Origin of the sequence: Brevibacillus panacihumi, assembly GCF_003710985.1 — a bacterium.
In the GTDB taxonomy this organism is placed as follows: Bacteria; Bacillota; Bacilli; order Brevibacillales; family Brevibacillaceae; genus Brevibacillus; species Brevibacillus panacihumi.
Map to the genome: position 1 here is coordinate 115344 of NZ_RHHT01000002.1, position 56657 is coordinate 172000.

Genomic DNA, 56657 nt, shown 5'->3' on the forward strand with positions numbered 1-56657 from the left:
GAAGACCGCATTGCGCTCGTTACGATCAACAATCCTCCAGCCAATGCATTGAGCAGAAAGGTGCTGGAGGAGCTGCAGGAGCTGTTGGGGCAGTGGGAAGCGGATCCTGCCATCAAGGCGGTTGTCCTGACGGGAGAAGGCAGGTTTTTCATTGCGGGCGCAGATATTAAAGAATTTACGCAGATGGATGCGGAGGATGCGAAAGCAGCTTCCAAACTGGGACAAGATTTGTTTACCCGAATGGAAACCTTTCCAAAGCCCATTATTGCTGCGATTAACGGCCCTTGCCTGGGCGGCGGTCTGGAACTGGCGATGGCTTGCCACATCCGTTTGGCTGCGGTGGAAGCAAGGCTCGGCCTGCCGGAACTGAATCTTGGACTGATCCCTGGCTACGGCGGGACTCAGCGTTTGCCTCGTCTGGTAGGCAAAGGTCGGGCGACGCAGATGATCCTCACATCCGAAATGATCGATGGAGTAGAGGCGCATCGCATCGGATTGGCGGAAGCCGTCTACCCGGTCGAGCAATTGTTGGAGGAAGCGAAAAAACTGGCAACAGTCATCGTGAACAAGAGCGCTGTGACCGTCAAGCTGGCTTTGGAGGCAATCCACGCTGCTGGCACGCTCTCTGCCGAAGAAGGCATGGAGAGAGAAGCCAAGCTGTTCGGTGAAGCATTTGCTACGGAAGACGTCCGGGAAGGCGTAGCTGCTTTTATAGAAAAACGCAAGCCGCAATTTTCTGACCGTTGACGAACGACGATAGAGAGAAGGAAAGAAATGGTTTGCCTCATCAGCCATTTCGCGGTAGCATTTCGACTAAGGAGGGGTCCTCATGAACATTTTGGTTGTGTTGAAGCAAACGTTTGACACAGAAGAGAAAATCGTAATTCAAGGCGGAAACATTTCGGAAGATGGTGTGGAATTTATCATAAATCCCTATGATGAATATGCCGTTGAGGAAGCCATCAAGCTGAAGGAAGAGCATGGCGGCGAGGTAACAGTCGTCAGCGTCGGACCGGATCGCGCGGAAAGCGCCATTCGCACCGCGTTGGCCATGGGCGCAGACAAGGCTGTGCTGGTGGATGACGAATCTCTTTTCGGTGATGAATTCACGACGGCTAAAGTCCTGGCAGCCGTAGCGAAGAAAGTCGGTTTTGACATTATCCTGGGCGGTCAGATGGCTGTAGATACTGGTGCTGGTCAAGGCGGGCCGCGACTGGCTGAAGAGCTGGGCATCAATCACGTCTCCACTGCAGTGAAGCTGGAAGTTAACGGAAGCCAAGTTCGCGTCGAGCGTGACGTGGAGGGAGACCTGGAGGTTGTCGAAACCAGTCTTCCTGTTTTGATCACTGCCCAGCAAGGATTGAACGAACCGCGCTATCCTTCCCTTCCTGGGATTATGAAGGCGAAGAAAAAGCCTTTGGAGCGTCTCTCTGCTAATGATCTGGGTCTGTCTGCCGATGAGGTAGCGGCAAAGACTGAGATCGTGGATCAATTTTTGCCGCCAACAAAAGGGGCTGGACGCATTTTGTCTGGTGATCTGTCTGCCCAAGCGTCAGAATTGGTGCAACTGTTGCGCAACGAAGCGAAAGTGATCTAAGAGAGAGGGAGAGGATTTCCATGAAAAAGGTACTTGTATTGGCAGAAGTGCGTGACGGACAACTACGCAACGTATCGCTGGAAGCCTTGGCAGCAGCGCAATTGATTGCTGACGGGGGCGAAGTGGTAGCAGGCGTTTTCGGTGCAAATGCGGCGGCTCATGCTGCGACTTTGGGCCATCATGGGGCTGCAATGGTGTATACGGCAGAGCATGAGGCATTGGCACAGTACACGCCTGATGCTTATACACAGGCTGTGACACAATTGATCGAGTTGGCTGCGCCAGATGCAGTCGTATTGGGCCACACAGCGATTGGTCGCGACGTGGCGCCGCGCGTGGCAGCACGTCTCGGATACGGTCTGGTATCTGACGTGACAGGGATCGAGGCTGGACCTGTTTTCATCCGCCCGATCTATGCCGGGAAGGCATTTCAAAAGCGCAAGTTCGTCGATGGCAAGCTGTTCGTCACCATTCGTCCGAACAATATCGCGGCAGGTGCGGCAGACGAATCGAAGTCGGCGACAGTGGTGCCCGTAGATCTGGAGATCAAAGACCTGCGCACCATTGTAAAAGAGGTTGTCCGCAAAACCAGCGGGAAAGTAGATCTTTCTGAAGCGAAAGTAATCGTATCCGGTGGACGCGGAGTCAAGAGCGCAGAAGGGTTCCAGACCTTGCAAGAGCTGGCCGACGTCCTGGGTGCTGCTGTCGGTGCGTCCCGCGGAGCGTGCGACGCCGATTATTGCGATTACTCCCTGCAGATCGGCCAGACTGGTAAGGTTGTAACGCCTGATCTGTACATTGCTTGCGGCATCTCTGGCGCGATTCAGCATTTGGCTGGCATGTCCAGCTCGAAAGTGATCGTGGCGATTAATAAAGATCCCGAAGCCCCGATCTTCCAAATCGCCGATTACGGCATCGTCGGAGATTTGTTCGAAGTCGTGCCATTGCTGACTGCAGAATTTAAAAAAGTGCTTGTCTAAACATAGCGAACGAAACGTCCTGGACAGTAGTGCTCCGGGGCGTTTTTTTGTCTCCGCTCTCTGAGGGCAATAGGCTTCACAGAAGAAACGATTTCCTGCCAAGAAACAAAGGGTAAGGAAGGGTATGCAGGACAAACTATCCTTGAGTGCGGAAAGTGTCTGGTGTGATGGTCATATCGCTTGCGGGATGATATACTGATTCACAGTAAGATACTTTTTCCAGAAGTAAGAGATCAAGGAGGTAACTCTCATGGCAATTGTAAATGCATCTGATCAAAACTTTACCCAGGAAGTAGGGCAAGGAACCGTCCTGGTTGACTTTTGGGCACCTTGGTGCGGCCCTTGCAAAATGATCGCGCCTGTCCTGGAGCAAATCGATGGTGAAGTGGGCTCCCAGCTGAAAATCGTGAAAGTAAACGTCGATGACAATCCTGAGTCTGCAGGCCGTTTTGGCGTCATGTCCATTCCGACATTGATCGTGTTCAAAGACGGTCAACCGGTAGACAAAATCATCGGGTTCCAACCGAAAGAAGCCTTGATGGCAACAGTAGGCAAACATCTGTAAGCATCCACACATACGGAAATGTATCGAACGGACAGCATTTGCATGAAAAAGGCAAATGCTGTTTTTCTTTTCCCAAACGTGTTACGATGAGGGGTGGAAAGTTGCGAAAGGAGGGGGCAGCCATGAATCGCGCCTTGAAAGACAAGTTGGGTGTACTGCCTGAAAAACCGGGCTGCTACCTGATGAAAAACGCTGCCGGTGAAATCATCTACGTAGGAAAGGCGAAGGTATTGAAAAACCGCGTTCGCTCCTACTTTACCGGAAGCCATAATGGCAAAACCCAGCTATTGGTCAGTGAAATTACCGACTTTGAATATATCGTCGTATCGTCCGCGATTGAAGCCCTGGTCTTGGAGTGCAACCTGATCAAGCAGCACAATCCGCGCTACAATGTGATGCTTCGCGACGATAAGACGTATCCCTATATCAAGATTACCAATGAAAAAGAGCCGCGTCTGGAGATCACGCGCAAGGTGTTGAAGGACAAGGCCCGATACTTTGGTCCCTACCCCAACGCTGGCGACGCAGGAGAAGTGAAGAAGCTGCTGGACCGCTTGTATCCACTGCGCAAATGCAAAACGATGCCGAAGCAGGTCTGTCTGTATTACCATCTGGGCCAATGTCTGGCTCCCTGCGTGTACGATGTGGCCGAAGAGGAAAATCAGCGGATCGTGGAGGAAATCGCCCGTTTTCTCGACGGCGGCCATGAAGCGATGAAGCAGGAATTGACGGCCAAGATGAATCAGGCGGCAGAGAATATGGAGTTTGAGCGGGCGAAGGAATACCGCGACCAGATCAAAAGCATCGAAGCCGTGATGGAGAAACAGAAGGTGACCATGGCCGACACAGTGGACCGGGACATCATCGGCTTCGCGGTAGACAAGGGCTGGATGTGCATTCAGATTTTTTACATGCGCCAGGGCAAAATGATCGAACGGCAAACAACGTCTTTTCCTTACTATGGGGAGGAAGCGGAAGACTTTATGTCCTATGTGGGCCAATTCTACTATGACAAGCAAAACGCGCTGCCCAAGGAGATTCTGCTGCCCGAGGAAAGCGATCCCGAATTGCTCGCCCAGTGGCTCGGAATCAAGGTCCATGCGCCGAAACGCGGCAAGAAGCGGGAACTGGTGCAGATGGCGAATGAAAATGCACGAATTGCGCTGCAAGAGAAATTCGCCCTGATGTCCAAAGACGACGCTCGGACCGTCCAGGCGGTGCATAATCTGGGGCATATTCTCGGAATCAAAACCCCGCACCGAATCGAAGCGTTCGACAACTCTAACATTCAAGGTACTGAGCCGGTCTCTGCCATGATCGTCTTTACGAATGGACGTCCCGACAAAAAAGAGTACCGCAAATTCAAGATCAAAAGCGTCGAAGGTCCTGATGATTACGGCTCGATGCGGGAGGTCATCCGCCGCCGCTATTCCCGCCTGCTGAAAGAAAATCAGGAGATGCCCGATCTTATCGTGATCGACGGAGGCAAGGGACAGATCAGTGCAGCCATGGATGTGCTGGAAAACGAGCTGGGCTTGTACATCCCGGTTTGCGGCTTGGCGAAGGACGACAAACACCGTACAGCGCAGCTGATGTACGGCGATCCGCCAGAAGCGGTGGAGTTGAGACGCGACAGCTATGAATTTTACTTGCTGCAGCGCATCCAGGACGAAGTGCACAGGTTTGCGATCACGTTTCATCGGCAGTCGCGGTCCAAGACGATGCTGTCCTCCCAGCTCGATGAAATCCCTGGGATCGGGGAAAAGCGCAGAAAGCTGCTGTTTACTCATTTCGGCTCGCTGAAAAAAATGCGGGAGGCAAGTGTCGAGGATTTCCGCCAGCTGGGAATCGGCGACAAGCTGGCCCGCGAGATCATCGCGCATCTGCGCAAGCTGGAAACCTGATCGAACGAGCAAAAAGGAAAAAGCCATTGATCCCTACCAGGCAGCATGTTATAATGCCATTCAAACAGAATAGTTGACCTCACTTCCCCAAAGGAGTGAGGTAGAGGCGCGAAAACCATGAGTACCTCCCAGAGATCGGGTATCTATGAAGGGCAGGAAAAGGGGAATTCGCCGAAGTGTGAAGAGCGACCCGTGCTTTTCATGCTGGGCTTGCGTTGAACAAGCGCAGGACTGTCATCCAGGCAATGGCCAGTTGCTGGATGGAGAGCTATCTCACGGTGTGACAGTGTGAGTGATGACTGGTTTTTCCGATCATCTCTTGCAGTCTGTCCGCGTGTATTGGGAAGGGGGAGCCGGTATGTCGAAACCATAGACAGCGACAGGTGAAATTCCTCGTCGGTGTCTTTTTTGTTTATCTGGAAAACATAAAGAAAAAGAGAAACCAAACATAGAGAAAAAACGTGTGGATATGAGAATAGGAATAGGAGAGAAGTGCCATGGGATTGATCGTGCAGAAATACGGAGGTACTTCCGTAGGAACTATTGAGCGAATTTTGCGAGTAGCTGATCGGATTATCACAAACAAGGAAGCGGGTCACGACATGGTGATCATTTTGTCCGCGATGGGAAAATCGACGGACGTGCTGATCGACATGGCAAAAGAAATTACGCCTTACCCGTCTGAACGGGAGATGGATATGCTGCTGACCACGGGGGAGCAGGTGTCCATCGCTTTATTGTCAATGGCCTTGCACCAAAAGGGGTATGATGCGATTTCCCTGACTGGCTGGCAGGCAGGAATTACGACCGAATCGATTCATGGCCGGGCACGGATCAAGGAGATCGACCCAACCCGGATTCGCGCGGAGCTGGACCGCGGACGCGTCGTGATCGTGGCCGGTTTCCAGGGCATTAGCGACACGGGAGAGATCACCACCTTGGGGCGCGGCGGATCGGATACGTCAGCCGTGGCCTTGGCGGCTAGCCTGCAGGCCGACAAATGCGAGATTTTTACCGATGTCGCAGGAGTGTATACCGCTGACCCGCGCGTGGTTCCGGCGGCAAGCAAGTTGGATCGCATCTCCTATGACGAGATGCTGGAGCTGGCCAATCTCGGTGCCGGTGTCCTTCACCCGCGCTCTGTAGAGGCAGCCAAGAAATACAAGGTGAAGCTGGTGGTTCGCTCCAGTTTTACCTCAGAAGAAGGCACCTATGTAGAGGAGGTTCCCGATATGGAAACAGGTAGAGTAGTAAGCGGCGTCGCTCATGATGACGAGGTGGCCAAGATTACCGTGGTCGGCATGGCAGCAAAGGTCGGAACCCTGTCCCGACTGTTCAATACACTGGCGGATCATCGGGTAAACGTAGACATCATCATCCAAAGCTCCTACGATTCCGATGTGACGAATATTTCTTTCACGGTGGCAGCTGGAGACCTGAAGCATGCCTTGGATACCTTGGCGCAAAATCAGGCAGCACTTGGCTTTGAAAAAGTGGACTACGAAGAAAGCTTAAGCAAAGTATCCATCGTAGGATCCGGCATGGTGAACAACCCCGGTGTGGCTGCGGAAATGTTCCGCGTGCTGGCTGAGCAGCAGATTACCATCAAAATGGTGTCGACCTCCGATATCAAGGTATCCTGCGTGATTCCGGCAGATTTGACCGAACTTGCGGTGCGCAGCCTGCATACGGCTTACGGGCTTGATGTGGAGCAAACTGCTGTCGTACACGGTTCGTAGGATAATCATAGCGGGCAGCCCCCCTCTTCGCTTCGGGAGAGGGGGGTTTTCACGGTCAGAAGCTGACGTGAATCTGTACGCTTCCCTTCTGTCCCAGCTCCATCTGCACAAGGGCTTCTTGGCCGCGCCACGCTTCTATCGCTCCCGCTATGACGCCGCATTCCAGGGAAAGGGCTCGGCTGAGGCGCTCCTGTGACATATAGGGATAGATGGTGTGTGAGAGGGAATAATGGAGGTGTTGCTCGGATTCCTTCAACAGGTCGAGCTGTCCTAGACCCAGCCGGATAAAAGGCAGAATAATGCCATTGGCGGATTGAATCGGTATCTTTCGTCCCATATTCTTTCCGATCCAATAAAGGATCGGGCTTTCGCTTTCTCCCAGCAGGGTCTGGGTCAGCGTCTCGCGCAATAGATGGTAGCCGAGATAGGGCATGTTCATCCGTTCCGCATAGGCGATCGATGCTGTCGGCAACAAGGCACTCAATTGATCTGTCTCTTTCACTCTACTTCCCCTCCTGTCCCTAATAGACTATGATGGAAGGGGGGCAGACATGCCATTTTGATAGAGGAAAAATACCGGGTTCAGTTTCGTTTGTTCTATCAATGGATTTAGTCTATTCATTATCTTGACGCTCCTTCACGACAGGAGTACAATTGTTTTGGTCAATGTTTTGCCAATCTTTTTTTCGTATTCCGACACATTTTGTCTTTTCCAGACAAAGGATGTGACGGACGTCCCGTCATGTCTAATGGAGAAGTCAATGGGTTAGGATAGGGGGAAAGATCGAGTAAAAGAAGGTTAGATACATTGAAAGGGGGACCATTGTATGGCGAAAGGCCATAGCTTTCTCAGTCACAGGCTTCACTCTCTCTTAGGTTTGTTTCCAATCGGGCTGTTCTTGCTGTTCCACCTGACGGCAAACTATCAAGCAACGCGCGGACCGGAAGCTTTCAACACGGCTGCGGGTCTGATTGAAAACGTACCATTTTTGTTGGTAGTTGAATTTGTCTTTATCTACATCCCGATCCTGTTCCACGCAGTCTACGGTCTCTACATCGCCTTCCAAGCGAAACAAAATGTAGGGAACTTCGGCTATTTCCGGAACCAATTGTTCCTCTGGCAGCGTTTGACAGGTATCATTACGCTTATCTTCATTGTTTGGCACGTTTGGGAAACACGCATCCCAAAAGCGATGGGCGCAGAAGTCAATTTTGACATGATGGCCAACATACTTAGCAATCCTGTCATGATCGTATTTTACGCGATCGGGATTATCAGTACGACCTTCCACTTCTCCAACGGAATCTGGTCGTTCCTCGTTCACTGGGGAATCACAGTTGGGCCTCGTTCCCAACGAATTGCAACATATTTTACAATGGTAGTATTCGTAATCGTAACGTTCATTGGCTTGCGCGCTATGTCGGCGTTTATTGTATAGGGATAGGGGGACAAAGTCATGGCAAAAGGTAAACTGATCATTGTCGGTGGTGGTTTGGCCGGCTTGATGGCTACCATCAAGGCAGCAGAAAAAGGTGTTCCCGTCCAACTGTTCTCTCTGGTTCCGGTAAAACGTTCCCACTCCGTTTGTGCCCAAGGCGGTATCAACGGTGCGGTGAATACCAAAGGGGAAGGCGATTCCACTTGGGAGCACTTCGATGACACCGTGTACGGCGGCGACTTCCTGGCGAACCAACCGCCAGTAAAAGCGATGGCGGATGCGGCTCCAGGGATCATTTACATGCTGGACCGGATGGGTGTTATGTTTAACCGTACTCCTGAGGGACTGCTGGACTTCCGTCGTTTCGGCGGTACGAAGCATCACCGCACTGCGTTCGCAGGTGCGACGACTGGACAGCAATTGCTTTACGCATTGGACGAGCAAGTCCGCCGCTATGAAGCGGAAGGTTTGGTCACCAAGTACGAATATTGGGATTTCCTCGGTGCTGTGCTGGATGAATCCGGAACCTGTCGCGGGATTACGGCTCAAAACCTGCGTTCCGGTGAAATTCAATCCTTCCGTGCAGACGCTGTCATCCTGGCAACGGGCGGCCCTGGGATTATCTTCGGTAAATCGACAAACTCGATCATCAACACCGGTACGGCGGCTTCGATCGCGTACCAACAAGGTGTCGTCTACGCCAATGGCGAGATGATTCAGATTCACCCAACAGCGATTCCTGGCGACGACAAGCTGCGTCTCATGTCCGAATCTGCTCGCGGTGAAGGCGGACGCATCTGGACGTACAAAGACGGTAAGCCTTGGTACTTCCTGGAGGAAAAATATCCGGCTTACGGAAACCTGGTTCCACGTGACATCGCAACACGTGAGATTTTCCACGTCTGCGTAGACATGAAGCTGGGTATCAACGGCGAGAACATGGTATATCTCGACCTCTCCCACAAAGATCCGAAAGAATTGGATGTCAAGCTGGGCGGTATTATCGAGATCTACGAGAAATTCGTTGGTGATGACCCACGCAAGGTTCCAATGAAAATCTTCCCGGCTGTTCACTATTCCATGGGCGGCATGTGGGTAGACTACAACCAAATGACCAACATCCCTGGTTTGTTCGCTGCTGGTGAGTGCGATTACTCGCAGCACGGTGCGAACCGTCTGGGCGCAAACTCTCTGCTCTCCGCGATCTACGGCGGTATGGTAGCAGGTCCAAAAGCGATTGAGTATATGAATGGACTGAATCAATCCTCGGATGATCTTTCCTCTACGCTTTACGACGGCTTTACGAAGAAAGAGCAAGAGAAATACGACAGCATCCTGAAAATGGATGGAACAGAGAATGCTTACCTGATCCACAAGGAGCTGGGTGAGTGGATGACGGACAACGTAACCGTCGTGCGTTACAATGACCGTCTGAAGCAAACAGACGAAAAAATCGTCGAACTGATGCAGCGCTACAAAAACATCAACATTAACGATACAAGCAAATGGAGCAACTCCGGCGCTTCCTTCACGCGTCATCTGTGGAACATGCTGGTGCTGGCGCGCGCGATCACTATCGGTGCTCTGATGCGCGATGAGAGCCGCGGTGCTCACTACAAGCCTGAATTCCCTGAGCGCGATGACGAGCGCTTCATGAAAACGACCATGGCAAAATTCAATCCGGAAACAACTGCTCCGGAGATCTATTACGAGGACATCGATGTTTCGCTGATTCCGCCGCGTAAACGTGACTATACGTCCGACAAGAAGCACTAAGAGAGGAGGAAACTGATCATGGCCGAAAAGTTGATTCACCTGATTATTACTCGCCAGGACAGCCCTGACAGCACTCCGTACAAGGAAGAATTCAAAATTCCTTACCGTCCGAACATGAACGTGATCGGGGCGCTGATGGAAATTCAACGCAATCCTGTAAATGCCCAAGGACAAAAGACTGCACCGGTCAACTGGGAATCCAACTGCTTGGAAGAAGTGTGCGGTGCCTGCTCGATGGTGATTAACGGAAAACCGCGCCAAGCGTGCTCCGCTCTGATCGACAAGCTGGAACAGCCGATCCGTCTCGAACCAATGAGTACATTCCCAGTACAGCGCGACCTGTCGATTGACCGCAGCCGCATGTTCGATGCGCTGAAACGCGTAAAAGCGTGGGTTCCAATCGATGGAACGCATGACCTGGGTCCAGGACCACGTATGCCAGAGGTTGAGCGTCAATGGGCGTACGAACTGTCCAAATGCATGACCTGCGGTGTTTGCCTGGAGGCTTGCCCGAACGTCAACAGCAAATCGGACTTCATCGGTCCTTTTGCCATCTCCCAGGTTCGCCTGTTTAACCAGCATCCAACTGGAATGATGAACAAGCATGAGCGTTTGGAAGCGTTGATGGACGATGGCGGTATCGCGGATTGCGGGAACTCGCAAAACTGCGTGCAAGCTTGTCCGAAAGGAATTCCGCTTACCACTTCCATCGCACATATGAATAAAGAAACCATCAAGCATGGCTTGAAGAAATTCTTCTTCTCGTAAGCCTTTGCCTGATCGCCAAAAGCGTGCATCTGCTCTGTCAGATGCACGCTTTTTTGCATAGGTGGAAGCCTCCCTGTGAAAACTGTTGGAAGGGAACCTTTTCCTAAAGGAGGCAAACGATGAAAAAGAAGTGGATCAGCATAGGGTTGGCGTTGACTTTGCTTCCGACAACAGCCGCAGGTACCTGGCAGACGAAAGCGGCTATTCCCGGAGAAATGTCTGGATTTCAACAGCAGGTGATACGCGACATCCTCGAATCAGAAAGCCCATTCCTCCATAAAGCAACAGATGCAGCTGTGTCTAGAAATAAGGAATGGCAACCGGCCAAAGCAGATGAATGGCTCCATACGAATCATCGAATACTGGGCGAAAAGATGAATCAGTCATCTACATCGACCCTGGATATGATTGAAGCAACCAAGGCATGGCAGGAGGCGGGCGTGAAGGGAGAGGGAATGCTGGTCTCGGTCATTGACACCGGGATCAATCCGCAGCATCCTGATTTTCCAGCCCCGAAGGACAAACGGCTAGCCCAACAAAAATCCGGATCGAGCAAAAAAGTGATACCGGGCTATAACTGGGCTGATCGCAACCAGACGACCGAAGATGTGGGGGAATCGCAGCACGGCGCACATGTGGCGGGAATTATCGCAGCAAATGGAAAGATAACGGGTGTGGCACCAGAAGCCCAATTGATGAGCCAAAAAGTGTTCTCCAATTACCAGGGAGAAGTGCCGGGGCTCAGTGAGTCTATCCAGTACGCCATCAATGATTCCGTCACGAAAAAGGCGGACGTCATTAATCTGAGCCTGGGCTCATCTGCCGGATATGTAGATGAGAGCAATACGGAGCAATACGCGATCAAAAAGGCCGTAGACAATGGCGTTATCGTCGTTGCAGCCGCGGGCAATGACGCTTATTTTGGCAGTGACAAAGTACGGGCGCAAAATCCGGACGTGGCGATGATCGGATCTCCTGGACTGTCACCCGATGCTTTTTCCGTCGCCTCGGTCAACGCGACGACGTTGGCGGGACACAGTTTTCGAGTCGATGGGGTATCAGGAATGGATCGCATCGTCTATCTGCACGGTCAGGCAGGCAATGGAGCGGCCATGAATCCAGTCACCACGCTGCTAAAGCCGTATGAACTAGTCTACATGGGCAAAGGCAAGAAGGAAGATTACAACGTGAGTGTCAAGGATAAAGTGGTCTTGCTGGAGCGAGGAGACATTACATTCGATGAGAAACTGCGTCTGGCAAAAGAAGCAGGAGCCGCAGGCGCCGTGATCTACAATAATGAGCCAGGTCCCATCATCATCAGTGCAGAGCATCTCAAGGTCATACCTGCGGTTGCCATTCTCAAGCAGATGGGCGACAAGCTGGCACAGGCTCTGAAAAAAGGGAAGAAGGTTACCCTCACCTTCGACGGCGAATACGCGCAAAATCCGATGCCTTACCCGGAAGGCGGCACGATTTCCGCCTTTTCATCCTGGGGGCCGACACCGGACTTGCAGTTCAAGCCGGAAATATCTGCGCCAGGAGGAGGAATTCTCTCGACGGTGCGCGATGCCGATTACGCCGTAAAAAGCGGAACCTCGATGGCGACACCACATGTAGCTGGCGCAATGGCTTTGATGAAACAAGCCTACGAAAAGCAAGGACGGAAGCTGCAAGGCAGGCAGCTGGTTGAAACCTTGAAGGCAGCTGCGATGAATACGGCCCAGCCGATCCTCGATCCGCATCAGGATGTGGCTGCCACAGCTGGCAAGCAATCGGAAAAATTGCCGTATACGCCGCGAGTGCAAGGAGCAGGCATGATGCAGGTAGCCAAAGCAATCCGTACGCCGGTGATTGTGGTAGATCAGAAGGGGAAGGCTGGCGTGTCTTTGGGGGAGATCGGGGAGACGACGACTTTTTCCCTGTTCGTGGACAATCGCTTTGGAAACAAGCCGCTCACCTATCAAATCAAGGATGAGTTCGGCGTCCTGACAGATCGGAAGAAGGATGGTCTCAATCTGTTGCGGGAGGCCCCGCTGGAAGGTGCGAAGCTGAATATCTCCAAGCCGGAGGTCACAGTCGCCCCCGGGAAGAGGGAAGAGGTCAAATTGACCCTGCAAATCCCAAAAGATGCAGAACCGAATCAGTTCGCCGAGGGGTTTGTGCTATTTGCATCCACAGACAAGGAGCTGCCTGATCTGCGCGTGCCCTATATCGGGTTCTTTGGCAAATGGGATGCGCCGCGGATCATGGATGAACCGATGTGGAAGGAAGGAAGCCAGGAAAAGAGAACCGGCGTCAAAACGACTTGGTACCATGACAAGGGAAATGACAAGTGGAAATACCGCGACTACCTGGGGGTGTCAGGTGTCTTGGAGGATGGCTCAGCCAAGATCGACCCTGACAAAATTGCATTTTCCCCCAATGGCGACGGTCACTACGATGTAGCAGGACCCTCGATTACCTTTTTGCGAAATGCACGACAGGTAACGGTCGAGGTGGCAGACGCGTCAGGCAAGGTAATTCGCTCCCTTGTCCAGGATGAGAAGGTAAGCAAATACGATCAATCCAAGCTGGGCACTCCGTATTATTTTACGGAACGGGAAGAGTGGAGCTGGGATGGACGCGCGTATTCGATGGAAAAAGGCACTTATGAAAAGGTTCCGGATGGACCGTACCAATTCGTGGTCAAGGCGAAGATTGACGGGAGCCATACAAATTGGCAAACGTTGACTCTGCCGGTACGCGTGGATACGAAACCGCCAGCTGTCACAGCGTCGATCTCCGGGAACCGCCTTCACTGGAACAGTAAAGACAAGGATATTCAGGGATACCTGCTCTATGTAAACGGGAAGAAGGTGGGCGGTCCCTACGCGCCCAGTGTGACCAGCACCATCGTGAATCAACCGGATAAAAAGATGACGGTCGTGGCGTTCGATTATGCCGGAAATATGGGGATGGCGCACGTCAATGGAAGAAGCGATACGACACCGCCTTTCGTCGAGTTTCCCAACGACCTGTTCCAGTATATGAAAATCACCAATCAACCGGATCTGGCTATCAGCGGCAAGGTGACGGGCGAGGATATGCTGGACAGGGTCAAGCTGACGATCAATAAACAACCGATCAAGGTCGATGCAGACGGGGCTTTCCAGACAATCCTGCGATTGACGGAAGGGTTGAATTACATCAGCTACAGCGCCCAGGACCTGTATGGCAACACGCGGCAGTTCGTGCAACGTGTCATCATGGATACCACACCTCCTGTCCTGCAATTCATGAATACGGGAAGCGAGGAAATGGTATTCGATGCGGGAACAAAACGGATGATCGTCCCCATACGCTTCCTGTATCGCGATCAGACGTACAAAGGACAGATCAGTGTAAACGGTCAGATCATCGCAAGCTTTGAAGAAGATCAATTGGAGAGGCCAGTGCAGAAGCAGCTCATCCATACCCTGTCACTGAAGCACGGAGAAAATCGCATTCTGCTCGAAGGCAAGGACGGAGCGGGAAATAAAAGCGAACTGGTGATTTACGGATACGTGGATGCCAATGTCGGCTCGGTGGTGTTGAATCACGGAGAGCAGCGCTATACCTACCAGGCCCGGCAAACCCCAGCCCCAACCTTGAACCTGGCGCACAAGCAGATCGAAGCAGAAGAGGGAGATTCTCTGCCGATCGAGGGAAGGGTCGTAGGCTCCGGAGCGATCCAATTGCAGATGGTGTACCGGGATAGACGGATGATGGCCGATATTAATGATCGCGGAGAATTTCGCCTGATGCTCGATCAGATCGAGGAAGGCAAGCAAAAGCTGTCGGTGATCGCCAGGGATGCATTGGGACGGGAAACGCAGGCGGAGATGATTATTGTCGGCAAGAAAAAGTAAGCAGATGCTAGAAAAGAAAGCCCGCTGCAGTGATGAAAATCGCTGCATCTGGGCTTTTTTTCCATAGACGCCTTGGATGAGATGATGGGGCAAGAGTTTCAAACTGGGAGGAAAATACATGTTTTTTCACGGCATTAATTGGGAATATGTGAAGAGGGAGTATCCGCTGCTTTCTCCGCGTCGTACGGTCAGTCAAAAAGTGCCAGAGCAGCTCTTGGATCGTATCCATTTAATTCAGCAGTTTGGCATTGAGCCTATCCATTTGCTGGAGGCAGAAGAGCGCTACCCGGAGGAACGCTGCATCCAGGAGTGCTATGTGTTTGGTGATACGGTTTTCGCCTTTGAAAGGCTGCCGTTGCCGATGTGGCAGCTGAGCAGCCATGAAGTCGGTGTAGAGGTGCTGGACCTGCGGACCTGCAGCCGGATTTATACGTATCGATCGGTGGTCGAGGTGGAGGAATGGTTTCCCGGAATTCCTTGCATACGGACCCAAAGACCTAATCATTTTCAGAGAACTATTGAATCCGGGAAAGATCAACTTTAAGATTAGGTAGAAAGAACGGATTTCCCGGGAAAGGAAGAGGACTTAATGAGTGTGCAATACTTACATCCTTTTTTGGATTCGGCGTCATTCGTCATCCAGCAAGTATGCCAAGTAGAAATTTCCCGCGGAGAACTGGAGCTTAGGCAGTGGACGTACCGGGAAGGACATACCTGGCTGCGCATCGGGATGACCGGACAATTGCAAGGAGATGTTTTCTTCGGAATTCAGGATGATCTCGCCTTGCGGATTGTATCCGCCATGATGGGGGGATTTCCGATTCAGGAGATGGATGAGATGGGGAAAAGTGCGATTTCCGAGCTGGGCAACATGATCTCGGGGAATGCGAGTACGATCTTGTCCAATCAAGGCATAGTGATCGACATTACTCCGCCGCATTTCCTGGTCCACCAGGATCTGCAACAAATGACCGGGACTGCACTGACCGCTCCCTTGGAATTGCAGGACATGGGCAAAATGGAAATTCAGTTGGTAGTGATCGAGTAATACACGAACGGGGCATGAGTACGTGAGAAAAGGGGGTTCCGAATCAGGAACTCCTTTTTGCATGGAGAGCAGTGAGAAGGCATGTTGTTTTCAAAAAATAAAGAAAGATAAAATATTTTTGCTTGCCTAGATGATTTTTTTTAGATAGTGTATTGTGGGAAGAGCAAGGGGGTATGCAGGCTTGGCATATGTGAAGCAAATAATAGGAATATTCTTGCTCGTTATCGTGATTTGTGGCGGGCCCTTGATGCTGACGACCGTAAAGGAAGAAGTCGTATTTGCCCCGGAAGAAGTCGTCACGCGGGCAATTTACCTGGTCCAGCAGATTGCAGGCGGTTCGCTTGGCACCTACTATTTGGGCGATTATGAGCGAAGCATCGCGGAGGATATTGTTCCATTCGCGATCAGCACGTTTGAGCTGCTCTTTTCCAGCGTCGTGATTGCGGTCTTGGCAGGATTGCTTTTTGGCATGTTCCTGCAGCGCTTCTGGATTGTGCGCAAGTTTCAGCGTTTGCTCGACCTGGTGTCTACGATTCCGGACTTTATTCTGATTTTTCTATCAATCTTGGCGGCAGTCGGCTTTTACAAGGTGACAAGCATTCGGATCATCACGTTGTCTCCGACGAGCGATGCGGCGAACAAGTGGTTCCCCATCGTCCTGCTCTCGATTGGACCGACCATTTTTCTGCTGAAAGTGATCAGCCTGAAATACGTGCAGATCGGCGGAGAGGATTACATCAAGACAGCACTGGCGAAAGGGATGGGCATTTGGCATGTCCTGACTCATCACGTCTACAAGAATATCAAACCGTTTTTGCTGGCTGATTTGAAAAAGACCATCGCGATCACGGTAGCGAACCTGTTTGTGGTGGAATATTTGCTCAATGTGGTGGGGCTGACGCGCTTCATTTTCAGCAAAAGCTCGATGTATCAGTTCAATGCAGCAGTCATGGGTCTTATGGGAATTATTCTTCTATCTATCTTGGTTTATCTGCTGATCCGGGCGATCCTGTACCTGTTTGAACGAATACTCGTCTATAAATAGGCAAGAGTGAGGTTCTACTATGCAAAAACGATTCAATTGGCCGTTGTGGACCGGGTGTGTGCTGGTCACGCTTCTTCTGCTTCTAGGCATCACGGGTCCCTATCTGGCTCCTTACGACCTCGATTTTCAGGAAAAGTTAAGCAGTACGGTTGTAAATGGCAAGACTGTCATCACGTATCCGCCGCTGCCTCCATCCGCAGAGCATCTGCTTGGAACGGACAAGTGGGGCTATGATTTGCTCACGCTGCTGCTGCACGGAGCGCCGTATACGGTGTTCGTCACGCTGGCGATCGCCTTCATTCGCGTCTTCATCGGGACCATCATGGGCCTCTACATAGGCATCCAGGAGAAAACGCAGACCTGGTGGCTTTCGGTTGAAAACGCCTGGAGCTACATGCCGATCTTCATCCCCGTCTATTTTTTACTGGCCGGGGTCACGATCAACTCCGAACTCCCCACATCTAGTCTGGTCGCCTTGTTTATAGGCGTTGTCGCTATTCTGGGTACTCCCAGCGTAACGGCATCAATCCGCCAGAAAACGGAGCAGATCAAGGAAACCCAGTACGTGCTGGCAGCGACCTCCCTGGGGGCAGGGAGGGAACAAATTATTTTCCGCCATATTTTGCCGCAGTTAAAAGAACAAATCGTCATCATTCTGGTTACTGAAATCATCGCTATCATGACTCTGATGGGCTTGCTCGGCATGTTTGATCTGTTCGTGGGGGGCACGTATATGACCACTGATCCTGTCATCTACAAGTCGATCACGAATGAATGGGCAGGGCTTCTCGGTTCGTATCGGTCCTTTGTCTACGGCAACGCGATCTGGATCTTTTTGTCTCCGTTGGTCGCTTTTGTCGTCGCGGTTGGATCGTTCACCTTGCTCGCCAAAGGGCTGCGCGATCAGTTCGAGCAAAGCTACAACCGGACGCCTTTTATCTAGGAAAAAGGGGGAGGACGCCCTTTTGAAGCAGTTCACATGGATCTTCTGGTTTGCGCTGATACCGCTCTTTATCCTGGCTAGCTGCTCGAGTCCAGGTTCAAGCAGCCAAGATGGAGAGCTGATTAGGCAGTTCAAAAGCAAAGCGGGCGATTTTGCCCTCCACATCCCCAAGAGCTGGGAAGGGAAGGTGGAAATCGAGGAAACGGAGGAGAGAGTCGTCTTCTCCCATGCCGCCAACAAGCCAGGAGGAGTGCTCTTTATCATCCAAACCTGGTCGAGAGAGAAGTGGGATGCCGAGGCGATCAAAGCGTCTTTCGCGCTTCTTCGGGAGTAGTGACAGTCAAATCGCTGACATCCATTCACGAACATGTGGAACCCATTGCCCATTTTTCGAATAGGATGTATGGCAAAAGCCTAAAATACTTGAAATTCCGGCACCATCACCCACCCCCCATCATAGGATAAGGTGACTCTGTAATCCCTCAACCTTGTTCCTGTAGAGCCCACAAGGAGGGGTGGCACGATTGAAGGGTACGCCTATAGTGGTACAATCCTTATAAAACAAGGAATTGTACCGCTTTTTTATTTTGTTTTGCTCTTTTGATGCTAATTTGATGCTAATGGGCATTTGAAGTTATAAGGGGCGATTACATATAGAAGTGGTGGTTTCAATAAGATGCCTTTCCAAGCCTACCTGCAGGATTGGATGAAAGCAAAGCGCAACCTTGGGGAGCAGACGATAACCGCCACAGACACATGCAGCCAAGTATCTTACATTGCAATCAGTTGGGCTTGGCAGCTCCTCATTTTCTCGCGCCCTTCTTCCGGATATACCAACGGCGTTTATGATAGGAGATGGACCTGTATTTCTGGGCCAGTCTGATGATTTGTTTACGAGTAAGTGAAGCCGGTGTTGAAGAGGAGCTTTTGTTAAGGGAACTTCTTACAACTAGATGACCGGGGTAGTGGGCTTTCACGAAGTTGCCGTAAGTTTCGAACTCGGAGAAGCCGGCATAGCTCTGTTTGTCAGTCTTCTTGATAATCGCCCAGTACCACTTGGTCTTATGCCTGTCCTCAATTTTTCGCTTCAGTCGGGAGAGCTTCGCTTTATCGAACAGCATATAGTGGGCAACGAAAGAGCGCGAGGCGGTCGGCTTGGTCCCCAGTAATTTCTTATAGGTGCGAAAATACTCCGGGCGGCTCCAGTTACGGCAGTAAAAAACAGTTTTCCCGTTGACGAGGAAGACATGGGGGCGGATGAGGATGGTGTCGGCGTCAATCACGAGATAATATCTTTGCTTGGTCAAGTTTCCTCCCGCCAGCTTCAACAATTGTTGCAGCAGCCAGCCGGAGCGATTGGTCCGTTTGGTTTGGTAGCGAATGTCTTTTTTTGTAATCGGCAGGACGCGTCTTTCATTGATGAAGGTGCAGTTTTTACGTCGGCAAAGGGCTTGGATTCGCTTGCTTGGCGGCGATACAACCATGATCTTACCGATCGGATGCTTCACTTGCTTACGGATACTGTCAATGACATAGGGAAGAGTGCCAAGGTCTTTCTCAATAGCTGGGATCAGGACATCAATTTTGATAGTCAATTTCTCAACTCCTTTTGGCCAAGCGCTTTCAACCATATGTGTCTTGGCAGGTCGGCCAGAGTGTCCGACTTTCGAGATAGGATATGTTTTTCTTCTTTCGTGTGAATATGGCAGATATGGAGAACCTGCAAAATATGTGTTTGTCTTAACGTGGAGGAAGCATGAAAAGATCACAATGAACGCGACGGCGAAGGGTATACAGTTGGGTTGGAAGAAGTTCAGAAACGCCACTTGAACTGGAAGGCTTGTTCGAGCCGGAAGAAGGGTCTCGCAAACTGGTGACATTCGTACGATGAATACCTGAGCATAAAAAAATCCCCTTGAGAGGGGATATTTTTATGCTATTTCGAATGTGATAGGGCAGCATCGAAGGCATCGAGTATTTCAAGGAAATGGGAGGCTTCTCGAAAGACGTGGTCAGCAAGTAATGGCGGGATAATACTTTTAATCCGACATGCTTCAATTAGATCACGTGCAGTTTTCTTAAAATCACGTAGTTGCCGTACTGATACGCGATTTTGATCAACAAATTGATCGAGGAGGGGCTGAGTTTGTGATTGTGGTCGCATGGAGTCAAGATCGATAGCTTGAAAGAGGAGTTGATCAAAGTCGTGGCTAAAATCTCTCGCTTGCTCAACTAGCTTTCTCTCGGACGGATCCAGCAAGTGATTAATGAACTTTGCATGGTCAGCCATAATTTTCAGGAAGAACACATTTTCATTAATGACGGCATCTGGCAATGGATCAAGGGTTCCTGTATTCAATTGCTTCAGTCGATTCATGAAATAAGCGGCTTCCCGACTTACATGATCCACCAACAATGGGAAGTTGCTACCGAGAATTTTACACTGAATGATTAATCCAAGAACTTTTCGCTTGAATGCCCAAATATGACAAACGGCAGTGTGAACTACATTGTTAAAATCGTAAATCACTCGGGGATCTACATCTGGAGTATAGGCGAATGCCCGGTTTTCAATATCTTCAAAAATGCTGTAAAAACGGTCCGCTTCCTGGATTAATTGAGTGTCTTCACAGGTAAAACCTAATTTCAGAAAAAGCGAGTGTTCCTTCATGATACGCGACCAAAAACGAATTTCGTCTAAAGACCTTTGAACAAATTCATCTGCCATACGGTACCTCCAAATGAGTATTTTGGGGGGAAGAGTCTTATCAGCAGGCAGACCTATGTTTTAAGACTCCAGAGTAAATGCGATCTCCTGTTATTAGAACTTGATTTATACCTATGCGTTTGCCCATACAATGGAATGGGCGGTTGCCCAAAAAAGACGAACGAAACAAGCCCAATTTTTTAAAGTAGTCCGTAATATACATAACAATACGTTTGCGCCAAGGCGGGACGGGCTTGAAAGCAATAACGATACATCAGCCATTGGCGACTCTGATCGCTCTCGGTGAGAAGCGATTCGAATGAATGGTTGAGCAACATGGTTTTGATGCTAATTCGATCACTATCGTCATTGGATGTATAGGAGGGGGTGAATGCAGATGCCGGTCTATAGGAATGAAAAGGCGAAGGGGGAGAAGAAATGGTGGTATCAGTTTTACACGGGCGAGATCAGGAACGGTGTGAGACAGAGGATTACCAAACGAGGCTTCAAGACGAAGAGGGAAGCGGAAAGGGCGATGGTAGAGGCTCAGGCCGCTCGCCAGAAAGGTCAATACGTAGAGCCGAGCAGGATCCTTTTCCGGGACTATCTCCAGGACTGGCTCAAAACAAAGCGTAATCTGGGAGAGCAGACCCTGGAATTGTACCACTCCTATCTGAGGACGCACATCATTCCCTCATTAGGCCATATTCCGCTTGCCAAGCTCTCGGCTCATGATATCGAAATGTTTCTGAATTCCTTGCACGAAAAGGGGCTGGCAGCCGGAACAGTGAAGCGAATCTTTTCCGTTGTCAACGCAGCATTACACGCAGCTGAGACTAAGGAGCTGATTGCAAAGAATGCAGCAAATAAAGTGGAGAAGCCCCAGGTATCCAGGCGAAGGAAGCTTGTGGTCTGGGACCCTGCGTTTGTAAATGTGTTTCTTGAGCAGACCAAGCAGACCAGCCGGCACTGGATTGCCGTTTACCTGGCTGTCATGACGGGCATGCGGCAAGGGGAGATCCTGGGGCTCCGGTGGTCGGATATTGATTTTGAAAAGCGTAATCTCACCATTCAGCAGACGGTGAATCGTCATGGAGAGATCAAGCAGGGTGCCAAAACGAAACAGAGTATGCGGTCGGTCGCTTTGTCACCTGAAACGATAGAGGTTTTGCAGGAGCATCGAAGGCTGATCATGATGGAACGGACAGCGCTCGGTTCTGCCTACGAAAACCATGACCTGGTCGTGTGCACGAAGTTCGGCGGGCCGGTTACACAGAGAACGATACAAAAGGTATGGACCAGTTTCCTGAAAAAGACCGGAGCACCGAAGATCACCTTTCATGATCTTCGCCATACACATGCCAGCCTGCTGATCAAGCAAGGGGTGCATATCAAGGTAATCTCCGAGCGGCTCGGTCATTCATCCGTTTCGATTACCATGGACACATACGGACACTTGATGCCGAATATGCAGGAGGATGCAGCTGCCGGCCTTGATAGACTGATTCAGAAAAAGAGAGAGGTACAATGCGATGATACAAAGAATCCCGACCACCGAGTATAAGGTCCAAGCAATCGAGCCGCCTGCGGGCGGTTTTTATTTATGGCTACACTGTCCACAAGGAGGCGTAGACGATACGGCGTCAAGGCAAGCTTGCTTCTTACTTGTCGCCCTGTGTTTCGGCCATGACCAGGTAGCCAATTCCAGTCACGAGAAAAATGCAAGCAAGGACCGGGAGCATCCAACCGAACGTATCTCTTATAAACCATTCAAATATCACGTCATCGTATCCTTTTCCCGAGTTCAAGATCGCAGCCCCCAAGTAATAGGCTGCAAATAATAGCGTTGCACAGAAACAAAATCCGAATCCAGTCAAACGACGAGACAAAGAAAGCACATCCTTTCGGTTATTTCATGTAGTTCTTGACGTCAAAGAATTTCTTGAGGCGAAAAACAAAATACAGCATCAGAATGACAGGAGATACAAAGCTATGGGTCAGACTCGTCATTTCCCAGACTCTGAATGGTTGAAAATACCCAATCTCTTCAAGGCCAAAGACAAAGAAGAAACCTTCAGAGCTTATGTAGGAAAGAAAATGGCCAACGAGTAAAAAGAGAAAGGATTTGTGTAAAAAGACAAGGATTGCGAACAGCGAGAGTAACATAAGGTCCCCATACGGATAACCGCTAGATTCCCACAGTAGTTTCAGGTAAACAAATGGGACCAAATAAATCGGCAATAACAACAAATCTCGCTTCAATGAAAATACCCCTTTTTCGGTCATAGCCTAAATATACCAAATCTAGGCAATCTGCAACAAATTAAGAAAGGACGGTCGATATTTTTTGACCGACCGTCAAAGCTCCGGACTATTTTCTTGTCCTGCATATGAAGCACGAGAGAGCCTAAGAGAGAATTAGGGGGAATGAGACAGACCGAATTGCATGTAAACATACAGTATGGAGGGGGATGATGCAGGATGGGAGCTTTCAGCAAGGACGATCTTCCTGAAGTACTGGAGGTGCAGCATATCCAGAAGTACTTGAACATTGGCCGCGTTCAGGCATATGAGCTGGTGAATTCGGGGCAGTTTCATGTGGTCAGGGTGGGAAGAGTCATTAAAATATCAAAGAAGGTTTTTTTCAATTGGCTTGAGGGCAATGCCGATCCAAAGCAGGAGTAGGGCGATCCTGCTTGTTTTTTTATGATTGATGGTAATTTTGATGCGAAACTCACGATCATCCACGAGAACATCCCATCATCCGTGATGACGATGGGAAGGAAAGCATGACCAAAAAGGCCTGAGAGGAGAGACTGTTCAGACACGATCCAGCATTGCTAATAACGACAGATGATGGATTGTTTTCACTATTGAAGGGTAGCGACCAAACCAAGCCGTTGTTAACGAATCGAGAAAGAGAAGTGTTTGAACTCTTGGTCCAGGATAAGACAACCAAAGAGATTGCCGGACAACTCTTCATCAGTGAAAAGACTGTACGCAATCACATTAGCAATGTCATGCAAAAATTAGGGGTCAAAGGTCGATCTCAAGCAGTAGTCGAACTGGTTCGACTTGGTGAATTAGAGATTTGAGCCCAGTCCACCCAGCCTCCCTTTTCTTCCCTTGGTCGGAAGGGAGGGTTTTTTGTTTTATGTGACGAATTGGTGTTGACTACAACTCATGAAGATGAATTCGAAAAAAAGATGAGGAGTGTCTTTCATGAAACTCGATGGGAAAGTTGTCATCATAACGGGAGGAGCAGGAGGTTTAGGAAAAGAAGCGAGTTTGTTATTTGCAAGCGAAGGGGCGCAGGTTGTCGTCGTTGATTATCATCAGCAGTCGGCGGAAGAGGTAGCAAAAGAGGTGAATGGTCTTGGACTGGCTGTAGACGTATCCCAACGAGATCAAGTGGATGGGATGGTCAGTGAAGTGATCAACCGATATGGAAAAATTGATGTCTTGATCAATAATGCAGGAATCACGATGGACTCGACACTTGTGAAGATGACACAGGAGCAATGGGATCGTGTGATTTCCATTAACCAAACCGGTGTCTTTCATTGTACACAAGCGGTGGTGCCTCATATGATTAAGGAAGGCTATGGTCGAATCATCAATACAAGCAGCATCGTAGGAAGAATGGGGAACTTTGGACAAACCAATTACGCTGCATCGAAAGCAGCGGTGATCGCCATGACGCAAACGTGGGCAAAGGAGCTTGGCAGGAAGGGCATAAATGTGAATGCTGTTGCTCCAGGCTTTATCATGACCCCTATGACAGAGAAAATGCCGGAAAATGTACTTCAAGGGATGAAGGAGAAAGTGGCTCTCCAACGCCTGGGAACACCAAGGGATATTGCGAATACATATGTATTTCTGGCAAGCGATGATTCCAGCTATATCAATGGTGCTGTCATTCCTGTCGATGGTGGTCTTTCGATATAAGAGATTTCCGCAACAAATTGGTAAAATGTCGTATTCAAAAAGGAAGGAACTCTGCATGGGACAGGGTTCCTTCCTTTTCATGTGTTTTGGATTTGACCAAACAATTGCCGTGGTCGTGGGCATTAGGAGAAGGAGCAGATTCAATTTAAAAAATGGTCGGCACCATGCCTCCGTCCATACGGATTGGTGAGCCTTTAAATGCGGTCGCATAAGGGCTGGATATGAATGCAACAAGCCTGCCTATTTCAGAAGGCCTGATAAATCGCTGTAATTCGGACTGGGGCAGGTTTGCAGCCATGAATTGACTCTCTTTTTCCGAAAAGGACATATCATCTGGAAACAAACCATTAATGATTTGATATACGTTTTCGGAAAGCGTAGGCCCTGGCATGATGGTATTGGATGTGACTTCTGTTCCTATCGTTAGTTTCGACAGGCTTTTTGACAGTGATAATAGCATGGATTTCGTCATGCAATACTGAGGCATTTGCCCTGAAGGCATAACCGCTTCCTCACTTGCGATAAAGATAATTCGTCCAAAATGGTTCTTCAACATCTTAGGTAAGTAAAATTTGGATAATGCGTTTGCGGCAAGGACATTGGTTCGGAAGTATGTTTCCCATACTTCATCGTCAACGTCTTCATAGGACATGATTTCATAAATACCCATATTGTTGACGAGAATATCCACATCGGGATATCTCTCAAATAAAGCTTCTCTTTGCTGCTTGTCCACAAGATCGGCTGCAGCATTCTGAGGAGAAGTAGACGGGAATTCCGATTTCAATTCATTTACGATTCGTTCTACCTCTTCAGTATTCCGTCCATTGACAAGGACGTTGACGCCTTCTCGCGCAAGCTCAATGGCAATTGCTTTCCCTATGCCTTTCGTCGATCCAGTTACGAAAGCCGTTTTATTCCTTAATCCCATATCCATAACACTTGTCTCCTTTGTTGTCATTCATCGCAAGCTGACTAGCGTTGATCTTGGAGCATCCTTGCGCTCCGGATAGAGATAATCGTACTTTGTCTGGATCGTTCGGTAACTAGTGTACAGCGCCAAAATTCTTGCTTAACCCGCCAAATCGTAAAACGCGAAAATTGCTAGCCCTACTGAAAGTGGGGCAGATTAGGGAAGCTATCACGCGAGATTGACCCTAAATGGTTGGAACGCCAATTGGAAGGTGTATCGCCTTCCCACATGCGAAAGGCGCGGTAAAACGAGTTTTGATCTTCATATCCAAGCAAGAAAGCCACTTCTTTGATATCGAGCGCGGGGTCGGCCAAGTATTCTCTCGCTTTTTCATGTCGAGCCTGTGTTAACAGTTTTTTGAACGTGGTGCATTCATCAGTCAGTCGACGCTGCAAGGTACGATCGCTCATGCCAAGCTCTCTCGCCACAGCTCGAATATCAAGGCTGCCTCCGGTTAGACTTCGCTTCAATATCCACGTGACCATCTCAGCGATTGACCGGCTGCCCTGTTCATCCACTGATCGGTCCAATACGGGAGTCAAGATCTCCAGCAATTCTTGGTTATACGAAAGAAACGGGCGGTCCAGATCGCTTCGATGCAGGGTTAATCGGTTAGCGTTGGCACCAATCCGTATCGGACACCCGAAGTAAGTTTCAAGGGCAGCTACGTCCCCCATCGATTGGGAATATTCCACGGACAGTGCCGTTAAAGGCTTTCCCGTGCCGCGTCGTCCAAGCTCTAGAAGAAAGGCTAGTGTGGTCCCAACCAGAATGGGTGGTACGGGCTGCTCGCTGCCCATCCACTCCAATTCGATCGTACAGCGCTCGCCCTTCTCTGTAATGCGCAAGCTTTCCGGAGGGCACAGTCGTTTGTACCTGGCCAATCGATGAAGAGCGTCGCGATAATCACGGGCATGGTAGGTCGCTAATACGGTCGGTGGGTATTGTGTCGTCTCAAAGGCGGTTGCAAGCTTGATGATTCCGATGGCAGTGTCACCAACGAGATCAGAGTATGCTTGCCAGATTTTAAAATATTGGGCGGTGGTCACTACAGCTGATTCTGCAAGAATGGTGAGCGGTAGGCGCGCTTTGCGAGCTACGTCGGATGGTGCAATCCCTAATCGTTGTAATCCCGCCCAAAATCCCGCCGGGAATTTTATGCGGTCTGCTTTCATACGTATGACTCTCCTTTCGCCGCTTACCTATCGTTCCTACGCTCCTTTTTCGTTGCAATCCGTTTATGATTTGACAGTTTCAGTCGTTTTCTTATTTAAAATACTGTCTTCCAGCATGCCTTCGGTATCGCCGTAGACGCGGATGATATGCTTTTCTCCCCACGCGCACAGAGTATCCAAGATCCCTTTCAGACTCCAGCCGTACTCGCTCAGTTCGTAGACCACTTTCGGAGGAACCTGCTCATACACAATCCGGTTGATAATGCCGTCTTCCTCTAATTCACGAAGCTGCTGGGTCAGCATCTTTTGCGTAATTCCTGGCATGAGGCGCTTTAGTTCACTTGTTCGCTTTTCCCCGTGCGTGAGATGGCAGAGAATGACGCACTTCCACTTTCCGCCGATCACTTCCAAGGTAGCCTCTACGGAAATATTGTACTTCTTTTTTTGCATGGTTCTCCCTCGCTTTCTATAGGAACTAAAAAGTGCCTATATTACTTTTTGGTATCTATGGCACTTGAAAGTACGTACTTTTCATTGTCGCTTATAGCATCCATAATAGCATATGCCAGCTGGTAATCAACAAAATTTTATTGATCAAAGGAAGGAGATACCGCGTGAAAGAGAAAAATCGCAGCACATTGGCCTTGCTCGCATTGGCAGTTAGTGCTTTCGCTATTGGGACGACAGAATTTATCAGCGTGGGTCTGCTCCCGCTGATCGCGCAAGACTTGCAGATTCCGGTCACGACTGCAGCTCTGACCGTTACGTTATATGCGTTGGGTGTTACGTTTGGCGCGCCTGTCCTCACGGCTGTTACTTCAGGGGTACCGCGCAAACGGCTGCTGCTGTGGATCATGATCATTTTCATCGTGGGCAATAGTATCGCAGCTGCCGCGACGAGCATCGGAGTCTTGCTCGTAGGACGGATCGTGTCAGCCCTCTCGCACGGGATATTCATGTCGATCGGGTCGACCATTGCAGCGGATCTGGTGCCGGAAAATCGCCGGGCAAGCGCCATTTCCATGATGTTTACTGGCCTTACAGTAGCCACGGTTACAGGGGTGCCACTCGGAACGTATTTGGGGCAGCAGGTAGGCTGGCGGTTTGCTTTCATAGCAATCGCGGTCATCGGTCTTATCGCCTTTGTTGCCAACAGCATCCTCATTCCAGCTAATTTGCAAAAAGGAGTACGCACCACACTTCGGGATCAAATGAAGCTGGTTACGAACGGCCGTCTGCTTTTGATGTTTTTGATTACGGCTTTGGGATATGGCGGAACGTTTGTCGTCTTTACTTATTTGTCCCCAATCCTTGAAAGTATTACCGGTTATACCGGTGGACAGATCGCCGTCATCCTGCTTGGGTACGGTATCGCGATTGCGATCGGCAATGTGCTGGGAGGGAAGGTCGCGAATAAAAATCCGCTGTCTGCATTATTTCGCATGTTTATCATTCAAGCTCTTGTCCTATTTGTCCTATTTTTTACGGCACCATTTTCACTGGCTGGCCTGATCACGATTCTGTTCATGGGGCTTATGGCATTCATGAATGTGCCGGGTTTGCAGGTGTATGTCGTGATCCTGGCTGAACGTTATGTACCAAGCGCGAAGGATGTGGCATCTGCGATCAACATCGCAGCCTTTAACGCTGGGATTGCCATCGGTGCCTATTTGGGTGGAGTCGTTACGGATTCCATCGGGCTGATCCATACGACATGGATTGGAGGATTCATGGTGACAGGAGCGGTTATACTGACAGGGTGGAGTCAGAGGCTGGAGCGTAGAAGATCCATCACAAACACGTAAAAACCAGGAGGCAAAAATATCATGACAACTCATTTGCAAGCTACAACCACATTAAGCAACGGGGTGAAAATGCCCTGGTTCGGCCTAGGCGTATTTAAGGTGGAAGAAGGACCTGAGCTGGTCAACGCTGTCCAGACAGCCATCAGACATGGCTATAGAAGCATAGACACGGCCGCGATTTACGGCAACGAAGAGGGTGTGGGCCAGGGAATCCGGCAAGGACTGAAAGAAGCGGGAATCAACAGAGAGGAGCTGTTCGTCACCTCGAAAGTATGGAACTCCGATTTGGGGTACGAATCGACACGCAAAGCATTCGAGCTCAGTCTGAAAAAGCTAGGCTTGGAGTATCTGGATCTATACCTGATTCACTGGCCTGTTGCCGGTAAATACAAGGAAGCTTGGCGCGCAATGGAGCAGCTTTACAAGGAAGGGCGAATCAAAGCAATCGGTGTGAGCAACTTCCAGATCCATCATCTGCAAGACCTGATGCAGGACGCTGAAATCAAGCCCATGATCAATCAGGTTGAATTTCATCCGCGCCTCACTCAAACAGAGCTTCGTGCTTTTTGCAAGGAGCAGGGGATTCAAGTAGAGGCGTGGTCCCCACTGATGCAGGGACAATTATTGGATCACCCGGTATTGAAAGAAATCGCCGATCGTCATCATAAATCGATCGCCCAAGTGATTCTGCGCTGGGACTTGCAGCATGGTGTTGTGACTATTCCGAAGTCAACCAAAGAGCAGCGGATCAAGGAGAATGCTGATATCTTTGACTTTGAACTGACAGCAGAAGACATGCAGCGCATGGATGCCATGAACGAAAATCTGCGAGTAGGCCCAGACCCTGACAACTTCGATTTTTGATGAAAGAAGGCAAGTCCATCGGAGGGACCATGAGAGACGCCAACATTGGCGTCATCATGGTCCCTTATCTCATGCCGATATTCTTGGCCATTTTCCAAAAAAGAACGTGAATCTACATAGTCGTAATGATGCCCTTCCTTTTCAGAGAACCAGCAAATTGATGCAATCTTTCCGAGTATGATTGCATAGTCGCATTCTATAAGAATGGAAAGAATTACTAGAATTTTGCGTGCGTTTAATAAATTGATTATTGTAAATTATCTGATTTGCCATAAAATAATAACTATCAGCCCTTCATATACTTCAAAAAAACATAACGACAGATTGGAAGCGCGGCTGTAGAAAATATTAGTAAAAGGGGGATTTATTCAGATGAAAAGACGGGTTCAACGCAGCTTTCTGTTATCAGTGTTGGTAGCAAGCATCGCACTGGCAGGATGCGCCGGCTCGAACAGTACGGGAGGCAATGCAAGCGGTGGGGCAACCTCCGGTACGCAAGGCTCCACGAGCGGAGGAAGCGGTGGTGCTGGGGAAGGAGGCAAAATACTCATTGCAACACAAAGCCCTCTTTCCGGCAGCCAGTCGGCGCAAGGGGATTCTATTAAAAGTGGTGCCGAGTATGCGCTGAAACTGAAACAGGAAGAATTTAAAAAAATGGGCTTCGATCTACAATTATTACCCCAGGATGACCAGGCAGATCCGAAAATCGGGGTCTCCAACGCGGAGATGCTTATCTCCAATCCTGATGTGCTGGGTGTAGTCGGTCACTTGAATACAGGAGTGGCCATCCCGTCTTCCGTAAAATATGAAGAGGGCAATCTTGTCATGGTATCGCCGGCAAATACGGGCGTAAAACTGACAGAAGAAGGCAAGAAGACAGTCCACCGCATATGCGCGCGTGATGACTCGCAAGGCCCTAAAGCAGCGATGTATGCGAAAAATTCGCTAAATGTCAAACAAGTTTTTGTCATGCATGATAAAACAGCATACGGTCAAGGTCTGGCCGATCAGGTGAAAATGCAGTTTGAAAAAGACGGAGTAACGGTTTTGGGATATGAAGGGATAACTGCTGGTGAAAAGGATTATTCCGCTGTCATCACTCAGATCATCTCTAAAAGTCCAGACTTGATTTTCTTCGGCGGTATGTACCCTGAAGGCGGCATTATCATTAAGCAAGCTCGGGACAAAGGATATAAAGGCTACTTTATGGGCGGAGATGGATTCGACAACTCGGATATGATCAAGATAGCTGGTGATGCTGTCGACGGAATCATCTTTACTTCTGTAGCTGGTGACGTGACACAGACCGAAGAAGGGAAAAAGTGGGGAGAGGAATACAAAAAGGCCACGAATAAACCATTAGAAGCGTTTTCCGTATACGGCTATGATGCAATGAATGTCCTCTTGCACGGTGTGGAGGAAGCAATCAAAGCGAATGGCGGCAAGAAGCCAACCCGTGAACAGGTTTTGGAGGCTGTTCATAATACAAAAGACTTCCAGGGACTATTCACGAAGGTTACATTTGATGAAAAAGGCGATAACACGTTTGCCGATGTATTTATCTACAAATACGAAAAAGGCAAGGATCGATCTGTATTTGTAGGGAAGGCGGAATAAAGAGATCCGGAAATTTCTCCGTTTCCAGCTATACCTGTAATAAAAAATGTCACTCGCGGTGGGACTTACGGGTTGCCACCGCTTTTTTCTTTTTTATCGTCGGATGATTTGTCCGAGAAAATGCCGTATGCGATGCGGGTCACCACGCCGAAGGTAAGCCCCGTCCCTGCGAAGATATAGAAAATAGTGAAAACCTTCCCCATTGCAGTCTGGGGAACAAAACCGGAGTGACCGACGGTGGTAAGCGTCGTAACACTAAAATAGAGTGCATCAAGAATGGAGAGCCCTTCTTCAGATGAATAGAATATCGTGCCTGAGAGCAGTAAAAGAAGCGTAATGATGAAGATTACCTGGAAGTTCTTGTCTTTACAAGCCTGTAAAAGCCCCTGGACCAATCGCCTGGCTGTTAGCAAGAATGATATCATCGCGGCATTCGCTCCAATCGCTTGAATGGTTCCGGATACAGGGAAGGACTCTTGGCAGTTGGAAATAGTATGGTCGATTGGCAGGGATTTCATCAAAGCAAAAAGACGAATGCCAGATGCAATCGTCTTTTCGGTAAGAAGGGCGATGCCCTCTGATTATCTACCTGTATACAGAATCAACGCGACCGCAGTGATGGCTACCAGTGCGACAACGACACCTAATCCCAAAATAAACGTTAAAGACATGATGAAAATCCAGATCCTTTCCGTAATAGTCATTCTTTCAATGAGTATTACGTGGATTCATCCTGTCTCGTTACATGCTCGGATGCATTCAAACTCGCTCTAGGGGGTGGTGTGGGAGGGGCGGGTATTCGACCCGGATTGGATCACCGGGCTTTACCTCACCAGATGCTGTCACGATTCCCATGACGCCGGCTTTGCGGATGAGGTTGCCGTCCGGGTCGCGATCCAGGACAGCGTCCATCAGGCCTGGCTGGAAGTGGTTTAGTTGTTGGCAGGGATTGCGCAAGCCAGTCAGTTCGACGACGGCTGAATCTCCTAGGTAAAGCCGTGTGCCAGTCGGCAACTCCAGCAGAGGGATGCCACGGGTGGTGATGTTCTCGCCCATTTGTCCGCTTGAGACGTCAAAGCCCGCGCTTTGCAATTCCTCATGCAGCTCGGCATGAATGAGATGGACTTGCCGCAGGTTCGGCTGGTTTGGATTCTGTGCTACACGGGAACGATGCTTCACAGTCTCCCCAAGATGCGCATCTCCTTCTACCCCCAGACCAGCAAGCAATTGGATAGAGGGCTGGTTTTGCTTGCTGAAGGAATGGGCGGCGCTTCGGCTGACTGCTGTTACGAAACCTGATGGTGAAGGAATCGTTGGGTTCTCCTTCAAGACCAGGATATATTCTTCCACTTCCTCATCGCGGAAATGGGAAAAGCCCTTGTCTTCGCCCACAATTTGGAATCCGCATTTTTGCAGGACGCGGATCGAGCCTATATTGTCTTTTGCCACTCGGGCGTAGAGTGGGCGAGTCGGCAGTTGTTTTACAAAGAGGGAGAGTGCACGGGTGGCGATTCCTTTTCCCCAGAACTCTTTCCCAAGCCAAGAGCCGACGGTGGGCAGCCCAAGGAATTCAAAGCTCGATAGGTGTCCTGCTACCGACCCTTGAAAAAGAATGGTCTGCTTGTGGATGCTCGTATCGACTAACCGTTTGGTCCAGCTGTTAAAATAGGCTTCGCGATCTTTCGGGTCCTTGGCTGTAAAAGCAGCCATTTGGTTGGCGGTCGGGTCAAGCTGCTGCTCAAAAAACAATGCAAGGTCCTGTTCTGTTATATCTCGCAGCCGAACGTCGTTGGCAAGCTCCTCCATCGTGAACACCTCTTGTCTTTGATAGGGTTTCTTGTAGAGCTGTTGAAACGGGGACTTTCTTCTTCCAAGTATAGTATGATAGACCTTAGAAAAACAGAATGGAGATAGTAGGAGGGTTTCTTTATGGACAAGTTCATGAAGCGAGCGGTAGAGCTGGCAATCGAAAATGTACACAATGGCGGACAGCCGTTTGGCGCCGTACTTGTCAAAGACAATACCATCGTAGCGGAGGGTGTGAACGAACTCCATCAAAAGCATGATGTCAGCGGTCATGCAGAGCTTTTGGCGATTCGGCGGGCCCAGGAACAGCTGCAGACCAACAGCTTGTCCGGCTTTACGATGTACGCGAGCGGCGAACCATGCCCGATGTGTTTTGCTGCCATGCATTTTGTGGGGATTGATGATGTGTATTACTGCTTGTCGGTCGAGGATGCAGGGGAAGTGGGCCTCGGCAAGTCCAAGGCAATCTACGAGGACCTGAAGAAAGAGCGGTCAGCGCGCTCTCTAGCAATAAAGCACATGCCTCTCGGAGAAGAAGACACAAATCCGATGACGCTGTGGAAAGAACGCACGACGAAATCGTAAAAAAGCGGGAGAAAATGGTCCTGTGACGCTTGGAGGAGGGGCATTCGGCTTTACGGCAACGGGCCAACGCCCCACCTTTTTTCAAGATTCAATCCGGGGTTTGGTCGGGTAACAATCAGGTGCCTTCACATCGGACACTTCGGAGAGCTTCATCAGGTAGTAGCACTCCTCACGGGACATATGATCGGCCATGAGCGGAGACAAGACTCCCAAGACCGCATTGTGCATGCGCATTTCTTGCAGCTCGTGCAAAAATATTTGAAACAGTTTGATCTCCATTTCAGCCTGATGATTGAAGCGATGCAAAGCCGGGAAATCTTGCAGATTGGTTCGCAGGTATCCCGCCAGCTCGACTGCTTTTTGATAGAAGTCCTCAAACTTCTTGGTGAAATGCTCGCTTTTCTGCTGCACATCTTTTTCTACCATATCCAGCAAGGATGTAATCGAGGCGGCGTGCCCGGCTGCATCCGAGAGCCAAAGCAGATGGTAGTGGACGGGGTGTTCATATGGGACCGGGTGGCCAGTCAGGAAGGCGTGCAAGATTCGCTGGTATTCCTCCAGCTCATTCACCATGTGGTTCACGAAGGTGGGCGGCAGGGAAAAGGAGATTTTCCCGACCAATTGCCGCTGCAGCAGATGAAGCTTAAACTCCCGCAAGCGCTCTGTCAGATCGCTTGCCTGTTGCGTGAGTGAAGCGACTTCTTCTTCATGCAGATCTTGCCGCGCATAATCGAGCAGCGTATCGAACGAGTGGATAAAATGATTCGCTTGTTCAATCTCTGCGCATTCATCAGGAGCTAACGACTGAAAAATAAACCGGGAATGATCCCCCAGGATTTGCAGCCAAAAACGATGTTCAAACAACTGCTGATCTTTTGTGCTGATTTTCATCGGATTCCCTCCTTGCATACGTCCCCAGTCTATGTGCGGCAGCCCATATCGGTGAATGGACGATGCGAGGAATGCAGAGAGCTAGAACAAAGTGAGAATCCAATAAATCGATCCGCTGATGATCAGCAGCGTGAGAAAAAGCAGCAGGCGCGATTTGAACCTGCTTCCGGAGGCAAAAAGGACATCCGCTCCTGCCCAGATCAGCAGAAAGATCGCAAGCATAACACTTGTCATAAGCTCCATGTAGGAACGCCTCCCTTTTTCCGAATATTACCATATCTTTTCCTGAACGTGAACAGGCAATGCGACTTATGGAAAAGAACGGTATTTTTCGTATAATGGAATGCGCAAGGATAGAGAGAAACAGCGTGTAATCGAGGAGGGGGAAAATGGGAGAGATTGTCTCGTTAATCAAGCCGACAGTAGACCTGAAGGATGAATACCTTGCCTTCTATCAGGAATGGAAACAAAGCGGCGAGCAGATGGTGCCATGGGTGATCAGCAAAGATCCAACAGATTTTTCAGCGATGGTGCAAGAACTGCACGCGGAGGAGTCAGGAGAACATTTGCCCGAGGGATGGGTTCCTGCATCTACATACTGGTTGATTACAGAGGATAAGAAAATCGTGGGGGCCGTCAACATCAGGCATCAGCTTACGGTGCCCTTGCTGCAGACTGGCGGACATATCGGCTATGGAGTCCGTCCATCGGAAAGACGCAAGGGCTACGCCACACAAATACTGGCTTTATCCCTGCAAAAAGCAAAAGAACTGGGGATCGAAAAAGCGCTGGTGGTTTGTGATGCGACCAATCTGGCATCCGAGCGGACGATTTTGAAAAATGGCGGCATGGCAGATGAAAGTTTTGTAGAGGAAGACGGGAACATCGTCAAGCGATATTGGATCGCGTTGTAGGAGATGGGGGCTTCAGATGAAAAAGAGAAATCTAGTGATCCTTCTGATCGTACTGGTTGTCGTGGCGGGACTGGCCTTCGCCGGGTTCCGTCTATTTGGCGCCACTGATCTGGCGGAGGGATACCTCTATGAGGAAGAGAACCTGCTGCTGTATGCCAAAGTGACGCAGGCAGAGGAGATCGGCGTAGAGATTACGGAATGGCGAGTCGTAACAGAGAAGGGCATTCCTGTCTTGAAAACCAGGGAGGAATCGTACAAGGCGACCGTGGACGAGCATCAGCTCACCCTGCGGCAAGAGGGTGAAAAGACGTGGAACGCTTCGGTTACGAAAGAAGAGCTGATCCTGCACGATCCTGTGACGGAAGGGCTTGCGGCCGATTCGAAATGGCAAGCGAGCGACCTGGCAGCCCTCGAGTCCAAGCGAAAAGCCCTGGAGGAGCGGGTCCAGCAGCAAGCCGAGCAAAAGAAAAAAGAACAGGCCATTGAGGAAGAGCGCGTCAGAATCGCGGAGGCGGGGGACAAGTTCAAACGGCTCAAGGCGGATTTGCAGGAAAATAGCGAATATCTCGATGCGACACAGTTTTCCGATGAGACCAGTGTTGCCGAAAACCAGCTCGCGCACATGCAGAGCCTGCTGGAGGAGGTACGGATGTACGCCGAGCAGACGAGCATGAATCGCATGGAATTCGAGGTCATGCAAGCAACCGTGGACAGCATGAAGGTGATTCGGGACGGGGCAGGTACGATTCAGGAAAACATCGACCGCAAAAAGACCGGGATGGTCAACCTGACGGAAATTCTGGAAGCGGATGTGGCGGAACTGGACAAAATCTGGGAGCAGGTAATCAGCCAATTGCCGGATGCCAAGAGTCAGGAGGAAGAGTACAAGAAGGTAAAAGAGACAGTTGCCGCGTCAATCGCTCAGGCGAAGGAGCGGTTGGCTGCAGGAGAACAGACAGTGGCAAAAACGAAGCAGGATATCGAAGCACTGTATGGAAATGCCGCAGCGATGCTCCAACAGGCGAAAGCGAAATACCAGTTTTAGGGAAATCCACCAACCTCCATTTTTCAGATGAAACATGGAGGTTTTCATTTATTTGCATTTATATTATTCTTATAGAAATACTAAGTATTATGCCCGTCTTTACTGACTGAGGAGGAACCATACGATGAGTGTGTATCAAAATATAACCGAACTGATTGGCAGGACCCCCATCGTTCGACTGCGGCGGCTGGTTCCCAGAGAGGCAGCCGAGGTATTCGTGAAGCTGGAGAAGTTTAATCCCTCCGGCAGCGTCAAGGATCGGGCCGCGTTCAATCTGATCCATACAGCGGAAGAGGCAGGCCTGATCAAGCCTGGAGACACCATTATTGAGCCGACCAGCGGAAACACAGGGATCGGTCTGGCGATGAACGCCGCAGCCAAGGGATACAGGGCGATCCTCGTCATGCCCGACAATATGTCAAAAGAGCGCATCAATCTGTTGAAAGCGTATGGGGCGCAGGTTGTGCTGACGCCGAGCGAATTGCGGATGCCCGGTGCGATCGCCAAAGCAGTAGAGCTGCAAAAGGAGATTCCGAACAGCTTTATTCCTCAGCAGTTCGAGAATCCAGCCAACCCGGATATTCATCGCATCACGACAGCGAAGGAGATTTTCGAGCAGATGGAAGGCAAGCTGGATGCTTTTGTCGCCACGGCAGGGACCGGGGGCACGATTACGGGCACGGGCGAGACCTTGCGCGAGCAGCTTCCAGATCTGCAGATCACGGTTGTGGAACCAAAAGGCTCACCAGTCTTGTCCGGCGGAAAGCCCGGTCCGCACAAGCTTGTTGGAACGAGTCCCGGCTTTGTGCCGTCAATTCTCAACACGAGCATCTACGACGAGATTGTGCAGATCGCGGACGAGGACGCGCTGCAAACGATGCGAAACCTGGCGTCGATGGAAGGCATCCTCGTCGGGCCATCCTCGGGTGCTTCGGTGTTCGCTGCCATTCAGGTTGCCAAGCGCCTGGGTGCGGGCAAACGCGTCGTCTGCATCGCTCCCGATACGGGAGAACGCTATCTCAGCATGGGACTATTTTGACCTATCAAATTACAATCAAGCAAGCCTGTCCTCGGACAGGCTTTTTTTGTTGTTGAAAGCCGCCTCCTCGTAATAGAGCTGATAGTTTTGGTCTAAGCAAGGGTTGTCAGCAATAGGTTATAGCAATGAATAGAAGCTGGAATCAGCCCGAATAGGTGCTTGGCAGCGAGGAGGGAAAGGGATGTTGCACATAGTCGCCTGTATCAAACAGGTGCCGGACACCAAGATCATCAAAATGAACCCGAAGACGAATACAATGGACCGTTCCAGTGCCCCAGCCATTCTCAATCCGTACGATGCGCATGCCGTCGAGGAAGCAGTTCGTTTGAAGCAACGATATGGAGGAGTGGTCTCGGTCGTCACGATGGGACCCCCGCCAGCCGTCAAGGCGATTCGCAAATGCGTCGAAATCGGAGCGGATGAGGGGTATCTGATCACGGATCGTGCCTTTGCCGGTGCAGACACGCTGGCGACGAGCTATGCCTTGACCAAGGCGATTGAAAAAATCAGCGAGATCAAGCCGGTCGATCTCGTGATCTGCGGCAAAATGACGATTGACGGAGATACGGGTCAGGTAGGCCCGGGGATTGCCCGGCGCCTCGACATTCCCCCTTTGACAAATGTCAATAAAGTGGTCGAGGTAAACCGAAAAGAAGGATACGTCATCGTCCACCGCAAGCTGGAGGATGGCTATGAAGTGATCCGCTCCACCCTCCCGTGCCTGTTTTCTGTAGAAAAGGAGATCAATGAGGTTCCCTATTCGCCGTTGCCGAACATGCTCCGCGCCGCTCGCTACCAGCCCGTCATCTGGGCCGTGAATGATTTGGGCGAGATTGACCGCACCTTGCTGGGGCTGAAAGGGTCTCCGACGATCGTGGCGAAGGTGTGGCCGCCTGAAAAGCCAAAAGGCGGAGAGAGATTGGAAGGAACAGCACAGGAGCAAGTATCCCGCTTGATGGAGATCTTGCAGGAGAAGAAAGGGTTGTTCCGGGTGAAGGAGGAGCAGGTATGAATCTGGATGAATACAGTGGCATATGGGTCTTTTTGGAAGTAAAAGACGGACAGATCGCTCCCGTCTCGCTCGAATTGCTGGGCGCCGGCCGGCAGATGGCAGACAAGCGCGGTGTGCCGCTGGCTGGACTTCTTATCGGGGAGGGGGTGGCTCCACTCGCCGAAACGGTTTTTCCCTACGGGGCTGACGAGGTCTACCTCTACGACGAAGAGATCTTTCGCGATTATCGCACGGAGTCTTACATGCGCGCGGTGCTGGAATGCGTAGAGAAGCACAAGCCGGAAATTATCCTCTACGGTGCCACCTCCACCGGAAAAGACCTCGCCAGTGCGGTCGCGACCGACCTGCAGACTGGTCTTACGGCGGATACGACCATGCTCGACGTGAATGCGGAGACCGGACTTTTGGAAGCAAGCCGTCCTGCCTTTGGCGGCAATATCATGGCGACGATCCTGTGCAAAAAGCATCGTCCGCAGATGGCAACTGTACGCCCGAAGGTAATGAAAGCGCTGCCGCCTGATCCGAATCGAACCGGGCACATCATCCGGGAGAAAATTGATCTGCGCGAAGAGGATATCCGAACGAAGGTCCTGGAGATCGTGCGTGAAACGAAGGAGAAGGTGCGTCTGGATGAAGCGGATGTGATCGTGGCGGGAGGAAAAGGCCTTGGCAGCAAAGAGGGCTTCGAGCTGATCCACCGTTTTGCCGAGAAGATCGGTGCGACAGTCGGAGCCAGTCGCGATGCGGTGGAAGCGGGGTGGATCGATCATCAGCACCAGGTGGGTCAGACGGGTGTGACCGTGACGCCAAAGGTCTATTTTGCCATCGGCATCTCGGGAGCGATCCAGCATATTGTCGGCATGCAGAACGCCGGGTTGATTATCGCGATCAACAAAGACCCGGAAGCCCCCATTTTTCAATCCAGCCACTACGGCATCGTGGGGGATGCGTTTGAGATCGTCCCGATGCTGATGGAAGCGTTCCAGAAGATGCCGGACAAGGAGGTTCAATATGGCGGAAAAATTTGACGTTATCGTCGTGGGAGCAGGTCCGGCGGGAACCGCATGCGCCTATACGCTGGCAAAAGCGGGGGCGAATGTGCTGTTGATGGAGCGCGGGGAGTATCCCGGCTCGAAAAACGTGATGGGCGGGGTCCTATACCGCAAGACGATGGAGGATATCATCCCCGAGTTTTACAAGGAAGCACCTTTGGAAAGACCGATCGTGGAGCAGCGATTCATGATGCTGGATAAATCCTCTGCCCTGACTTTCAGCTACAAGGGTTTGGAGTGGGCGCAGGAGCCATACAACAATTTCACCGTGCTGCGTGCAAAGTTCGACCAGTGGTTTGCAGACAAGGCCGTGAAGGAAGGAGCTTTGTTGCTTAACGAGACGGTGGCCCTGGAGTGCATCGTCGAGGACGGCAAGGTCGTTGGCATCCGCACAGATCGGCCGGATGGCGATGTGTATGCCGACGTGGTGGTGTTGGCGGATGGGGTCAATTCCTTGCTGGCCAAATCGCTTGGCTTCCACAAGGAATTCCGTCCCGACGAGGTTGCGCTGGCGGTCATGGAAGTCCTCAAGCTGGATAGAAAGATCATCGAGGACCGCTTCAGCCTGGAAGGGGACCAGGGATGCACATTCGAGATCTTCGGCGATTCCACGAAGGGAATTCTCGGAACAGCGTGGCTCTATACCAATAAAGACAGTCTCAACATCGGAGTCGGAGCGATGCTCTCCGGTCTGATCAAGCACAAGATCAAGCCGTATGAGCTGTTGGATTATGTAAAAAATCACCCGATGCTGCGACCCTATATCCAGGGCAGCGAGCAGCAGGAGTACCTGGCGCATCTCATCCCGGAGGGCGGCTACAAGTCCATGCCCAAGGTGGTTGGCAACGGTGTGATCGTGGTAGGGGATGCCGCCCAGCTCGTCAATGCCATCCATCGGGAAGGCTCCAACATGGCGATGGCTTCCGGTGTCATGGCTGCCGAGACCATTTTGCAAGCGAGGGAAGCAGGCGATTTTTCCGAGAAAATGCTCGACACGTATCGGGTGAAGCTGTTGGACAGCTTTGTCGGCCAGGATTTGAAAAAGTACAAGGATGCTACGCATCATTTTGAAAAATTCCCGCAGTATTTCGAGCAGTATATTCCCATGATGAACAGAGCGGCAAGCCAGATGTTTACGGTAGACGGAACATCCAAGTGGGAGAAGCAGAAAAAAATCTGGCGTGACATCGGGACTCCCAAGGAAAAATGGCGGATGGCTCGCGATCTGATGAATGCATGGAGGGTGATGAAGTGATGGCTGACCTGCCCAAAGGCCAATCGATCGAGGAAAAGCAATATCTGGTGAGGTTCAAGGCCGATACGCAGTCGCACCTGCACGTGCTGGATGCCGATATTTGCGCGACGCGTTGTCCAGACAAGTTGTGCACCATTTTTTGTCCGGCGGAAGTCTACAAATGGGAAGAGGTGCGGATGCATGTGGGATATGAAGGATGTCACGAATGTGGAAGCTGCCGCATCGGTTGTCCCTACGAAAACATCAAGTGGGAGTATCCCAAGGGCGGGCACGGCATCATCTTCAGGCTCGCTTGATTTAATGGCAGCCGCGATGATCGAAGAAGGGGATTCCGTCGTCTATGTACGTGACGGGGCGCGAGGGGTCGTGGTTCGTGTGGAAGAGGATCGCTTTCTGATCTTCTGGGAGGATACATTTGTGAGTTGGGAGCCTGTCCATCTTGTGGAGAAAATAAAAAAATGAAAGAGGCAGACCGTCTCGCCTCTTTCATGCAAAAAAGGTGACTGGAATCGGTATGGCTCTTTGGTCGATTATCCGGTAACTGCCGACGGTAGGCTGTTTATTGGCGAGGGAGACAATCAGATACGCAGCTTCAGGATAGGTAGCGTAGGCGATATCTTCTTTAGATGGAATGGGGGGAGCAGTTGGGTGGGAGTGGTATACTCCCGCCAATTGCTCCCCTCTCTCTTGAATGGCCTGAAAAACCGTTCTGATTTGCTCAGGGTCCATGTAGAAGGATACCGGACTCCGATCGACATTTACCATTCGCCATATCGTTTCGACCCTTCCCATGCGTCCCGACAAAAGTCCGCATGCCTCATACGGACGCTCTTCGAGGCAGTGAATCAACATTTCCTTCCATACCCTATGGGAAGCGAAGAGGGCTGGAATAGGATAGCCCATTTTGCTGTTACTGTGAGCGTTTCCTGCCACAACAACCGCCTGTTTTGGGTGTAGCCACACTTCTGACGGTATTTGTCGGTCCAGAATTGGGCAAGGGTGTCTGTATGCGTTGCTGGCCGGATGCATGGTTCCTGACTGGGCGAGCCTGTCTTTGGCGATACAGCTCGCGATATTGTTCGGGTGTCATCCAATCCCTTCCTTTCGCTAAGACTAATAATGGTTTATGCCGAGCAACCTCAGGTTGGAACGGCAGTTGCACATTGAGGGGAAAGGAAGAGGAAAGTGGGGGAGTCCATCGATTACGGCTACTCAGTCGGCTTAAAAGGATTGATGGGGTGAGTATGCGGTGTTTGATGTGGTTTCAAATATGTGGCATGGGACTGTGTAGGCATTTGGATTGAGGTCGATGGAGTTGAAGTTGCTGGAATTGATTTTGCTGAAGCATGGGCGGTTTGTTGGATCGGTATTCCCGTTTTGGGGGACCGAGCTTCTTTTGCCGTAAACTCCTGGATGGACTCCTTGTATTTTTTCTCCTTTTCCTGCCACTGTGCATGCATATTTTTCAAGGACTCAATGGTTTTCATCAAGTTGCTTTCTTGGAGCTGCAGTTTGGAAATCAATGAATCCTTCTCTTCCAATTGCTTGCTCAAGGCCTCTTGAGCGGCTGTGTGGGAGGCGACGGCTTCCGCCAGTTCCTGTTCCAGGAGTTGGATTTTCTGCTCGACTTCAGCCTCTTGTCGGGTGGTATCTTGTTCCTGCAGTTTGGAAATCAATGAATCCTTTTCATCCAATTGTTTGCTCAAGGCCTCTTGAACGGCTGTGTGGGAGGCGACGGCTTCTGCCAGTTCCTGCTCCAGGAGTTGAATTTTCTGCGCTGCTTCAGCCTCTTGTCGGGCGATTTCTTGTTTCCGAGTGAGCTTCGCTTGTTCAAGCTGTTTCTCCCACTCTCGTTCCTTCTCCTGATAGTCCTCAATGATTTTTTGCTTCTCCTCCAAAGCCTGTTCATATTCCCGTACCTTGACCAGAATATCGGACTTATTCAGCTTCTCTACTTTTTCCTTGTAGTGGGCAATGGTGCCTTCTTTTTGATGTAAGATCTTGGCTTGCTGCTGTATTTTGGTTTCCAAATCGCGAATTTGCTGCGTGCCACCTGCGAGCTTGTCGCGCCAGTCGGCTTCCAGCTCCTGATAGTTGGCTAGGGTTTGGCGTATTTCCTTGAGTTGTTGCTGATATTCCTTTTCTCTTTCTTCCCACTGCTGGTGCTGTTGCTGGAGTTCTTTCAATTCATGGCTATACTGGAGAGCGATTTCTTCGTAGTAGCTCGCCTGTCTTTTGAGCAAAATGATCTTCTCTTTTTCGGGCGAGCGCTTGGTGGACTTCTTCTTGATAGGCATTCTATCCCTCCCTCCGGTATCCAGTTTCCCCTATAGACATATGTCGGCAGGCGCGTACGGGTGCAAGTTAGGTGAAAGCTTTTCTGAACAAAAAAAGAGAGAAGCAATTGAGGCTTCTCTCCGAGTTCAAGCGTGGATGAAGAATTAGGGGATTGTCGGCCCTACCAGAACATCTGGGAAGGTAATGCAGTCTTGAACCAGCAGTTGTGCATCTGGAACGATGGTGATCGCTGCTGCGAAGGAAACGACTCCCAGAGGATCGGTCAACAGGAAGAGAATGACGTCTGGCAGTCCCAGACCTGTTTCCGCCAAGACCAAGGTGTAGTTGAGTGTCTGTGTTGTGCCTGTAGCAGTAAATGTCTGTACCCCTGTACCTGTCACGATCATGCCGATTGCGATGGTTGGCAGTGCGATACCTGGAATAAGCCCAGGAAGGACAGTGATGCAAGTAGGAGAGCTGATCGTAGTAGGGGAGAAGTTGAAGCTTTGATCGCCTGGTAAGACATCCGGGAGCGGAGTCGGACCAGGAGTATCGAAGAAGTTGAAGGTGAAGGTGCTGCCACCAGGGTTGCAGCTCGGGCAAATATCGGCAATCAACTGCACGGTACCGATCTCTACGATAGCAGCAGGCGGCAGACCAAGGCTTACCCCAACTCCTGGAATCAGTGTATTGACAGTTGCCTGGCAATCGCAGTTAGGCCGCGGGAAGATCGGCGGGCATTGCGGCGGGAAGGCAAAAGGAGGGCAACGGAACGATGGTGTAGGCGATGGAACCGGAATGTCGTTTGGACGTGGCGAGCAGAATTTTGCCAGTACCTCCAATTTGACCTCGGCTTCGACCTGAACATCGAGACAGAAGATGACGTTTAGCTCAACCATGCCACCCAACAAAACAGTACCAGTCGGGATGCATTCCAGAGCAGCGATTCTGCAAACGATATTGTCTTCATCGAGAGGTTCAGGCAGGCAGAGTACGACCTCTTGATCAAATTGAACGGTTGTAGGGAAGTCGCACAGCAATACCCCGTCTGCGAAGATCCGAATGATCGCGGTTCCACCAAATATGAACCGTACCACCCCTACACGAACGGAAACTCCACCCACTACAATGTTCTCACGGCGAATGCTGGCAACACGACATGTGAAGTTGCCTGTGGGCTCAATGCATTGCACGGTGATGTCTTGACCTGCAGCAATCGCTGCATCTACCAATGCCTGACAGTCGGTTGGAAGTGGAATCTTGTTGCGATACTGATTGGCGCTGACGACCCAGTCGTACACCTTTTGGACGCGGATACACTCTTCAGCTAGGTTGTTGGGGATTGGAGGAGGAGCGGTAGGCGTCGGTGTAGGCACTTGGCGACCCATGATGGGCTTGATGTTGTTCACCAGATGGACCCTTCCTTTCCTATTGGATTTGCATTTGCATTTACATTCTATGGAGGAGGCCTCGTTTTTGCTTGTCATCATTTGCCTATTTTCAGGCGATTGTACAAGGGTAACAGGCCCGCTCTTCAAATCCAAACGCTTAAAAAGGAATTCTGAATTCCCGGGTCCACCAGTCGTCGTCATGTTTTCGTCGGGCGAAATAGCGGACGCGTTGGGCGGCCGCACCATATTTTATTACGTCCTGCTCTACTTCATCGGCATTGGCATGAATGATCAGCTTTTTGCAGGCGGAAATTCTTTCCTCTTTGAAGTGGCTGTACGCCATCCGCAGCATGTTGTAGTACACGTGTGTATGGGTTACCGTGTACGGGTGCGCCTGACGGAAGAGATGAAGGATTTTGACGTTGGGATGGACAAAGCAGCGATAACCGAACAGCCAAAGCTTGATGGAAATTTCAATGTCTTCGTAGCCCCACACTTGAAAGCCGCGATCGAACCCGCCAATGTCCATGAAGACAGATTTGGGAATGACAAAACAGCCGCCGGGCAGGATGGCGACTGGGGAGGGACGGTAGGGTTGGGGATTCCACACGACTCCCAGGCGCTCATCCAGCTTTTGACCATAGCCTACTTTATGAGGTTCGCTGATGGAGCCGATCGCTGGGGCTACTGCATCTGCTGTTCGGGAAAGGATCAACTCCAGCAAGCGGTCGATCCAGTAAGGCTCGAAGGTCAGATGCGCATCACAAAAGATCAGATAATCTCCATGTGCCTGTTCAGCACCTAGGTTGCGTGCCGGAGCGGCTCCAATCCCGGGAGTGGAAATGAGTCTGACAGGCAGGGCTTGCTGCTCGGTCTTTAAAAAATCACAACATTTGTCACTGGAGCCATCGTCTACCACAATGATTTCCAACGGGTAGCGCGTCTTGCATTCATACAGGGATGCCAATGTCGTGCGTACATTTTTTCCCTCATTTTTGGCCGGAATGATGACCGAGACCAATGGTAGTTTTTCTAAGGACAAGTTGATCACTCCTCTCCTTTGCTAGGGTATGCAAAAGCCTGATTGAAGGCACACCCCCAGGGCAGGGCATTCATACAATAGACCGGGTATGTGTAGGTGAGAAGGAGTGAAGAGGATCATGGATGTCGAGGTGTATTATGATGGACAGCGCAGAGAAGCCATCCCCTATTCGGCATTGCCCGCTCTGCGCCTGTTCTGCCAGGAACAGGGCTTTCAGCTTCAGTGGGACCCGGAAGCCAAGCGGGTTGATCTGGGATCAGGTTTAAAAGGAAAGGTTTTTATGTTGATAGCGGGTGGTATGGATGATGACACAGGTCTGGAATACGAAGTGCTTTCTCGTACTGCATCTTTTCTCCGTGATGTTGGTGCCAAGCCAGTCCTGCTGGAGAGAGGGGATGAATCGTCGGGCGACAGTGATGCCGCTTTGCGTTTTTCGGCTAAGGAGCTGCCTTCCCTAGATGAATCGCGTCTGATTCTCTTCCAAGGGGACGATGAGCGAAGAAGAAGGCTGCTGCATCATGTGTTCCACGAGATGAAAGAGAGTGGCATTCCTTGCCAGATACGCATCAGCAAGCGGGCGAAGACGTCAGTTCTTTTACCGATCCAGTGGCATGTTCCCTCGGGACTTGAGGGAGCAAAGAGAAGCAAGCTGGCCGAGCAAATCGCGATCTCTCTTGTCTCGGGGATTCTTCGCGACGTCCATGAGGGTCAGGGAATCAGTCCGATCTCGTATCTGCTGCCACACCTCCTGCAGACATTCTTCGGTCAAGTGCAGAAGCTGGAGGAATGGGAGACTAAGGATCAAAAGGAGCAACAGGTACATCAGCCTGCACTAGTCGAGGCCGTAGCGGAGGTGCACCAGGAGGAAAAAGAAGAGAAGCAGATAATCGAGAGGCCGATATTGCCGACGGAAGTAAAGATGCCTACACCCATTGCGACAGAACAGCGCATAGAGGCAGAAGTTTATTTTGACTACACGTTGATGCACCATGAGACAGAGAACCGTCCCTATCTGTTGATCGGAAGCCTGATCGTAAAAAATACAGGAACTGAAGCTTTGTACAACCCGGTAGTCTGCTTGCGAGTCAACCCGATCGAGGGTATCAAGCTAGGCGGGCAAATCCTGCCGCCGAACATGGTAGAGACTCTCGGTGTCCAAGGACAGGGTGGGGCCAAAGGGTGGAAGTACATGGAGGATGACTGGTTCGAACAAGCGAAGGAGCGTGGAGAATATTGGATTGCTCCGATTCAGCCGATGATCATCCCGCCGAAGATGAGCGAGGCATTTCAAAATTTCCAGATCTCCTTTTTTCAACAGGAGGAGCGAACCACCATTACCGTGGAAGGAATCGTTATGGTGAACGATCAACAACTGCATTTTCCGGCAAACAACCGGATTGCTGTATCATTCTAAAGAAAACCCACCGCCTTCGGGAGAAGGGGTGGGTTTGAGCAAGGCTTAATATTTCACGAACATCTGCACGAAGGTTTTTCCATGAGGTCCGCCATCTACGACTGCAATCCCCACGTGTGTGTAGGTTGCGTTCAGGATGTTGGCCTTATGTCCAGAAGAACCCATGAACGATGCGTGGGCGGCAGATACGCTACGGTTCTGGGCGATATTTTCCGCCGCAGCGCGATAGTTGATGCCGAACGTGTCCATCATCTGGAACGGGGAGCCATAGGTTGGAGAAGTGTGGCTGAAATAGCCGTTGTTTACCATGTCCTGTGCTTTGACCCGGGCTGTCTTGACGATGTTCATGTCTACTTGCAGCGGTTGAAGTCCTCGGCTGGCACGCTCTTGATTGACCAGCTGCACCATTTCCTTCTCCTCTGATGTCAGGCCAGCGGGAAGCGGCACTTCTGCAGAGGGATTTGAATTTCCGGTTTGATTGGACTGATCGGGTGCAGCAGGAGTCGAAGGCAATGTTGGCTTGCTTGGAGTTGTTGGTTTGGACTGCTCTCCAGACTGGCTTGGCTTCTCTTGTGCTTGTTTGGAAATTGCCGCAATGAGCTTGCTGTCTGCTTCACCTGTCAGGCCCAACGAATGTCGCGATTGGAAAATCATCACGGCCAGGCGGGTGGAAGCATCGAAGTTGCCGCTGACTGTCACGTTGTATCCCAGCTGTTTCAAATCCTCCTGCAAAGCTTTTACTTCTTTTCCGGATGAACCCAATTTGAGCGTGTCAGAAGAATGGGTGTCGGGCTTAGTGCTTTCCGGCTGCTTATTTTCCGAATTGGGTGTCTGTGTCTCTTTGTCTTTTTGGCTGTCGGAAACGTCATTGTTACTCGCCTTTTGCTTGTTTGCATAGGCTTTTTTCAGCTTGTCATACGTAAGCTTATTGACGGTTCCGGTTTGTTTCAGCTTCACTGATTTTTGGAATTTTTTAACATTTAGAGCTGTGTATTTGTTGTACAGCTTGTCCACTTTCAATTTGTAATCAAAATTCAATGCCTTCAGCATTTTTTCAACTTCCTGTACTGTCTGACCTTTCATCCCAGATTTCAATGGGGTAAAAGAGGTTTTGGCGAATACAGGTTGTCCGATAACGGCAAGCGAGACGGACAGGGAAAGGACGGTTGCCATCTTCGTTAGGTTGTGCTTCATGTCATCACACCTTCCGCTGGTTTTTGTCGCCTTTCAATGTTACTAGACCCAAAGTTGACATAACAAGGAGAAAATCCTGGAAAGGGATGGAGTCCAAATGTTTGGCATTTCGTTTTTGGATTTGGTGATTCTTGTGCTGGCGAGCTTCAGACTTACGCATTTGATTGTTTTTGATGAAATTACAGCGTTCATCCGCAAGCCGTTTCTATCTGTTACTTATGATTCGGATCCATCAGGACAGCTGGTCCGAAATGTGGAATACAAGGGGACCGGATTGCGGCGCTGGATCGGCAGTCTGCTTGCTTGTCATTGGTGTGTCGGCGTCTGGGTGGCAGCGGTCATTTTGCTCCTTTATACGTATGTCCCCATAACCTATCCGTTGTTGCTTGTGCTTGCTATAGCCGGAGCGGCGGCCGTGATCGAGACCAAGATGTATTTTGGATGATCATGCTCTTTCACGGACGCTCACTTGGAGGGCAACCCATTGCCGGCCGACAGACTAGTGGGCAAAGGTCCGAAAAACAATGGCCTCTTCGCGGGAGAGCGGAAGGATTTCTTCTGCGATGAAGCCTGCCGCCTGAAGGAAACCCAGCCGCAAAGAGACAGGAGAAATGATATGAGAAGCTGCAATGTCCACCAGATTGCTCGTCCTCGAGGGATCGAGCGGGATCTCCAGTTGGAAGCTGGTCTGGGTGATCGGAAACGATTTGTAAGGCTGCCCATTGATTAATGTTGTCAGAGTCATGGGCTTCTGATTTTGAAAGGCAGGTGCGGGAAGTCTTCCCTTGACGATCACCAGATGGGCGGGGGCGTGTGCATCGGAAGCGATCTGGATGCGAAAGATCGGAGGAGTCCACATGTCAATGGAACGGTTGGTATGGATGACTCTTGGCTGGTTATGAGCGGCGTCTTTCAACTTGTTGATCAAGGTAAAAGCGCCCGGCCCTTGATATTGGGAAGCGTAGGTAACCCAGCCGTACGGAATGCTGCCGTAGTGTTTGGCCAATGATTTCAACACCTCGGGAATCCCGGTCGATTGCCACTGTGTCGCGGATTTGCAGTTGCTGTGAAGTCTGGCGGTTGCGACAAATTCCGGGATATACCCGATGATATGCGATTTGGCGACACGCATCCACAATTCATAGTCCATGCAAAAATGCAGATTTTCATCCACACCGTTCATTTGCTCAAAGACATTTTTGCGAATAAAGGCAGCAGGCTGACAGATACAGCAGGTATGGTACAGCTTTTGGGCATCTGCTGGTTCGGTGGGAAAGCTGCTCGTGATCTGATTGGTCTCATTGGCGACATGGCAGTGTCCGTGCACCATTCCCCATTCCGGATGGGAGAGGAGGGCATGCACGGCTTTCCGGATCGCTCCTGGCAGGTACGTATCATCTGAATTGAGCCAGCCGATGATTTCCCCCCGTGCCATGGCCAATCCTTTATTGATGGCATGTGACTGACCGCGGTCAGGTTCGGAGATGAAGCGAAAACGCCCGTCGCTTTGCGCATAGCTTTGCAGGATCGCAATGGTGTTATCTGTAGAACCACCGTCGACGACGATGTGTTCAATATGTCGGTAATCTTGCTGCAAGACGCTGTCGATGGTCTCCCGAATGAACTTCCCCTGATTGTAGGAAGGCGTAATAATGGTGACCAGAGGCAATGGTGAATGTGACACAATATCCCTCCCTTGCTCGAAAGGCGGATCTTTCCAAACCCACACTTCTCTCCCGCAGTGTATGTACAAGGAAAGCATTTTGTTTTAGGGTAGCTTTCTTATTTCCTCAAGGTTTTTCCATATATCCAAAGGCATCCAGCCGATTGTTCGCCGACTGGATGCCAGGAAGGGAATTACAGATGCTCAGGTACCAGCCCCGGATTTCGAAACGTCCGCAAGATTTCGGCGCGGGCTGCCGGATCGATTTTGCTGGGAGGTATCGCTTCTGCCAACAAGCTGATCCTCCCGGCATGATAACCGTTAAATCTGCCCGAGGATACGGTGCGAATCGTATGGGGAAGCGGTTGAAACAAGGTGTTCTCCAGCATTTCCAGTAAGCACGGCAGAGTAGGGAGCCACCAAGTCGTATCATCCTGATAGATGCGGTTCATCTTTCCCGGGGTGCCGTTCAAAACCATCTTGGATTCATCCGAGTCGAGAACAGCTGCTGTCTCCAACAGAAGATGACCACCGGTTTTGATGACGCTTCTGCATTGGGAAAGGGTGTAGAGCGGGTCGCGTACATGATAAAGAAGCCCCAAGTGTTGGACGATATCGAATTTATTGTGCTGGATTTGCTCTGGAAAGGGTTTTCTTGCAGTCATATCGTCCATGAGCAGCACCTGAAGACCGTCCCATAGGCGATAGGGCGAGGTATTGTAAAACGGGATTGCTTTGCTGTTCAGAATGTCTTTACATAGTTCAAAGTTGGCGTATAGAGGATGCAGGCAATCTGTGGCAACTACCAGGCTCGCTCCAAGCTTTTCTGCTTCGAACACCCACATGCCGTCAAAGCTGGCCAAATCAAGGACACGCTTGCCTTGATAAGAGACATGTTGTCTCGTCTGCCGTGTCATGTCCCAGAGATTTTCAAGAATCTGTATTCCCGGCGTGACAATCCCGGGGCGAAGCTCAATTTTGTGATACCATTTGCGCTTGTTTATTTCTTGTATAATTTCTTCGTTCGTCCAGTTGCCTCCCAACTATCTGACCTCCTTGTCTGTATTCCTTCTCTCACTTGTGGTGGACTGATGATAGGATACGTGCGGATGCTTGGTTGGGTACTGGTTGGTTGCCCCAATTTGGTCCCCACGCGCCAGCAGATTACATATGGTATCGGAGAGAAAATGGCGCAAACAGGGAGGAACGTCCGATGTCCTTGCCCATTGTATTCATGCATCGTACGGACGACAATTACTTGTCATACAGCTTGCGGCAGGCCCAAGTGAGCAACCCCGGCTCGAGAATTTTCCTGCTCGGCACAGCTCTCAACCAGAGATTTGGGACAAATGGTATACAGCATGTAAGATTGGACGCATACATGCAGACCGCCGCCGCCTTTGCCCCGCACTACAAGCATCTGCACGTCATGTCCCACGCGTACAATCTGTTTTGTTTTCAAAGGTGGTTTATTCTTCGTGATTTCATGCGTTCTCAGCAAATGACGGCTTGCTGCTATATCGATTCGGATGTGATGCTGTACGAGAACGTAAACAACCCGGAATACAGCCAATTTATGATGGAATTCGTCTGGACCAATTTTGTGAAGGCAGATCTTTTGGACCGTTTTTGTTCGTTTACAACGATGTATTTTGCTGATCCCGCCATGTTTGAGAAATTGGTGCAGGAAACAAAGAAGCTGGGGCATGTGAGCCATGACCTTCCTCTCGTCTCAGACATGGTAGCCGGTCTTTTATTTTTGCGTCAGTTTCCGGACTACACCTATACACATGGCCGATACGGGGACAAAATGTTTGATGAAAATATCAATCGTCCTCTATGGGCAGAAAGTCTCAATGGTAAAAGAAAGGTGTATCTGATAAACGGAAAACTGTACACCAGGGAGATGGCGAGCCATACCTTTATTCGTCTCAACTCCCTTCACTTTCAAGGCTTGGAAATGAAATCTTATATGCCTTACTTTTTCACTCCCCATCTTTCAACGCAAGGCATGTTCATGTTTGATTATCTCAGCCAGCGGTGGCATCCGACGGGATTCTAGGCAGCTTGCAGCCCTCTTGGTATCTGGCTATGGGGGCTGCTTCATTTTTTCTCGGATCAGCAGCACGCCTACAGGAGAACAGACCATTTTCCGGCAAACGCGAGGCATCGCCTTCAACTGGTACATATGATGCCTTATACACGATGAAAATGGACAGAGGTGGCCTGGATGATGCTGATACTGCTTTCGGGAGGGGCTGGAAAAAGGTTGTGGCCGCTATCCAATGAGGCAAGGTCCAAACAATTCCTGAAGTTGCTACGTCAAGCAAGCGGCGAGCCGGAATCCATGGTGCAACGTGTCTGGAGACAGTTGACAGCACATAAATGGACAGATCAAGTGTATATTTCAGCTAGCAAACCCCACATCGATCTATTAAAAAGCCAGTTGGGCGAGGATGTTCCCTTGATAATAGAACCGCAAAAAAAAGACACGTTTCCTGCAGTCGCTTTGGCCGCAACCTATCTGCACACCTGCGTGGGAGCGGATCCGGCTGAACAGGTGATCGTCATGCCGGTCGATTCTTATGTTGAGGAGCATTTTTGGGAAAAGCTGCAGGATTTGAGGCAAGCGTTGCTTCATTCTAAGGCAGATCTTGCCCTGATTGGTGTCACACCTACCTATCCTTCTACCAAATACGGCTATATTGTCCCCATCACGTCCACTATGGACAGCCAAGATTCCTTCTCTTATTACCATGTCGCAAGCTTCAAAGAGAAGCCATCCGAGACGCAGGCAAAAGCGTTGCTGAAGAAGCAAGCAATGTGGAATTGCGGTGTCTTTGCTTTTCGATTGAGTTATCTTCTGGACTTATTAAAGAAAAAAGGTTTGCCTACAGACTATGAACAACTGCTTCAAGCCTATGCCACGCTTGAACCGATCAGCTTTGACTATGAGGTCGTAGAGAAAACGGATCGGATTGTGGTGGTTCCGTATACAGGGTACTGGCGAGATCTGGGCACCTGGAATACCTTGACCGAGGAGATGAACGTCCAAACCGTAGGACGAGTATATCAGGATGGGGATGCGCCCAATACACATGTGATCAATGAGCTGGATATTCCCATCGTCACCATTGGCTTATCGGATACCGTCATCGCAGCAAGTCTTGATGGCATTCTGATCTCGGCTAAAGACAAGAGCCATCGGGTAAAGGATCTGCCCTTGGAGTGGCAGCAACGTCCCATGTACGAAGAAAAGCGCTGGGGGACGTACCGAGTCCTGCATTATCGGACGACAACTACGGGCACACAGGTATTGACGAAAATTCTGCATATTTTCGCGAACAAAAATCTGAGCTATCAGACCCATCAATATCGCAGTGAGGTCTGGACGGTGGTCGAAGGGGAGGGGGAGTTCGTCTGGAACGATCAGCTTATTCCGATAGGTCCGGGCGATGTTCTCGAAATCCCCGCGGGAACCAAGCACGCGATACGAGCATCAACTGACATGGAAATCGTCGAAGTGCAGCTGGGAAGCCAGCTTATTGAGGAGGATATTGTCCGCCACGCCATGACCTGGGAGGAGATTTTGTTGCAAGTCAGGTCCACCGGGAGTGTGTGTGATGGTCAATAGCTCCTTTTGGCACAAAAAAAGAGTGTTGGTTACCGGGCATACCGGATTCAAAGGAGCTTGGCTTAGCATCTGGCTGCATGCAATGGGGGCAGAAGTGACGGGATATGCTTTGGAGCCTCCGACGGATCCGAGCCTGTTTCGGCTGGCGGGTGTCGGGCAGCTCGTACACACTATTACAGCTGATATTAGGGACAGGGGAATGCTGGAGCAGGTTATCTTGCAAGCAAAGCCCGAGATTATTTTTCATCTGGCTGCTCAATCCCTGGTGCGTCAAGGGTATCAGCATCCGGTCGAAACCTATGAGACCAATGTGCTCGGGACGGTCTATCTGTTGGAAGCAGTCCGACTGGCATGCCAACAGGGAGTGCCGATCCGGGCTGTGATCAACGTAACAAGCGACAAATGCTATGAAAACCGGGAATGGGTGTGGGGATACCGAGAGCAGGATGCCTTGGGGGGACGCGATCCTTATTCCAGCAGCAAAGCGTGCGCCGAACTCGTTACCGCCAGCTATCGCAACTCCTTTTTTTCTGCTGTCGAGACAGCGGGGATTGCGATCGCCTCTGCCCGTGCCGGCAATGTGATTGGCGGAGGGGATTGGGCTGCAGATCGCTTGATTCCCGATTGTCTGAGTTCCCTTATGAACGGAAAAAGAATCAAGCTTCGATACCCTGAAGCTGTACGCCCCTGGCAGCATGTGTTGGAGCCCCTTGGAGGTTATCTGCTGCTTGCGGAACGGATGTGCGAAAATACCGTACGCTTTTCAAAAAGCTATAATTTCGGACCTGATGAGCGAGATACTCGAACAGTGGCCTGGGTGGTCCAAAAGCTGTGTGAGAAGTGGGGGGCAGCTGCAGAGCTTGAAATAGAACGTGAGGATAACTGGCCTGAGGCTTCCTTGTTGAAGCTGGATTGCTCCAGGGCTAAAGAAGAGCTTGGCTGGAATCCCCGATGGAGCATCGAACAGGCTTTGGAGCAAATCGTGGAATGGACGAAAGACAGCCAAATGGGGAAAAATCTCCAGGAAATCTGCAAAAAACAGATCCAGATCTACATGGAAGCAGCACCGCAATAAAGGATCCTGGCCGGGGACAAGAGACAGGAGGGAGAGAAAAGCGTGAAAGTGGTCATATTGGCTGGCGGATACGGGACGCGGATTGGGGAAGAGACGCATTTGAAACCAAAGCCCTTGATCGAGATCGGCGACAGGCCGATTATTTGCCATATTATGTCCATCTATTCCCGGTACGGCTACAATGACTTCATTATTTGTCTGGGCTACAAGGGGTACATGATCAAGGAGTATTTCTCCAATTATTTTCTGCATCAGTCCGATGTCACCTTTGATTTTCGCCGGGACAATGAAATGATCTTGCACAATCGCCGCACGGAGCCATGGAGGGTGACGCTGGTAGATACAGGCAAAGATACCGGAACCGGGGGGAGGGTGAAGCGCATCCAGCCCTACGTGGGGGATGAACCCTTCATGCTGACCTATGGAGACGGGGTAGCCAATCTGGACATCTCTGCCCTGGTTTCGTTTCACCGCGAGCACGGGAAGCTGGCCACGATTACCGCTACACAACCGCCGGGGAGATTCGGGGCTTTGGACGTGACGACGGAGAATGTCGTTCGCGGCTTTCAGGAGAAGCCAAAAGGGGATCGAGGCTGGATCAACGCCGGATTTTTTGTAATGGAACCAGAGGTGTTCGACTATCTTGAAGGCGATGAGACTGTGCTGGAAAAGGAGCCATTGGAAGTGCTGGCGAGGTCTCAGGAATTGGTGGCATTTCCTTTTACGGGATTCTGGCACCCTATGGATACGCTCCGGGATAAAAATTATCTGGAGAGCCTGTGGAGAGCAGGTACGCCGCCGTGGCAAATCTAGGAGGAACGATGGCATGCGTGTGCTGGTGACGGGTGCGACAGGATTTCTTGGCAGTCATCTCGTAAAAGCTTTGCTCGCTGAAGGGCATGAGGTTTACATTCTGAAACGAAAGACTTCGGATTGTTCTCGCCTTGCCACTGTCCTTCATGAGATTGAATGCTTTGATCTCGAACATGTGGAGATAGAGGGGATGTTTCGCGACATAGGTCCCTTGGATGCTGTCATTCACACGGCAACCTCCTATGCCCGGAACCAGGAGAGCTATCATGCCACACTGGAAGCGAATGTCTCCATGCCCCTGCAAGTTCTGGAAGGGGCGATTCGCTGCGGGACGCCCCTGTTCATGAATACCGATACATTTTCCAATACGACTCAAGGAATCTTTCAGAGACTGGTCGGGTATCACCTGACCAAAAGGCATTTTCTGGAATGGGGAAAGCATTTGGCCGCGCAATCCTCCCTTCGCTTTGTCAATCTCAAGCTGGAGCATCTGTACGGACCTGCTGATTCACCGGAAAAATTCATCCCGTATATCGTCAGAACTTGCCTGGAAAACCAGCCTGATCTCTACCTCACTCCCGGGGAGCAAATGAGAGATTTTATTCATGTCCGGGATGCGGTTGATGCGTATCTGCTCCTCCTGCGTCAAAGCAAGCAATTCTCCGCTTCTTTTTGCGAGTTTCAGGTTGGAAGCGGCGTTGCCACCTCGATCAAGTCGCTGGTTAGAGAAGTACACAGATTGACCGAATCGGCGACGACCCTTCATTTTGGGGCGCTGCCCTATCCTCCGCAAGAGATGATGCATTCGCTTGCTGACGTGGAGTCGTTGCGAAGGTATGGATGGCGCAGCCAAGTCCCGCTGCGGGAAGGTCTGCTTACGGTCATCGAGGAGCATCGCTCGAGAATTTCTGCAAAATAAAAAACGTGGCTTCGCCATAGGCGGCGGCCACGTTTTTTCGTCTGCTTGTATATGAGGATTCCTATCCCCAGCTATTTTTATTGGTGCAGTACAGATCCCCGTGGAACGGCTTGATCATCTCTAATAACGTCTCGTAGTCTGCGACTTTGACAACTTGATCGTCTCTGCGAATCAGGTATATGTTCCTATACAGCTGTTGAAGAAGCGCATACAGGTCATGCGGATCTTTTCCAAAATTGTTCATCATGCTATCCAGATTGAATTCGATGACCAGATCCGGGTCAAAGCGCTGAAGGGTTTCCTGAGCGCCGTGCAGCACCTCCAGTTCGGAACCCTCAACATCCACCTTGATCAGGTCGAGGCGATTCAATGGATTTTTTTGGACCCAATCGTCGAGACGGACACAAATGATTTGATTGGCAGGATCAGTGGAATGAACCTGATTGGCGTCGATAAAAGACCAACCACCACCAGAGGCCACTTCGTGAAACTGGATCGCACCGTTTCGATCAAAAACCCCTAGCTTGATCGCTTCGATGTTTTTGATGCCGTTTTCTCCGATGTTTCGCATTAAAAAATTGTAGTTGACTGTAGAAGGCTCAAAAGCGTACACCTTGCCCTTTTTCGCCAGATAACTCAACGCAAGCGAGATCGTTCCCAGGTTGGCGCCGATGTCCAGACAGATGAAATCGGGAGCCACGACACGCTGGAGCAAATTCAGGACGTATGCTTCATAATAGCCGTTTTCCAATTCCAGATAGTACAAAACACTCTGGTCCGATTCGCTGCCGTAGAGCACGAACGATTTTTTGTCAAAGGGCAGGTGGAAATCTAGCTTCTTCAAGAGAAAGACTCC

The 56657-nt window shown here is 50.5% G+C and carries 57 protein-coding genes, 1 pseudogene and 1 riboswitch (1 of these 59 only partly in view); of the genes and pseudogenes, 38 read left to right on the forward strand and 20 right to left on the reverse strand.

Features of this window, described 5'->3' with window-relative positions; translation table 11 throughout:
- The 6 genes from EDM58_RS00610 to EDM58_RS00635 all read left to right on the forward strand — a co-directional run.
- Positions 1 to 747 carry the 3' portion of an enoyl-CoA hydratase gene (locus EDM58_RS00610; RefSeq protein WP_122911602.1) on the forward strand. The gene continues 27 nt to the left of window position 1, outside the view, so the window shows 747 of its 774 coding nt (coding positions 28-774); its start codon lies off the left edge, out of view; it ends in the stop codon at positions 745 to 747.
- Between the two features lie 82 nt (positions 748 to 829).
- On the forward strand, positions 830 to 1597 hold the full coding sequence (locus tag EDM58_RS00615) for an electron transfer flavoprotein subunit beta/FixA family protein (protein WP_122911603.1): 768 nt from the start codon (positions 830 to 832) through the stop codon (positions 1595 to 1597).
- A 20-nt stretch (positions 1598 to 1617) separates the two neighbouring features.
- The gene (locus EDM58_RS00620; RefSeq protein WP_122911604.1) at positions 1618 to 2577 is read left to right on the forward strand and encodes an electron transfer flavoprotein subunit alpha/FixB family protein; all 960 of its coding nucleotides are present in this window, start codon (positions 1618 to 1620) and stop codon (positions 2575 to 2577) included.
- 250 nt (positions 2578 to 2827) lie between these two features.
- The gene (gene trxA / locus EDM58_RS00625) at positions 2828 to 3142 is read left to right on the forward strand and encodes a thioredoxin (protein ID WP_023555106.1); all 315 of its coding nucleotides are present in this window, start codon (positions 2828 to 2830) and stop codon (positions 3140 to 3142) included.
- Between the two features lie 122 nt (positions 3143 to 3264).
- Positions 3265 to 5046: an excinuclease ABC subunit UvrC gene (uvrC, locus tag EDM58_RS00630; protein WP_122911605.1), complete on the forward strand. Its 1782-nt coding sequence runs from the start codon at positions 3265 to 3267 to the stop codon at positions 5044 to 5046.
- A gap of 93 nt (positions 5047 to 5139) precedes the next feature.
- A riboswitch (Lysine riboswitch) is annotated at positions 5140 to 5325 on the forward strand.
- 218 nt (positions 5326 to 5543) lie between these two features.
- Positions 5544 to 6785: an aspartate kinase gene (locus EDM58_RS00635; protein WP_122911606.1), complete on the forward strand. Its 1242-nt coding sequence runs from the start codon at positions 5544 to 5546 to the stop codon at positions 6783 to 6785.
- A 55-nt stretch (positions 6786 to 6840) separates the two neighbouring features.
- Here the strand turns inward: EDM58_RS00635 and EDM58_RS00640 are convergent, their stop codons facing one another.
- Positions 6841 to 7287 (reverse strand): DUF2507 domain-containing protein, encoded by a 447-nt coding sequence (locus EDM58_RS00640; RefSeq protein WP_122911607.1) that lies wholly within the window; start codon positions 7285 to 7287, stop codon positions 6841 to 6843.
- A gap of 325 nt (positions 7288 to 7612) precedes the next feature.
- On the opposite strand from EDM58_RS00640, the gene EDM58_RS00645 reads away from it, so the two are divergent.
- The 9 genes from EDM58_RS00645 to EDM58_RS00685 all read left to right on the forward strand — a co-directional run bounded on the left by EDM58_RS00645 (position 7613) and on the right by EDM58_RS00685 (position 18025).
- Positions 7613 to 8224, forward strand: coding sequence for a succinate dehydrogenase cytochrome b558 subunit (locus EDM58_RS00645; protein WP_122911608.1), 612 nt, complete (start codon positions 7613 to 7615; stop codon positions 8222 to 8224).
- A gap of 18 nt (positions 8225 to 8242) precedes the next feature.
- On the forward strand, positions 8243 to 10000 hold the full coding sequence (gene sdhA / locus EDM58_RS00650) for a succinate dehydrogenase flavoprotein subunit (RefSeq protein ID WP_122911609.1): 1758 nt from the start codon (positions 8243 to 8245) through the stop codon (positions 9998 to 10000).
- Between the two features lie 18 nt (positions 10001 to 10018).
- The gene (gene sdhB / locus EDM58_RS00655) at positions 10019 to 10768 is read left to right on the forward strand and encodes a succinate dehydrogenase iron-sulfur subunit (protein WP_023555100.1); all 750 of its coding nucleotides are present in this window, start codon (positions 10019 to 10021) and stop codon (positions 10766 to 10768) included.
- A 119-nt stretch (positions 10769 to 10887) separates the two neighbouring features.
- Positions 10888 to 14655, forward strand: coding sequence for a S8 family serine peptidase (locus EDM58_RS00660; RefSeq protein WP_122911610.1), 3768 nt, complete (start codon positions 10888 to 10890; stop codon positions 14653 to 14655).
- Positions 14656 to 14773: 118 nt separating this feature from the next.
- Positions 14774 to 15199, forward strand: coding sequence for a hypothetical protein (locus EDM58_RS00665; protein WP_122911611.1), 426 nt, complete (start codon positions 14774 to 14776; stop codon positions 15197 to 15199).
- Positions 15200 to 15244: 45 nt separating this feature from the next.
- Positions 15245 to 15703 (forward strand): chemotaxis protein CheX, encoded by a 459-nt coding sequence (locus tag EDM58_RS00670; protein ID WP_122911612.1) that lies wholly within the window; start codon positions 15245 to 15247, stop codon positions 15701 to 15703.
- Positions 15704 to 15884: 181 nt separating this feature from the next.
- The gene (locus EDM58_RS00675) at positions 15885 to 16748 is read left to right on the forward strand and encodes an ABC transporter permease subunit (RefSeq protein WP_183187369.1); all 864 of its coding nucleotides are present in this window, start codon (positions 15885 to 15887) and stop codon (positions 16746 to 16748) included.
- 19 nt (positions 16749 to 16767) lie between these two features.
- Positions 16768 to 17691 (forward strand): ABC transporter permease, encoded by a 924-nt coding sequence (locus EDM58_RS00680; protein ID WP_122911613.1) that lies wholly within the window; start codon positions 16768 to 16770, stop codon positions 17689 to 17691.
- A gap of 22 nt (positions 17692 to 17713) precedes the next feature.
- A complete protein-coding gene (locus tag EDM58_RS00685; protein ID WP_122911614.1) occupies positions 17714 to 18025 on the forward strand; it encodes a hypothetical protein in 312 nt (103 codons plus the stop codon).
- A gap of 469 nt (positions 18026 to 18494) precedes the next feature.
- Here the strand turns inward: EDM58_RS00685 and EDM58_RS00690 are convergent, their stop codons facing one another.
- The gene (locus tag EDM58_RS00690) at positions 18495 to 19322 is read right to left on the reverse strand and encodes a DUF6492 family protein (RefSeq protein ID WP_122911960.1); all 828 of its coding nucleotides are present in this window, start codon (positions 19320 to 19322) and stop codon (positions 18495 to 18497) included.
- Positions 19323 to 19627: 305 nt separating this feature from the next.
- On the reverse strand, positions 19628 to 20419 hold the full coding sequence (locus tag EDM58_RS00695; RefSeq protein ID WP_122911615.1) for a DUF2935 domain-containing protein: 792 nt from the start codon (positions 20417 to 20419) through the stop codon (positions 19628 to 19630).
- A gap of 376 nt (positions 20420 to 20795) precedes the next feature.
- Between EDM58_RS00695 and EDM58_RS00705 the strand changes: the two genes are divergently transcribed.
- Positions 20796 to 21962, forward strand: coding sequence for a site-specific integrase (locus tag EDM58_RS00705; RefSeq protein ID WP_122911961.1), 1167 nt, complete (start codon positions 20796 to 20798; stop codon positions 21960 to 21962).
- 97 nt (positions 21963 to 22059) lie between these two features.
- Here EDM58_RS00705 and EDM58_RS25565 read toward each other — a convergent pair whose 3' ends face one another.
- Entirely contained in the window at positions 22060 to 22206 is a 147-nt protein-coding gene (locus EDM58_RS25565) for a hypothetical protein (RefSeq protein WP_183187370.1), read from the reverse strand.
- A gap of 673 nt (positions 22207 to 22879) precedes the next feature.
- On the opposite strand from EDM58_RS25565, the gene EDM58_RS00720 reads away from it, so the two are divergent.
- The 3 genes from EDM58_RS00720 to EDM58_RS00730 all read left to right on the forward strand — a co-directional run bounded on the left by EDM58_RS00720 (position 22880) and on the right by EDM58_RS00730 (position 24346).
- Positions 22880 to 23083 (forward strand): helix-turn-helix domain-containing protein, encoded by a 204-nt coding sequence (locus EDM58_RS00720; protein ID WP_122911618.1) that lies wholly within the window; start codon positions 22880 to 22882, stop codon positions 23081 to 23083.
- Between the two features lie 188 nt (positions 23084 to 23271).
- Positions 23272 to 23493: a helix-turn-helix domain-containing protein gene (locus EDM58_RS00725; protein ID WP_003387736.1), complete on the forward strand. Its 222-nt coding sequence runs from the start codon at positions 23272 to 23274 to the stop codon at positions 23491 to 23493.
- 127 nt (positions 23494 to 23620) lie between these two features.
- Positions 23621 to 24346, forward strand: a complete 726-nt coding sequence (locus tag EDM58_RS00730) for an SDR family NAD(P)-dependent oxidoreductase (protein ID WP_122911619.1) — start codon at positions 23621 to 23623, stop codon at positions 24344 to 24346.
- Between the two features lie 145 nt (positions 24347 to 24491).
- Here the strand turns inward: EDM58_RS00730 and EDM58_RS00735 are convergent, their stop codons facing one another.
- From EDM58_RS00735 to EDM58_RS00745, 3 genes are all read right to left on the reverse strand, one after another.
- Entirely contained in the window at positions 24492 to 25283 is a 792-nt protein-coding gene (locus EDM58_RS00735; RefSeq protein WP_122911620.1) for an SDR family NAD(P)-dependent oxidoreductase, read from the reverse strand.
- Between the two features lie 173 nt (positions 25284 to 25456).
- A complete protein-coding gene (locus EDM58_RS00740; protein ID WP_122911621.1) occupies positions 25457 to 26494 on the reverse strand; it encodes an AraC family transcriptional regulator in 1038 nt (345 codons plus the stop codon).
- A 63-nt stretch (positions 26495 to 26557) separates the two neighbouring features.
- Entirely contained in the window at positions 26558 to 26944 is a 387-nt protein-coding gene (locus tag EDM58_RS00745) for a winged helix-turn-helix transcriptional regulator (RefSeq protein WP_122911622.1), read from the reverse strand.
- A 164-nt stretch (positions 26945 to 27108) separates the two neighbouring features.
- Here EDM58_RS00745 and EDM58_RS00750 point away from each other — a divergent pair, with 164 nt between their 5' ends.
- The 3 genes from EDM58_RS00750 to EDM58_RS00760 all read left to right on the forward strand — a co-directional run bounded on the left by EDM58_RS00750 (position 27109) and on the right by EDM58_RS00760 (position 30780).
- Positions 27109 to 28299 carry an MFS transporter gene (locus tag EDM58_RS00750; RefSeq protein ID WP_122911623.1) on the forward strand — a complete coding sequence of 397 codons (1191 nt, stop codon included), beginning with the start codon at positions 27109 to 27111 and terminating at the stop codon, positions 28297 to 28299.
- A 21-nt stretch (positions 28300 to 28320) separates the two neighbouring features.
- The gene (locus EDM58_RS00755) at positions 28321 to 29163 is read left to right on the forward strand and encodes an aldo/keto reductase (RefSeq protein ID WP_122911624.1); all 843 of its coding nucleotides are present in this window, start codon (positions 28321 to 28323) and stop codon (positions 29161 to 29163) included.
- 372 nt (positions 29164 to 29535) lie between these two features.
- Positions 29536 to 30780 (forward strand): branched-chain amino acid ABC transporter substrate-binding protein, encoded by a 1245-nt coding sequence (locus tag EDM58_RS00760; protein WP_122911625.1) that lies wholly within the window; start codon positions 29536 to 29538, stop codon positions 30778 to 30780.
- Between the two features lie 65 nt (positions 30781 to 30845).
- On the opposite strand, the gene EDM58_RS00765 is transcribed toward EDM58_RS00760, so the two are convergent.
- The 3 genes and pseudogenes from EDM58_RS00765 to EDM58_RS25980 all read right to left on the reverse strand — a co-directional run.
- Positions 30846 to 31205: a potassium channel family protein gene (locus EDM58_RS00765; RefSeq protein WP_122911626.1), complete on the reverse strand. Its 360-nt coding sequence runs from the start codon at positions 31203 to 31205 to the stop codon at positions 30846 to 30848.
- Between the two features lie 334 nt (positions 31206 to 31539).
- Positions 31540 to 32130, reverse strand: a complete 591-nt coding sequence (locus tag EDM58_RS25975; RefSeq protein WP_246000497.1) for an MOSC domain-containing protein — start codon at positions 32128 to 32130, stop codon at positions 31540 to 31542.
- Positions 32104 to 32586, reverse strand: a pseudogene (locus EDM58_RS25980) (GNAT family N-acetyltransferase); the annotation flags it as partial. The pseudogene EDM58_RS25980 and the gene EDM58_RS25975, both read right to left, overlap by 27 nt.
- A gap of 123 nt (positions 32587 to 32709) precedes the next feature.
- On the opposite strand from EDM58_RS25980, the gene EDM58_RS00775 reads away from it, so the two are divergent.
- The gene (locus EDM58_RS00775) at positions 32710 to 33171 is read left to right on the forward strand and encodes a nucleoside deaminase (RefSeq protein ID WP_122911628.1); all 462 of its coding nucleotides are present in this window, start codon (positions 32710 to 32712) and stop codon (positions 33169 to 33171) included.
- 81 nt (positions 33172 to 33252) lie between these two features.
- Here the strand turns inward: EDM58_RS00775 and EDM58_RS00780 are convergent, their stop codons facing one another.
- The gene (locus tag EDM58_RS00780) at positions 33253 to 34062 is read right to left on the reverse strand and encodes a DUF2935 domain-containing protein (RefSeq protein ID WP_122911629.1); all 810 of its coding nucleotides are present in this window, start codon (positions 34060 to 34062) and stop codon (positions 33253 to 33255) included.
- An 81-nt stretch (positions 34063 to 34143) separates the two neighbouring features.
- Positions 34144 to 34305: a hypothetical protein gene (locus tag EDM58_RS25570; RefSeq protein ID WP_183187371.1), complete on the reverse strand. Its 162-nt coding sequence runs from the start codon at positions 34303 to 34305 to the stop codon at positions 34144 to 34146.
- Positions 34306 to 34451: 146 nt separating this feature from the next.
- On the opposite strand from EDM58_RS25570, the gene EDM58_RS00785 reads away from it, so the two are divergent.
- From EDM58_RS00785 to EDM58_RS25575, 8 genes are all read left to right on the forward strand, one after another.
- Positions 34452 to 34976 (forward strand): GNAT family N-acetyltransferase, encoded by a 525-nt coding sequence (locus EDM58_RS00785; RefSeq protein ID WP_122911630.1) that lies wholly within the window; start codon positions 34452 to 34454, stop codon positions 34974 to 34976.
- 16 nt (positions 34977 to 34992) lie between these two features.
- The gene (locus tag EDM58_RS00790) at positions 34993 to 36021 is read left to right on the forward strand and encodes a coiled-coil domain-containing protein (RefSeq protein ID WP_122911631.1); all 1029 of its coding nucleotides are present in this window, start codon (positions 34993 to 34995) and stop codon (positions 36019 to 36021) included.
- Positions 36022 to 36145: 124 nt separating this feature from the next.
- Positions 36146 to 37060, forward strand: a complete 915-nt coding sequence (gene cysK / locus EDM58_RS00795; protein ID WP_122911632.1) for a cysteine synthase A — start codon at positions 36146 to 36148, stop codon at positions 37058 to 37060.
- Positions 37061 to 37241: 181 nt separating this feature from the next.
- Positions 37242 to 38072: an electron transfer flavoprotein subunit beta/FixA family protein gene (locus EDM58_RS00800; RefSeq protein WP_122911633.1), complete on the forward strand. Its 831-nt coding sequence runs from the start codon at positions 37242 to 37244 to the stop codon at positions 38070 to 38072.
- Positions 38069 to 39100: an electron transfer flavoprotein subunit alpha/FixB family protein gene (locus EDM58_RS00805; protein ID WP_122911634.1), complete on the forward strand. Its 1032-nt coding sequence runs from the start codon at positions 38069 to 38071 to the stop codon at positions 39098 to 39100. Before EDM58_RS00800 ends, EDM58_RS00805 begins: the two co-directional genes overlap by 4 nt.
- On the forward strand, positions 39084 to 40379 hold the full coding sequence (locus EDM58_RS00810) for an FAD-dependent oxidoreductase (RefSeq protein ID WP_122911635.1): 1296 nt from the start codon (positions 39084 to 39086) through the stop codon (positions 40377 to 40379). Before EDM58_RS00805 ends, EDM58_RS00810 begins: the two co-directional genes overlap by 17 nt.
- Positions 40379 to 40675 carry a ferredoxin family protein gene (locus EDM58_RS00815; protein WP_023555064.1) on the forward strand — a complete coding sequence of 99 codons (297 nt, stop codon included), beginning with the start codon at positions 40379 to 40381 and terminating at the stop codon, positions 40673 to 40675. The genes EDM58_RS00810 and EDM58_RS00815 overlap by 1 nt, the downstream gene beginning before the upstream one ends.
- Positions 40676 to 40679: 4 nt before the next feature.
- On the forward strand, positions 40680 to 40841 hold the full coding sequence (locus EDM58_RS25575) for a hypothetical protein (protein WP_183187395.1): 162 nt from the start codon (positions 40680 to 40682) through the stop codon (positions 40839 to 40841).
- A 24-nt stretch (positions 40842 to 40865) separates the two neighbouring features.
- Here the strand turns inward: EDM58_RS25575 and EDM58_RS00820 are convergent, their stop codons facing one another.
- The 4 genes from EDM58_RS00820 to EDM58_RS00835 all read right to left on the reverse strand — a co-directional run bounded on the left by EDM58_RS00820 (position 40866) and on the right by EDM58_RS00835 (position 45089).
- On the reverse strand, positions 40866 to 41282 hold the full coding sequence (locus EDM58_RS00820; protein WP_281275077.1) for a M67 family metallopeptidase: 417 nt from the start codon (positions 41280 to 41282) through the stop codon (positions 40866 to 40868).
- Positions 41283 to 41587: 305 nt separating this feature from the next.
- Positions 41588 to 42676, reverse strand: a complete 1089-nt coding sequence (locus EDM58_RS00825; protein ID WP_122911636.1) for a coiled-coil domain-containing protein — start codon at positions 42674 to 42676, stop codon at positions 41588 to 41590.
- A gap of 144 nt (positions 42677 to 42820) precedes the next feature.
- Positions 42821 to 44065, reverse strand: coding sequence for a BMQ_0737 family morphogenetic spore coat protein (locus tag EDM58_RS00830; RefSeq protein WP_023555062.1), 1245 nt, complete (start codon positions 44063 to 44065; stop codon positions 42821 to 42823).
- A 139-nt stretch (positions 44066 to 44204) separates the two neighbouring features.
- On the reverse strand, positions 44205 to 45089 hold the full coding sequence (locus EDM58_RS00835) for a glycosyltransferase family 2 protein (RefSeq protein WP_122911637.1): 885 nt from the start codon (positions 45087 to 45089) through the stop codon (positions 44205 to 44207).
- Positions 45090 to 45207: 118 nt separating this feature from the next.
- Here EDM58_RS00835 and EDM58_RS00840 point away from each other — a divergent pair, with 118 nt between their 5' ends.
- Positions 45208 to 46503 carry a hypothetical protein gene (locus EDM58_RS00840; RefSeq protein ID WP_122911638.1) on the forward strand — a complete coding sequence of 432 codons (1296 nt, stop codon included), beginning with the start codon at positions 45208 to 45210 and terminating at the stop codon, positions 46501 to 46503.
- 45 nt (positions 46504 to 46548) lie between these two features.
- Here EDM58_RS00840 and EDM58_RS00845 read toward each other — a convergent pair whose 3' ends face one another.
- Positions 46549 to 47697 carry a peptidoglycan-binding protein gene (locus EDM58_RS00845; RefSeq protein ID WP_122911639.1) on the reverse strand — a complete coding sequence of 383 codons (1149 nt, stop codon included), beginning with the start codon at positions 47695 to 47697 and terminating at the stop codon, positions 46549 to 46551.
- 97 nt (positions 47698 to 47794) lie between these two features.
- On the opposite strand from EDM58_RS00845, the gene EDM58_RS00850 reads away from it, so the two are divergent.
- Positions 47795 to 48142: a DUF1360 domain-containing protein gene (locus EDM58_RS00850; protein ID WP_023555058.1), complete on the forward strand. Its 348-nt coding sequence runs from the start codon at positions 47795 to 47797 to the stop codon at positions 48140 to 48142.
- 54 nt (positions 48143 to 48196) lie between these two features.
- On the opposite strand, the gene EDM58_RS00855 is transcribed toward EDM58_RS00850, so the two are convergent.
- Positions 48197 to 49381 (reverse strand): glycosyltransferase family 2 protein, encoded by a 1185-nt coding sequence (locus EDM58_RS00855; RefSeq protein WP_122911640.1) that lies wholly within the window; start codon positions 49379 to 49381, stop codon positions 48197 to 48199.
- A gap of 173 nt (positions 49382 to 49554) precedes the next feature.
- Positions 49555 to 50403 (reverse strand): DUF1698 domain-containing protein, encoded by an 849-nt coding sequence (locus tag EDM58_RS00860; protein ID WP_122911641.1) that lies wholly within the window; start codon positions 50401 to 50403, stop codon positions 49555 to 49557.
- A 170-nt stretch (positions 50404 to 50573) separates the two neighbouring features.
- Between EDM58_RS00860 and EDM58_RS00865 the strand changes: the two genes are divergently transcribed.
- The 5 genes from EDM58_RS00865 (at position 50574) to EDM58_RS00885 (ending at position 55801) form a co-directional block, all read left to right on the forward strand.
- Complete coding sequence (locus tag EDM58_RS00865) at positions 50574 to 51422, forward strand: hypothetical protein (protein ID WP_122911642.1); 849 nt, start codon at positions 50574 to 50576, stop codon at positions 51420 to 51422.
- A 168-nt stretch (positions 51423 to 51590) separates the two neighbouring features.
- On the forward strand, positions 51591 to 52994 hold the full coding sequence (locus tag EDM58_RS00870; protein ID WP_122911643.1) for a sugar phosphate nucleotidyltransferase: 1404 nt from the start codon (positions 51591 to 51593) through the stop codon (positions 52992 to 52994).
- The gene (gene rfbG / locus EDM58_RS00875) at positions 52984 to 54069 is read left to right on the forward strand and encodes a CDP-glucose 4,6-dehydratase (RefSeq protein WP_122911644.1); all 1086 of its coding nucleotides are present in this window, start codon (positions 52984 to 52986) and stop codon (positions 54067 to 54069) included. The genes EDM58_RS00870 and rfbG overlap by 11 nt, the downstream gene beginning before the upstream one ends.
- A gap of 42 nt (positions 54070 to 54111) precedes the next feature.
- Complete coding sequence (rfbF, locus tag EDM58_RS00880) at positions 54112 to 54882, forward strand: glucose-1-phosphate cytidylyltransferase (RefSeq protein ID WP_023555052.1); 771 nt, start codon at positions 54112 to 54114, stop codon at positions 54880 to 54882.
- 13 nt (positions 54883 to 54895) lie between these two features.
- Positions 54896 to 55801, forward strand: coding sequence for an NAD-dependent epimerase/dehydratase family protein (locus EDM58_RS00885; protein ID WP_122911645.1), 906 nt, complete (start codon positions 54896 to 54898; stop codon positions 55799 to 55801).
- A 61-nt stretch (positions 55802 to 55862) separates the two neighbouring features.
- On the opposite strand, the gene EDM58_RS26100 is transcribed toward EDM58_RS00885, so the two are convergent.
- Complete coding sequence (locus EDM58_RS26100; protein WP_246000456.1) at positions 55863 to 56645, reverse strand: FkbM family methyltransferase; 783 nt, start codon at positions 56643 to 56645, stop codon at positions 55863 to 55865.
- Positions 56646 to 56657: the final 12 nt, after the last annotated feature.

What these genes read in the sequence shown, in the direction of transcription:
- EDM58_RS00680 (WP_122911613.1), top strand. Translation starts at nt 16,768, where the DNA reads ATGCAAAAACGATTCAATTGGCCGTTGTGGACCGGGTGTGTGCTGGTC.
- EDM58_RS25575 (WP_183187395.1), top strand. Translation starts at nt 40,680, where the DNA reads ATGGCAGCCGCGATGATCGAAGAAGGGGATTCCGTCGTCTATGTACGT.
- EDM58_RS00845 (WP_122911639.1), bottom strand. Translation starts at nt 47,697, where the DNA reads ATGAAGCACAACCTAACGAAGATGGCAACCGTCCTTTCCCTGTCCGTC.
- EDM58_RS00870 (WP_122911643.1), top strand. Translation starts at nt 51,591, where the DNA reads ATGATGCTGATACTGCTTTCGGGAGGGGCTGGAAAAAGGTTGTGGCCG.
- EDM58_RS00785 (WP_122911630.1), top strand. Translation starts at nt 34,452, where the DNA reads ATGGGAGAGATTGTCTCGTTAATCAAGCCGACAGTAGACCTGAAGGAT.
- EDM58_RS00735 (WP_122911620.1), bottom strand. Translation starts at nt 25,283, where the DNA reads ATGGATATGGGATTAAGGAATAAAACGGCTTTCGTAACTGGATCGACG.
- rfbG (WP_122911644.1), top strand. Translation starts at nt 52,984, where the DNA reads ATGGTCAATAGCTCCTTTTGGCACAAAAAAAGAGTGTTGGTTACCGGG.
- EDM58_RS00815 (WP_023555064.1), top strand. Translation starts at nt 40,379, where the DNA reads ATGGCTGACCTGCCCAAAGGCCAATCGATCGAGGAAAAGCAATATCTG.
- EDM58_RS00865 (WP_122911642.1), top strand. Translation starts at nt 50,574, where the DNA reads ATGTCCTTGCCCATTGTATTCATGCATCGTACGGACGACAATTACTTG.
- EDM58_RS00825 (WP_122911636.1), bottom strand. Translation starts at nt 42,676, where the DNA reads ATGCCTATCAAGAAGAAGTCCACCAAGCGCTCGCCCGAAAAAGAGAAG.
- EDM58_RS25570 (WP_183187371.1), bottom strand. Translation starts at nt 34,305, where the DNA reads ATGGAGCTTATGACAAGTGTTATGCTTGCGATCTTTCTGCTGATCTGG.
- EDM58_RS00810 (WP_122911635.1), top strand. Translation starts at nt 39,084, where the DNA reads ATGGCGGAAAAATTTGACGTTATCGTCGTGGGAGCAGGTCCGGCGGGA.
- EDM58_RS00775 (WP_122911628.1), top strand. Translation starts at nt 32,710, where the DNA reads ATGGACAAGTTCATGAAGCGAGCGGTAGAGCTGGCAATCGAAAATGTA.
- EDM58_RS00665 (WP_122911611.1), top strand. Translation starts at nt 14,774, where the DNA reads ATGTTTTTTCACGGCATTAATTGGGAATATGTGAAGAGGGAGTATCCG.
- sdhA (WP_122911609.1), top strand. Translation starts at nt 8,243, where the DNA reads ATGGCAAAAGGTAAACTGATCATTGTCGGTGGTGGTTTGGCCGGCTTG.
- EDM58_RS00755 (WP_122911624.1), top strand. Translation starts at nt 28,321, where the DNA reads ATGACAACTCATTTGCAAGCTACAACCACATTAAGCAACGGGGTGAAA.
- EDM58_RS00615 (WP_122911603.1), top strand. Translation starts at nt 830, where the DNA reads ATGAACATTTTGGTTGTGTTGAAGCAAACGTTTGACACAGAAGAGAAA.
- EDM58_RS00635 (WP_122911606.1), top strand. Translation starts at nt 5,544, where the DNA reads ATGGGATTGATCGTGCAGAAATACGGAGGTACTTCCGTAGGAACTATT.
- EDM58_RS00730 (WP_122911619.1), top strand. Translation starts at nt 23,621, where the DNA reads ATGAAACTCGATGGGAAAGTTGTCATCATAACGGGAGGAGCAGGAGGT.
- EDM58_RS00645 (WP_122911608.1), top strand. Translation starts at nt 7,613, where the DNA reads ATGGCGAAAGGCCATAGCTTTCTCAGTCACAGGCTTCACTCTCTCTTA.
- EDM58_RS00760 (WP_122911625.1), top strand. Translation starts at nt 29,536, where the DNA reads ATGAAAAGACGGGTTCAACGCAGCTTTCTGTTATCAGTGTTGGTAGCA.
- EDM58_RS00720 (WP_122911618.1), top strand. Translation starts at nt 22,880, where the DNA reads ATGGGAGCTTTCAGCAAGGACGATCTTCCTGAAGTACTGGAGGTGCAG.
- EDM58_RS00820 (WP_281275077.1), bottom strand. Translation starts at nt 41,282, where the DNA reads ATGGGCTATCCTATTCCAGCCCTCTTCGCTTCCCATAGGGTATGGAAG.
- EDM58_RS00670 (WP_122911612.1), top strand. Translation starts at nt 15,245, where the DNA reads ATGAGTGTGCAATACTTACATCCTTTTTTGGATTCGGCGTCATTCGTC.
- EDM58_RS00740 (WP_122911621.1), bottom strand. Translation starts at nt 26,494, where the DNA reads ATGAAAGCAGACCGCATAAAATTCCCGGCGGGATTTTGGGCGGGATTA.
- uvrC (WP_122911605.1), top strand. Translation starts at nt 3,265, where the DNA reads ATGAATCGCGCCTTGAAAGACAAGTTGGGTGTACTGCCTGAAAAACCG.
- EDM58_RS00765 (WP_122911626.1), bottom strand. Translation starts at nt 31,205, where the DNA reads ATGATATCATTCTTGCTAACAGCCAGGCGATTGGTCCAGGGGCTTTTA.
- EDM58_RS00840 (WP_122911638.1), top strand. Translation starts at nt 45,208, where the DNA reads ATGGATGTCGAGGTGTATTATGATGGACAGCGCAGAGAAGCCATCCCC.
- EDM58_RS00620 (WP_122911604.1), top strand. Translation starts at nt 1,618, where the DNA reads ATGAAAAAGGTACTTGTATTGGCAGAAGTGCGTGACGGACAACTACGC.
- EDM58_RS00690 (WP_122911960.1), bottom strand. Translation starts at nt 19,322, where the DNA reads ATGGTTGAAAGCGCTTGGCCAAAAGGAGTTGAGAAATTGACTATCAAA.
- EDM58_RS00695 (WP_122911615.1), bottom strand. Translation starts at nt 20,419, where the DNA reads ATGGCAGATGAATTTGTTCAAAGGTCTTTAGACGAAATTCGTTTTTGG.
- sdhB (WP_023555100.1), top strand. Translation starts at nt 10,019, where the DNA reads ATGGCCGAAAAGTTGATTCACCTGATTATTACTCGCCAGGACAGCCCT.
- EDM58_RS00745 (WP_122911622.1), bottom strand. Translation starts at nt 26,944, where the DNA reads ATGCAAAAAAAGAAGTACAATATTTCCGTAGAGGCTACCTTGGAAGTG.
- EDM58_RS00790 (WP_122911631.1), top strand. Translation starts at nt 34,993, where the DNA reads ATGAAAAAGAGAAATCTAGTGATCCTTCTGATCGTACTGGTTGTCGTG.
- cysK (WP_122911632.1), top strand. Translation starts at nt 36,146, where the DNA reads ATGAGTGTGTATCAAAATATAACCGAACTGATTGGCAGGACCCCCATC.
- EDM58_RS00805 (WP_122911634.1), top strand. Translation starts at nt 38,069, where the DNA reads ATGAATCTGGATGAATACAGTGGCATATGGGTCTTTTTGGAAGTAAAA.
- EDM58_RS00800 (WP_122911633.1), top strand. Translation starts at nt 37,242, where the DNA reads ATGTTGCACATAGTCGCCTGTATCAAACAGGTGCCGGACACCAAGATC.
- EDM58_RS00780 (WP_122911629.1), bottom strand. Translation starts at nt 34,062, where the DNA reads ATGAAAATCAGCACAAAAGATCAGCAGTTGTTTGAACATCGTTTTTGG.
- EDM58_RS00850 (WP_023555058.1), top strand. Translation starts at nt 47,795, where the DNA reads ATGTTTGGCATTTCGTTTTTGGATTTGGTGATTCTTGTGCTGGCGAGC.
- trxA (WP_023555106.1), top strand. Translation starts at nt 2,828, where the DNA reads ATGGCAATTGTAAATGCATCTGATCAAAACTTTACCCAGGAAGTAGGG.
- EDM58_RS00705 (WP_122911961.1), top strand. Translation starts at nt 20,796, where the DNA reads ATGCCGGTCTATAGGAATGAAAAGGCGAAGGGGGAGAAGAAATGGTGG.
- EDM58_RS00660 (WP_122911610.1), top strand. Translation starts at nt 10,888, where the DNA reads ATGAAAAAGAAGTGGATCAGCATAGGGTTGGCGTTGACTTTGCTTCCG.
- EDM58_RS00885 (WP_122911645.1), top strand. Translation starts at nt 54,896, where the DNA reads ATGCGTGTGCTGGTGACGGGTGCGACAGGATTTCTTGGCAGTCATCTC.